Annotated in this window: 49 protein-coding genes and 3 tRNA genes (1 of these 52 only partly in view); 24 read left to right on the top strand and 28 right to left on the bottom strand. The window is 71.8% G+C overall.

Features of this window, described 5'->3' with window-relative positions:
* On the bottom strand, positions 1-578 hold a 578-nt coding region (locus ACRWNP_RS27870; RefSeq protein ID WP_431966063.1), incomplete at its 3' end, for a hypothetical protein.
* A 458-nt stretch (positions 579-1,036) separates the two neighbouring features.
* Here ACRWNP_RS27870 and ACRWNP_RS27875 point away from each other — a divergent pair.
* On the top strand, positions 1,037-4,387 hold the full coding sequence (locus tag ACRWNP_RS27875) for a DNRLRE domain-containing protein (RefSeq protein WP_431966065.1): 3,351 nt from the start codon (positions 1,037-1,039) through the stop codon (positions 4,385-4,387).
* A gap of 961 nt (positions 4,388-5,348) precedes the next feature.
* Positions 5,349-8,618: an FG-GAP-like repeat-containing protein gene (locus tag ACRWNP_RS27880; protein WP_431966067.1), complete on the top strand. Its 3,270-nt coding sequence runs from the start codon at positions 5,349-5,351 to the stop codon at positions 8,616-8,618.
* Between the two features lie 276 nt (positions 8,619-8,894).
* Here the strand turns inward: ACRWNP_RS27880 and ACRWNP_RS27885 are convergent, their stop codons facing one another.
* From ACRWNP_RS27885 to ACRWNP_RS27905, 5 genes are all read right to left on the bottom strand, one after another.
* The gene (locus ACRWNP_RS27885; protein WP_431966069.1) at positions 8,895-9,773 is read right to left on the bottom strand and encodes a GNAT family N-acetyltransferase; all 879 of its coding nucleotides are present in this window, start codon (positions 9,771-9,773) and stop codon (positions 8,895-8,897) included.
* A gap of 86 nt (positions 9,774-9,859) precedes the next feature.
* Positions 9,860-10,027, bottom strand: a complete 168-nt coding sequence (locus ACRWNP_RS27890; protein ID WP_431966071.1) for a hypothetical protein — start codon at positions 10,025-10,027, stop codon at positions 9,860-9,862.
* A complete protein-coding gene (locus ACRWNP_RS27895) occupies positions 10,024-11,154 on the bottom strand; it encodes a radical SAM protein (protein ID WP_431966158.1) in 1,131 nt (376 codons plus the stop codon). The genes ACRWNP_RS27890 and ACRWNP_RS27895 overlap by 4 nt, the downstream gene beginning before the upstream one ends.
* 181 nt (positions 11,155-11,335) lie before the next feature.
* Positions 11,336-11,806 carry a hypothetical protein gene (locus ACRWNP_RS27900; protein ID WP_431966073.1) on the bottom strand — a complete coding sequence of 157 codons (471 nt, stop codon included), beginning with the start codon at positions 11,804-11,806 and terminating at the stop codon, positions 11,336-11,338.
* Positions 11,803-12,339, bottom strand: coding sequence for a hypothetical protein (locus ACRWNP_RS27905; RefSeq protein WP_431966075.1), 537 nt, complete (start codon positions 12,337-12,339; stop codon positions 11,803-11,805). Before ACRWNP_RS27905 ends, ACRWNP_RS27900 begins: the two co-directional genes overlap by 4 nt.
* A 445-nt stretch (positions 12,340-12,784) precedes the next feature.
* Here ACRWNP_RS27905 and ACRWNP_RS27910 point away from each other — a divergent pair, with 445 nt between their 5' ends.
* Entirely contained in the window at positions 12,785-13,855 is a 1,071-nt protein-coding gene (locus tag ACRWNP_RS27910; protein ID WP_431966077.1) for a hypothetical protein, read from the top strand.
* An 87-nt stretch (positions 13,856-13,942) separates the two neighbouring features.
* Here ACRWNP_RS27910 and ACRWNP_RS27915 read toward each other — a convergent pair whose 3' ends face one another.
* From ACRWNP_RS27915 to ACRWNP_RS27960, 10 genes are all read right to left on the bottom strand, one after another.
* A complete protein-coding gene (locus ACRWNP_RS27915; protein ID WP_431966079.1) occupies positions 13,943-14,263 on the bottom strand; it encodes a hypothetical protein in 321 nt (106 codons plus the stop codon).
* 117 nt (positions 14,264-14,380) lie between these two features.
* Positions 14,381-14,512 (bottom strand): hypothetical protein, encoded by a 132-nt coding sequence (locus ACRWNP_RS27920; protein ID WP_431966081.1) that lies wholly within the window; start codon positions 14,510-14,512, stop codon positions 14,381-14,383.
* Positions 14,509-14,871 (bottom strand): hypothetical protein, encoded by a 363-nt coding sequence (locus tag ACRWNP_RS27925; RefSeq protein ID WP_431966083.1) that lies wholly within the window; start codon positions 14,869-14,871, stop codon positions 14,509-14,511. The genes ACRWNP_RS27920 and ACRWNP_RS27925 overlap by 4 nt, the downstream gene beginning before the upstream one ends.
* A complete protein-coding gene (locus ACRWNP_RS27930; protein ID WP_431966085.1) occupies positions 14,868-15,101 on the bottom strand; it encodes a holin in 234 nt (77 codons plus the stop codon). The genes ACRWNP_RS27925 and ACRWNP_RS27930 overlap by 4 nt, the downstream gene beginning before the upstream one ends.
* A gap of 14 nt (positions 15,102-15,115) precedes the next feature.
* Positions 15,116-15,973: a peptidoglycan-binding protein gene (locus tag ACRWNP_RS27935; RefSeq protein WP_431966087.1), complete on the bottom strand. Its 858-nt coding sequence runs from the start codon at positions 15,971-15,973 to the stop codon at positions 15,116-15,118.
* Between the two features lie 187 nt (positions 15,974-16,160).
* Complete coding sequence (locus ACRWNP_RS27940; RefSeq protein ID WP_431966089.1) at positions 16,161-16,376, bottom strand: HNH endonuclease; 216 nt, start codon at positions 16,374-16,376, stop codon at positions 16,161-16,163.
* 147 nt (positions 16,377-16,523) lie between these two features.
* Positions 16,524-17,333, bottom strand: a complete 810-nt coding sequence (locus ACRWNP_RS27945) for a transposase family protein (RefSeq protein ID WP_431966091.1) — start codon at positions 17,331-17,333, stop codon at positions 16,524-16,526.
* A 285-nt stretch (positions 17,334-17,618) separates the two neighbouring features.
* Positions 17,619-17,695: transfer RNA gene (locus ACRWNP_RS27950), tRNA-Ile, on the bottom strand.
* Between the two features lie 168 nt (positions 17,696-17,863).
* Positions 17,864-17,936, bottom strand: a tRNA-Asn gene (locus ACRWNP_RS27955).
* Between the two features lie 14 nt (positions 17,937-17,950).
* Positions 17,951-18,023: transfer RNA gene (locus tag ACRWNP_RS27960), tRNA-Asn, on the bottom strand.
* A gap of 177 nt (positions 18,024-18,200) precedes the next feature.
* Here ACRWNP_RS27960 and ACRWNP_RS27965 point away from each other — a divergent pair.
* The 4 genes from ACRWNP_RS27965 (at position 18,201) to ACRWNP_RS27980 (ending at position 23,806) form a co-directional block, all read left to right on the top strand.
* Positions 18,201-18,500: a YtxH domain-containing protein gene (locus ACRWNP_RS27965; protein WP_431966092.1), complete on the top strand. Its 300-nt coding sequence runs from the start codon at positions 18,201-18,203 to the stop codon at positions 18,498-18,500.
* 81 nt (positions 18,501-18,581) lie between these two features.
* Positions 18,582-20,036: an FGGY family carbohydrate kinase gene (locus tag ACRWNP_RS27970; protein WP_431966094.1), complete on the top strand. Its 1,455-nt coding sequence runs from the start codon at positions 18,582-18,584 to the stop codon at positions 20,034-20,036.
* Between the two features lie 69 nt (positions 20,037-20,105).
* Positions 20,106-21,854, top strand: coding sequence for an ABC transporter ATP-binding protein (locus tag ACRWNP_RS27975; protein ID WP_431966096.1), 1,749 nt, complete (start codon positions 20,106-20,108; stop codon positions 21,852-21,854).
* Positions 21,851-23,806 carry an ABC transporter ATP-binding protein gene (locus ACRWNP_RS27980; protein WP_431966098.1) on the top strand — a complete coding sequence of 652 codons (1,956 nt, stop codon included), beginning with the start codon at positions 21,851-21,853 and terminating at the stop codon, positions 23,804-23,806. Before ACRWNP_RS27975 ends, ACRWNP_RS27980 begins: the two co-directional genes overlap by 4 nt.
* A 60-nt stretch (positions 23,807-23,866) precedes the next feature.
* Here the strand turns inward: ACRWNP_RS27980 and ACRWNP_RS27985 are convergent, their stop codons facing one another.
* The 7 genes from ACRWNP_RS27985 to ACRWNP_RS28015 all read right to left on the bottom strand — a co-directional run bounded on the left by ACRWNP_RS27985 (position 23,867) and on the right by ACRWNP_RS28015 (position 31,941).
* Positions 23,867-25,219, bottom strand: a complete 1,353-nt coding sequence (locus ACRWNP_RS27985) for an RNA polymerase sigma factor (protein WP_431966100.1) — start codon at positions 25,217-25,219, stop codon at positions 23,867-23,869.
* Positions 25,220-25,327: 108 nt separating this feature from the next.
* The gene (dnaG, locus tag ACRWNP_RS27990) at positions 25,328-27,250 is read right to left on the bottom strand and encodes a DNA primase (protein WP_431966102.1); all 1,923 of its coding nucleotides are present in this window, start codon (positions 27,248-27,250) and stop codon (positions 25,328-25,330) included.
* A 31-nt stretch (positions 27,251-27,281) separates the two neighbouring features.
* A complete protein-coding gene (locus tag ACRWNP_RS27995) occupies positions 27,282-27,728 on the bottom strand; it encodes a GNAT family N-acetyltransferase (RefSeq protein ID WP_431966104.1) in 447 nt (148 codons plus the stop codon).
* Positions 27,729-27,758: 30 nt separating this feature from the next.
* Positions 27,759-29,021: an NAD(P)/FAD-dependent oxidoreductase gene (locus tag ACRWNP_RS28000; protein ID WP_431966106.1), complete on the bottom strand. Its 1,263-nt coding sequence runs from the start codon at positions 29,019-29,021 to the stop codon at positions 27,759-27,761.
* A gap of 160 nt (positions 29,022-29,181) precedes the next feature.
* Positions 29,182-30,489, bottom strand: coding sequence for a deoxyguanosinetriphosphate triphosphohydrolase (locus ACRWNP_RS28005; RefSeq protein ID WP_431966108.1), 1,308 nt, complete (start codon positions 30,487-30,489; stop codon positions 29,182-29,184).
* 36 nt (positions 30,490-30,525) lie between these two features.
* Positions 30,526-31,404 carry a sirohydrochlorin chelatase gene (locus ACRWNP_RS28010; protein WP_431966110.1) on the bottom strand — a complete coding sequence of 293 codons (879 nt, stop codon included), beginning with the start codon at positions 31,402-31,404 and terminating at the stop codon, positions 30,526-30,528.
* Between the two features lie 114 nt (positions 31,405-31,518).
* Positions 31,519-31,941, bottom strand: a complete 423-nt coding sequence (locus ACRWNP_RS28015) for a gamma-glutamylcyclotransferase family protein (RefSeq protein WP_431966112.1) — start codon at positions 31,939-31,941, stop codon at positions 31,519-31,521.
* Positions 31,942-32,063: 122 nt separating this feature from the next.
* On the opposite strand from ACRWNP_RS28015, the gene ACRWNP_RS28020 reads away from it, so the two are divergent.
* The 4 genes from ACRWNP_RS28020 (at position 32,064) to ACRWNP_RS28035 (ending at position 36,030) form a co-directional block, all read left to right on the top strand.
* A complete protein-coding gene (locus ACRWNP_RS28020; protein WP_431966160.1) occupies positions 32,064-32,756 on the top strand; it encodes a SanA/YdcF family protein in 693 nt (230 codons plus the stop codon).
* Positions 32,757-33,246: 490 nt separating this feature from the next.
* Positions 33,247-35,358: a molybdopterin oxidoreductase family protein gene (locus ACRWNP_RS28025; RefSeq protein ID WP_431966114.1), complete on the top strand. Its 2,112-nt coding sequence runs from the start codon at positions 33,247-33,249 to the stop codon at positions 35,356-35,358.
* Positions 35,359-35,410: 52 nt separating this feature from the next.
* A complete protein-coding gene (locus ACRWNP_RS28030) occupies positions 35,411-35,629 on the top strand; it encodes a type II toxin-antitoxin system VapB family antitoxin (protein ID WP_431966116.1) in 219 nt (72 codons plus the stop codon).
* Positions 35,626-36,030 (top strand): PIN domain-containing protein, encoded by a 405-nt coding sequence (locus ACRWNP_RS28035; protein WP_431966118.1) that lies wholly within the window; start codon positions 35,626-35,628, stop codon positions 36,028-36,030. Before ACRWNP_RS28030 ends, ACRWNP_RS28035 begins: the two co-directional genes overlap by 4 nt.
* Here the strand turns inward: ACRWNP_RS28035 and ACRWNP_RS28040 are convergent.
* Positions 36,011-37,237, bottom strand: a complete 1,227-nt coding sequence (locus ACRWNP_RS28040; RefSeq protein WP_431966120.1) for an MFS transporter — start codon at positions 37,235-37,237, stop codon at positions 36,011-36,013. The genes ACRWNP_RS28035 and ACRWNP_RS28040 overlap by 20 nt on opposite strands.
* Before the next feature lie 172 nt (positions 37,238-37,409).
* Between ACRWNP_RS28040 and ACRWNP_RS28045 the strand changes: the two genes are divergently transcribed.
* The 6 genes from ACRWNP_RS28045 (at position 37,410) to ACRWNP_RS28070 (ending at position 44,297) form a co-directional block, all read left to right on the top strand.
* Entirely contained in the window at positions 37,410-38,738 is a 1,329-nt protein-coding gene (locus ACRWNP_RS28045; protein WP_431966162.1) for an NAD(P)/FAD-dependent oxidoreductase, read from the top strand.
* Between the two features lies 1 nt (position 38,739).
* Positions 38,740-41,325, top strand: coding sequence for a nitrite reductase large subunit NirB (gene nirB, locus ACRWNP_RS28050; protein ID WP_431966122.1), 2,586 nt, complete (start codon positions 38,740-38,742; stop codon positions 41,323-41,325).
* Entirely contained in the window at positions 41,322-41,654 is a 333-nt protein-coding gene (nirD, locus tag ACRWNP_RS28055) for a nitrite reductase small subunit NirD (RefSeq protein ID WP_431966124.1), read from the top strand. Before nirB ends, nirD begins: the two co-directional genes overlap by 4 nt.
* A gap of 28 nt (positions 41,655-41,682) precedes the next feature.
* Positions 41,683-42,336, top strand: a complete 654-nt coding sequence (locus tag ACRWNP_RS28060) for a PhzF family phenazine biosynthesis protein (protein WP_431966126.1) — start codon at positions 41,683-41,685, stop codon at positions 42,334-42,336.
* Between the two features lie 776 nt (positions 42,337-43,112).
* Complete coding sequence (locus ACRWNP_RS28065; protein WP_431966128.1) at positions 43,113-43,310, top strand: antitoxin; 198 nt, start codon at positions 43,113-43,115, stop codon at positions 43,308-43,310.
* A gap of 60 nt (positions 43,311-43,370) precedes the next feature.
* Complete coding sequence (locus tag ACRWNP_RS28070; protein WP_431966130.1) at positions 43,371-44,297, top strand: oxidoreductase; 927 nt, start codon at positions 43,371-43,373, stop codon at positions 44,295-44,297.
* Between the two features lie 177 nt (positions 44,298-44,474).
* On the opposite strand, the gene ppdK is transcribed toward ACRWNP_RS28070, so the two are convergent.
* Both ppdK and dusB read right to left on the bottom strand, forming a co-directional pair.
* Positions 44,475-47,171 (bottom strand): pyruvate, phosphate dikinase, encoded by a 2,697-nt coding sequence (gene ppdK, locus ACRWNP_RS28075; protein ID WP_431966164.1) that lies wholly within the window; start codon positions 47,169-47,171, stop codon positions 44,475-44,477.
* 418 nt (positions 47,172-47,589) lie between these two features.
* Positions 47,590-48,738: a tRNA dihydrouridine synthase DusB gene (gene dusB, locus ACRWNP_RS28080; RefSeq protein ID WP_431966132.1), complete on the bottom strand. Its 1,149-nt coding sequence runs from the start codon at positions 48,736-48,738 to the stop codon at positions 47,590-47,592.
* A 109-nt stretch (positions 48,739-48,847) separates the two neighbouring features.
* Here dusB and ACRWNP_RS28085 point away from each other — a divergent pair, with 109 nt between their 5' ends.
* From ACRWNP_RS28085 to ACRWNP_RS28095, 3 genes are read left to right on the top strand one after another with little or no spacing between them, the layout of a single operon-like run.
* Positions 48,848-50,260, top strand: a complete 1,413-nt coding sequence (locus tag ACRWNP_RS28085; protein WP_431966134.1) for an MFS transporter — start codon at positions 48,848-48,850, stop codon at positions 50,258-50,260.
* Positions 50,257-50,679: a MarR family winged helix-turn-helix transcriptional regulator gene (locus tag ACRWNP_RS28090; RefSeq protein ID WP_431966136.1), complete on the top strand. Its 423-nt coding sequence runs from the start codon at positions 50,257-50,259 to the stop codon at positions 50,677-50,679. Before ACRWNP_RS28085 ends, ACRWNP_RS28090 begins: the two co-directional genes overlap by 4 nt.
* A gap of 51 nt (positions 50,680-50,730) precedes the next feature.
* Positions 50,731-51,318: an NADAR family protein gene (locus ACRWNP_RS28095; protein WP_431966138.1), complete on the top strand. Its 588-nt coding sequence runs from the start codon at positions 50,731-50,733 to the stop codon at positions 51,316-51,318.
* Here the strand turns inward: ACRWNP_RS28095 and ACRWNP_RS28100 are convergent.
* Positions 51,299-52,171: a helix-turn-helix transcriptional regulator gene (locus tag ACRWNP_RS28100; protein WP_431966140.1), complete on the bottom strand. Its 873-nt coding sequence runs from the start codon at positions 52,169-52,171 to the stop codon at positions 51,299-51,301. The genes ACRWNP_RS28095 and ACRWNP_RS28100 overlap by 20 nt on opposite strands.
* 101 nt (positions 52,172-52,272) lie before the next feature.
* Here ACRWNP_RS28100 and ACRWNP_RS28105 point away from each other — a divergent pair, with 101 nt between their 5' ends.
* The 3 genes from ACRWNP_RS28105 (at position 52,273) to ACRWNP_RS28115 (ending at position 55,588) form a co-directional block, all read left to right on the top strand.
* On the top strand, positions 52,273-53,805 hold the full coding sequence (locus tag ACRWNP_RS28105; protein ID WP_431966142.1) for an MFS transporter: 1,533 nt from the start codon (positions 52,273-52,275) through the stop codon (positions 53,803-53,805).
* 153 nt (positions 53,806-53,958) lie between these two features.
* Complete coding sequence (locus ACRWNP_RS28110) at positions 53,959-54,969, top strand: aldo/keto reductase (protein ID WP_431966144.1); 1,011 nt, start codon at positions 53,959-53,961, stop codon at positions 54,967-54,969.
* 34 nt (positions 54,970-55,003) lie between these two features.
* Positions 55,004-55,588 (top strand): TetR family transcriptional regulator, encoded by a 585-nt coding sequence (locus tag ACRWNP_RS28115; protein WP_431966146.1) that lies wholly within the window; start codon positions 55,004-55,006, stop codon positions 55,586-55,588.
* Positions 55,589-55,682: 94 nt separating this feature from the next.
* On the opposite strand, the gene ACRWNP_RS28120 is transcribed toward ACRWNP_RS28115, so the two are convergent.
* Positions 55,683-57,065, bottom strand: coding sequence for a glycine--tRNA ligase (locus ACRWNP_RS28120; protein WP_431966148.1), 1,383 nt, complete (start codon positions 57,063-57,065; stop codon positions 55,683-55,685).
* A 182-nt stretch (positions 57,066-57,247) separates the two neighbouring features.
* Between ACRWNP_RS28120 and ACRWNP_RS28125 the strand changes: the two genes are divergently transcribed.
* Positions 57,248-57,285, top strand: the 5' end (the start) of a protein-coding gene (locus ACRWNP_RS28125; protein ID WP_431966150.1) for a metal ABC transporter solute-binding protein, Zn/Mn family. It continues 940 nt past the right edge of the window; 38 of the gene's 978 nt are visible here — the first part of the coding sequence; its start codon is at positions 57,248-57,250; the stop codon falls past the right edge of the window.

Raw genomic sequence — 57,285 nt, forward strand, 5'->3', positions numbered from 1 at the left:
TCGGCGACCTCCACCTGCCAGGTGCCCTTGAGCGGATCCAGTTCCTCTGGGGTGTCCGCGTCCGTCGGGGCGCCCAGCAACACCGGCAGGGAACCGGCCTGCACCAGATCACCCGCGACCGGATCGGTCAGCGTCACCGCGTCCTGACCCCCTGCCGGCGCGGTGGTGTTGACCGGCTCGTATTCCACTGGTGGCACGGTCGCTTCGCCGGTCAGGTCGTCCAGGACCCCGGTGTCGGCGTCGGTGGCCTTCTCCTCGGCAGGAATGTCGATCAGGTCCACGCCCGACCGGTCCCCGCCCGGTGGCGGCGCCGCCATCGCCTGCGCCGGCAGCAGCCCCACCACCAAGGCGGCCATAATCGCCGCCCCCATACCCAGCCGGACCCGGCGCGTACGCGAGCGTGCTTTGGAGGTACGGGGCAGTGCACCACGGCCGGACCACGACAGCGAACCAAACACCGAACAGCCCCCCATGGCGGCCGGCAGGAAACCCGCGCCCAAAAAGCGCGCGCCCCACCCCGAAGACAACACAAAGAATCCGCCGAATCCTCTGCCCTCATTCCACTCGCCGTCAAACACGAAACAGCCAATGTGATGCCCGTCACACAGGGAATTCGCAACCAAGACATGTCGACCCGGAGAAGATTCAGGATTACGGCATTTCGACAATGCAAAGACTTTCCTTTACAAGGTGCCCGCATGCGAAAATAAGCGGCAAGATCATTCCAAAACACCCAGCTGCACGTCCCGACCCGTACGGCGACGAGACACCATCCACACGCGATGGTCTCGGTGAATTGCCGGGAATCGCAGGTCCTGCACATCACGCAAACGGTTCCCGCACCTCCGGATGGCCTGACGGAATACGCGAGAACACTGGAATTTACTCGCCCGGTCGTACATGATCTGCTGGCACCTCTGTGCCCCAGCCTGAAATGCAGGCGGCGGGGCGTGGGTGGCTGGCACGTATTGCGCCCGAAAGAGGTGCGCAAAAGCAGTACCCGGCGAATCCGGGTTTCGGGGAGGGAAGACGTTTCGTGGACAGAGCATGGCTGCGCACGCCTCGTAGTCGACGGCGGGTCGGTGCGGTGCTGGCAACCGCGGTGGCCGCCGCACTGGGCGTGACCCAGTTGCCCGCCCTCCACCACGCCCCCTCCCCCGCGCGCGGAAAGGAGCAGGTGGCCGCGCCAAAGGTGCTGAACGAGGCTGCCGCCGTCTCCAAGGCCCGCACCTCGGGCAAGCGGGTGGAGGTCACCGCGCTGCGTGACGCGAGCAGCACCACCTGGGCCCGCCCGGACGGCAGCTTCGAACTGGAGACCCGTGCCGTGCCGTTCCGGGCCAAGGTCGACGGCACCTGGCGGCCGATCGACACCCGCCTGCACCGTGTCAAGGGTGGCGGCTGGGCCCCCAAGGCCGTGAACAGCCCCTTGGTCTTCTCCGGCGGCAGCCGCGCCGCCGACCGCGCCAACCGGTCCCATGTACGCGGTCAGATCCGGCCGGCCACTGTCACCGCCCTGCAGGACGCGGCCTCATCCACGGATCTGGTGACCTTCACCACCGACGGCCACCAGCTCACCATGACCTGGCCCGGCCCCCTGCCCGCCCCGGTCATCGACGGGCCACGGGCCCTGTACCAAGAAGTCCTGCCCGGTGTCGACCTGCTGCTCACGGCCCGCGACGCCGGGTTCTCCAACCTGCTGATCGTCAAGACCTCGCAGGCCGCCGACGATCCGGCCCTCGCCGAAGTCTCCTACGGGCTGACCTCGCCCGACCTGGCCTTCACCCTCGACCCGGTCACCCACGTCGTCCACGCCAAGGACGCCACCGGCCGTGAGGTCGCGGTCTCCCCCACTCCCTACATGTGGGACTCCGCCGGCACGCCCGCCGTCACACAAGGCGACGACCCGCAGCCACCCCGGCCCGCCGACGACCCGCCCCCCTCGGCCGACCCCGACGTCGACCCGCCCGAAGACCCCGCCGACGCCCCCGACCCCAACGCCTCCCACACCCCCGACGACAGCGACGACACTGCCGCGCCCACCAGCGACACCAGCGCCAGCCCGGCCGCCTACCAGGACCACACCACCATCAGCGGAGCGCGGCCTGCGGCCTTCACCACCGGCACCGGCCCGGACTCGGTCCTTTCCCTGGCCGGACTGGCCGGCCCCCAGCCCGGAAGCCACGACGCCCTGGCCCAGACCACCCTCACCGACCACACCCTGAGCATCAAGCCCAACCTCAAGCTGCTCACCGGCGGCTCCACCGTCTACCCGGTCTTCATCGACCCGTCCATGACCGGGCACACCAACAACTGGACCACCGCCTACAAGCCCTACCCCACGACGAGCTTCTGGAACGGCACCAACTTCAACGACGGCACCGACACCGCCCGCGTCGGCTACGAGTCCACCACCGGCGGCCTGTCCCGCTCCTTCTTCCAGCTCTCGCTGGACAGCAAACTCAAAGGCGCAGCCGTCTCGTCGGCCTCCTTCTACGCCCTGGAGACCTACTCCTGGTCATGCTCGGCCCGCAGCGTCCAGCTGTGGCGCACCGGCGGCATCAGCTCCTCCACCACCTGGAACAACCAGCCCTCGTGGAGCGAGGAGATCAACGCCCAGAGCGTCGCACACGGCTACAGCAGCAGCTGCCCCGACAACTGGGTGAACTTCCCCGCCACCTCCCTGGCGCAGGATGCCGCCGACAACGGCTGGACCAAGATCACCCTCGGACTGCGCGCCGCCGACGAAACCTCCTCCTACGCCTGGAAGAAGTTCGAGGCAAGCAGCAGCAACTCCCCCTACCTGAAGATCACCTACAACCACAAGCCCAACGAGCCCACCGGACTCGACATGTCCCCGGGGCCGAAGTGCGACACCGTGGCCGCCTCGACCGTCGGCAACTCCGACATCACCTTCTCCGCCACCGCCTCCGACACCGACGGCGACCTGAAGTACCTGGACTTCGAGCTGTGGCAGGACGGCAGCAGCACCAAGATCTTTGACGGTAACCAGACCGTCGACAGCAGCGGTCACGCCAGCGTCAAGGTGGTCAGCAGCAAGTTCGCCAACGGCAAGACCTACTGGTGGCGGGTGCGCGCCATCGACTCCACCGGCGCCGCCTCCACCTACGCCCCGCCCTCGACCGACAACTGCGGCTTCGTCTACGACGCCGCCAAGCCCAACTCCCCGAACGTGACCTCCACCGACTACCCCGAGGAGAACAGCACCGGTTCCAACTGGAGCACCAAACCCTTCGGCACCACCGGTAGCGTCACCTTCAGCCCCAACGGATCCACCGACACCGTCACCTACAAGTACTCCCTCAACACCACCGCCTACGACAACACCAAGACCGTCTCCCCCGGGGCCAGCGCCACCGTCACCATTCAGCCCAAGGTCGCCGGTCCCAACGTCCTGTATGCCGTGGCGGTCGACAGCGCGGGCAACACCTCCGCCCGCACGGACTACGTCTTCTACGTAACCCCGCGTGACACGGGCGACGGCCCAGGCGACACCACGGGCGATACCCGCCCCGACCTGTATGTCATCGACGTCCAGGGGAATCTGCGTCTCTACCCCGCTGACGCAGCCGGCGACATCCACCGTTCCCTGCCCGCTGCTCACGACGCCGGCCGTCCTCTTCCCGACGGCTACTGGACCGACAGCGCCAACCAAAACCCCGCGCTGATCACGCACAACGGTGACTACATCGGAGCCGACCGGCTCACCGACCTCATCGCCCGCATGCCCGACGGCAAGCTCTACGCCTACCCCGGCGACGGATACGGCAGCGTCGATGTCAGCCGACGCCTCGAGATCCTCCTGCCCGCGCAAGCCCCCGACGGGGTGGCCGTCCCCCAACCGGGCGAGCTGAGCCAGATCCTGTCCATCGGAGACCTCAACAACGACGGCAGGCCTGACATGTTCGCCACCGCCGGAACGGCGCTGTGGTTCTTCACCGGATACACCGGTGCCGCCTTCACCCAGGCCGAAAGAGTCACCCTCACCACCTGGGACGACCGCGACCTGATCAGCGTCGAGGACGTCAACGGCGACGGAGCACGGGACCTGGTCTTCCGGAAGCTGAGCACCGCAACGCTGTGGGTCCGCTACGGCAAACCCGACAGTGGCGGCGGCACCCTGCTCGCGTCCATCACCCACGCCGTGGACTCCCTCACCGGCGTCGACACCAACTACGCCACCGGATGGAGCACCACCGCCATCACCTGGGCCGCCGGCACACCCGACGTCAATGGCGACCACATTCCCGACATCTGGGCCCGCAACGCCAACGGCACCGTGGACTTCTACAAGGGCACGAAGACCTCCGTCGGCACACCCGTCAACGTCATCAGCACCGACTGGAGCACCAAGAAGGCCCTCGGCTGACCCACACCCGTCCCCGTCGGGGCCTGGTGCCCGCCCTTCCAGGCGGGCACCAGGCCCCGCCCCATAGCCACCACACCTGGCATCACAGCCGCCCGCAGTCCGACCTCAACGCATCGCCCGCAGACCAGGGCTGCCCGCCGGGCACCAGCTCCGAGAGAGCCCCCATCAGTCCTCGGCGCACCCGCACCGCGCCACACTCCACCGGGCTCTCCAGCCCGGTCATGCCAGTCCAAGCGGACCGCTCGCGGACATGACTGCCGATGTTGCGCCCAGCCTGCGCCCCGTCACGCGCCCATGGCCATCGTTCAAGGCACGGAAAAGAACGTCACCGACTGCGGAAGCCTCCCCACCACAGAAGGCAGCGAAAAGGTCGCAGGCCACTCACCCAGGAAATGAAATACAGCCCGGATAGATCCCGCCGAATTACACCCACCGAGAAGCACCTTTAGGCGCCTCGAAGAAATAGAGTTAACCTGGGATAGAAATACTGAATGCGACGCCGAAGACCTTCACCCCACCCTTCGCCCGCCACGAAAAAGGGGAATACTGAACCAGCCCATCCCCTACCGCATCCGCTTCACCTGGGGCGATGTCGAGCGAGGGCCGCGATCAGGCCATCAAGTACACGACGCGGACCGTGGCCCGCAAAAGCCGCACACTCCGCACCAGACGGACACTCGGTACCACTGCGGACGCTGGCGCGGAACGAATCGGTAAGGCATGATCTGCTCGCGCAATCCTGCTCGCCGGAGGGTATCCGAAGCGGATCCCTCAACGAATAGGAAACAGCAGGTTAACTGTAGCCAAACAACGAAGAGCGCATGTGTGAAACGAGCTTTTCGTCGGCAGGTGACGCTCGTCGGGCGGCTACGGATCGGGGAGGGGAAAGAGTTTCGTGGACAGACGATGGCTGCGTGTTCGTCGTAGTCGGCGGCGGGTTGGTGCGATGCTGGCCGTCGCCGTGGCCGCCACATTCGGCCTGACCCAGCTACCCGCCCTCCACCACGACGCCTCACACGGCGCCGACAAGAAGTCGGCCGCACCAAGGCTGCGGGACGAGACCACCGCACTGGCCAAGGCGCGCACATCGGGGAAGCGGGTGGAGGTCACCGCGCTGCGCGACGCGAGCAGCACCACCTGGGCCCGCCCGGACGGCAGCTTCGAACTGGAAACCCGTGCCGTGGCGTTCCGCGCGAAGGTCGACGGGACCTGGCGGCCGATCGACACCCGCCTGCGCCGTGTAAAAGGCGGTGGCTGGGCCCCCAAGGCCGTGAACAACCCCGTGGTCTTCTCCGGCGGCAGCACGGGGCGGCGGGCCTCCCGGTCCCAGGTCCGGGCGGCTCTGGCGACCAGCACCGCTCAGGCGGCCTCGTCGACTGATCTGGTGACCTTCACCACCGACAGCCACAAGCTCACCATGACCTGGCCCGGCCCCCTGCCCGCCCCCGTGATCGACGGGCCGCGGGCCCTGTACCAGGACGTCCTGCCCGGGGTCGATCTGCTGCTGACGGCCCGCGACGCCGGGTTCTCCCACCTGCTGATCGTCAAAACCGCGCAGGCCGCGGATGATCCGGCTCTCGCCGAGGTCTCCTATGGACTGACCTCGCCCGACCTGGCCTTCACCCTGGACCCGGTCACCCACGTCGTCCACGCCAAGGACACCGCAGGCCGTGAGGTCGCGGTCTCCCCCACCCCCTACATGTGGGACTCTGCCGGAAAGCCCGCCGCCACCGAAGGTGACGACCCGCAGCCGCCCCGCCCTTCCGACGACCCGCTTCCCTCGGCCGGCCCGGACGTCGACCCGCCCGAAGACCCTGCGGACGCCCCCGACCCCAGCGCCTCCCACACCCCCGACTATCTGGACGACACCGCCGCTCCCACCCCCACCGACGACACCAGCGCCGGCCCAGCCGCGTACCGGGGACACGCCGCCACGGCGGGGGCGCGGCCTGCAGCCTTCCTCACCGGCACCGGCGCGGACTCGGTCCTTTCCCTGGCTGGACTGGCCGGCCCTCAACCCGGCAGCCACGACGCTCTGGCCCAGAGCACCCTCACCGGCGGCACGACGCTGAGCATCAGGCCGAACCTCAAGCTGCTCACCGGTGAGTCCACCGTCTACCCGGTCTTCATCGACCCGTCCTTCACCGGGCACACCAACAACTGGACCACCGCCTACCAGCCGTACCCGACCTCCAGCTTCTGGAACGGCACCAACTTCAACGACGGCACCGACACCGCCCGCGTCGGCTACGAGTCCACCACCAGGGGACTGTCCCACTCCTTCTTCCAGCTCTCCCTGTCCAGCAGCAAACTCAAAGGCGCAGCCGTCTCCTCCGCGTACTTCTACGCCCTGGAGACCTACTCCTGGTCCTGCTCCGCCCGCAGCGTCGAGCTGTGGCACACCGGGAGCATCAGCTCCTCCACCACCTGGAACAACCAGCCCTCGTGGATCGAGCAGGTCGACGCCCAAAACGTCGCACACGGCTACAGCAGCAGCTGCCCGGACAACTGGGTGAAGTTCACCGCCACCTCACTGGCCCAGGACGCCGCCGACAACGGCTGGGGCTACGCCACCATGGGCCTGCGTGCTGCCGACGAAAGCTCGGCCTACCCGTGGAAGAAGTTCGAGGCCAGCAGCAGCAACTCTCCTTACCTGAAGATCATCTACAACCACAAGCCGAACGAGCCCACCCAGCAGACCATGGCCCCCGGCCCGGACTGCGACCTCGAGGGCACCTCCAGTGTCGGCAAGTCCGACCTGACCTTCGCCGCCACCGCAACCGACCCCGACGGCGATCTGAAATATCTGGACTTCGAGCTGTGGCAGGACGGCAGCAGCACCAAGATCCTTGACGGTAATCAGACCGTCGACAGCAGCGGCCACGCCAGCGTCACGGTGCTCAGCAGCAAGTTCGCCAACGGAAAGACCTACTGGTGGCGGGTGCGCGCCATCGACTCCACCGGCGCCGCCTCCACCTACGCCCCACCCGGCTCGGGCAACTGCGGATTCGTCTTCGACGCCGACAAACCCAACTCGCCAAAGGTCACCTCCGCCGACTACCCCGAGGACGACGGCACCGGCACCATCTGGAGCACCGTCAACTACGGCACGTCCGGTGACTTCACCCTCAGCTCCGACGGATCCGCCGACACCGTCAGGTACGAGTTCTCCTTCAACAGCACCAGCTACGGCGGTAGCGGCACCCCCGCCGCACCCGGCGGAAGCGTCACCATGCACCTCAACCCCCACAACGCCGGCCCCAACGTCTTCTACGTCCGAGCCGTTGACTCCGCGGGGAACCGGTCCGCCGGAACCAAGTACATCTTCTACGTCACCCCACGCGACACCGCCGATGCCGCTGGCGACTTGACCGGCGACGCCTGGCCCGACGCCGTCGTCGTCGACCAGTACAAGGACCTGCGCGTCTACCCCGCGACCAGCATCGGGGACCTATACGCCTACAACCGCGCCGCTTACGACCAACGCGGGCTCGTCGAGACCAACAGCGCCTACCCCGACGACTACTGGACCGGTGCCCTGCTCACCCACAACGGCGACTTCATCTCCGGCGACGGCCTGCAAGACCTGATCGCCCGCATGAACGACGGCAAGCTCTACATCTACCCAGGCGACGGCTACGGCAGCTTCGACGTCAGCAAACGCCTTCAGGTCCTGCTGCCCGAGGGCGCACCTGATCCGGCCACCCTCGACCAGATCCTCGCCGCCGGAGACATCGACGGCGACGGCCGCCCCGACATGCTCGCCACCGAAGGCGGCCACTACTGGGCCTTCCTCGGCTACACCGCAGGCGCCTTCACCACCGCCATCCTGCAAAACGGTGGCAGCGTCTGGCCCGACCGCGACCTGGTCTCCGTCGGCGACCACAACAACGACGGAGCCGTCGACCTCGTCTTCCGTACCCTGTCCTCCGGCAAACTGACCCTGCGCTACGGCAAGCCCAACAGCACCGGCGGCACCGCCATCGACTCCCTCGCCAACTCCGGCAACTCACTCAACGGCGCCGACACCACCTACGCCGCCACCGGCTGGACCACCACCACCGTCCGCCTCCTACTCGGCACCCCCGACGCCAACCACGACGGCATCCCCGACATGTGGGCCGTCATGAACGACGGCAGCGTCCGCATGTACAGCGGAGGCACCACCACCGTCGGTACCTACACCACCGTCGTCAGCAACGGATGGGACGGCAAAATGACTGTCGGCTGACATCACGCACACGCTGTGGTCGGTGCGGGTAGCGTCCCGCCCCGACCACCCACCTCCCACCGGTCATCATTCGCGAACGTACCGCCCGTGGCAGAGGCCTCAGCGCAGGTAGCGCGGACCGCTGCCTCGCACTGACCGTGACCGTGGGGACCATCCCAGCGGGCGCGGGGAGCAGACTCGGCGCCCTGCGGATTTCCCAGCCTGGAGCACGGGAATCTAGCACTTTCAAGGGAAGCGACAACTTGGATAGATGGCACCATATTGCAATCATCCATCCTAGATGGGCTTCGAATAGACGATTCCGAGCGACGTCAAGCCCTCGCTGCGGCACAGCCGATCGGATGCGCCGCCGACCTCTGTTTGCAACAGTTGGTACGCGGCACTGTGCTCTTGGCCCCAGTGCATCGCGGCCCGCCACAGGGCGCGGCCGTAGCCGCGGCCGCGGTGCTCGGGCAGGACGCCGAAATACTGGGGCATGAGCTGGCGGGCGCCGACGGCGTCCGGCCGGATCTCCATGGGGCCGATGGCGCCCGCGACGCGCCCCTCGTGGACGGCGACGAGGACCGGGCCCACGGCGCCCGCGAGCATCTGCCGGTGCAGGAATGCGAACCCGTCGGCGGCCATTTGCGCGGCGAAGGCCGTGAAGTTGGCGCGCACCGCACCCGGGCAGTCGTCGAAGGGGAGCACCGTGCCGGGCTCGGGGTCGGGGCTCGACATGCTGGTGAAGTCCTTGAGCTGCACGCGCGTCCCAGCCCCGTCACAGCCCGCGTGCTCCGGGCCGAGGAAGGTCACCATGCGGGCCCGGGCGGCGTCGTGGCGGGCGCACAGCTTGGCGGCCAGCTCCCCGGCCACCAGCGGGGAGTCCGGTTCGACGCCGTAGACGTGGACCTTCACGGTGCCCTTACCGCGCCGCACCAGCGTGGGGACCAGGGTCTCCCCCGGCCGGTGCGCGATGTCCTCGGCGAGCACGGTCTCGTCCTTCACGTCCGACCAGCGCACGTCCTTGTCGTACCGCAGGAACCGCCGCTGCTGCTCGGCCGCACGGAGCACGTCGGCGAACAGGTCCTCGGTCAGCACCGACGGATGGACGGGGCCCAGCGTCGGCACGTACGGCACCGTCAGCACCGGCCGCAGCCATTCCCAGCGGAAGAGCATGGGTCGCACCTTACTTCTCGGGGACAGGAGGCGCGGGCCCCGGCGCAGGATGCGCCGGGGCCCGACCGTTTGTGATCGCTCAGCGATCAGTGGGGGTTGTCGTCGCTGCCCGCGCACGAGCAGGCGATGCCGCCCATCAGGTCGTCCAGGTCCGCGACCGGGGTGACGGACTGCGCGGCGACGAGCGCGGCCGGGACCTCCGGGCGGGTCCGCGGCGGCGGGGTCCGGCCGATGGTGACGGGAACAGCGGTCATGACTGCACCAACTCCTTCTTGGGTTGTCCGTGCTGGCAGTAGTTCGCCAGCGGGGCCTTCGCCTCCTGGAACTGCTTGGCCAGCGGGCGGCACACCAGACAGGTGCCCGACAGCTGGCAGCCGGAGCAGCCCCCGGTGCGAAGCATCAACTTGTCGGCCACTCCGGGCAGCCGACGCAGGCCGTCAAGGCCCTCGGTCATCAGGTCGATCTGGTCGTCGCGGCCCACCTTGCAGATGCTGACCTTGGCGTGCGGGTCGGCGTGGAAGAAGGTGTGGCCGGCGTTGCAGCCCTGGACCGGGGTGCGTTCGCGCAGGTGGCTGGAGGACTGGGCGAGCAGCGACTCGGGGCCGCCGTAGATCGTCGGCGTCATGTTCGTGTAGACGTGGTGCCGCAGCCCCCACTCCTCGGCCATGGCCACCATCGCGTCGACCTCGTGCGCGCTGTCCTCGGTGACGACGATGTTCAGCCGCACGGGAAGCCCGGCCTCGCGGGCTGCGGCCATGCCGCGCTGGAACGTCTTCCACGAGCCGCGGCGCTGCGTGAGGCCGTCGAAGCTCTCCTCTGTCGCGCCGTAGACGCTCACCACGAGCCGATAGGCGGGGAACTTCTCGAACATCTCCAGCAGCGACGGCTCCCACAGCCGGGAGGCGTTCGTGGAGATCGTCAGCATCATGCCCAGGCCGAAGGCGTACCGGTAGGCGTCCTGGAAGTGTTTGTCGATCGTGGGCTCGCCGCCGGTGATCTGCAGCCACAGCACCCCGGCGTCGCGCATGATGTCCAGCAGCCTGACCTTGTCTTCCCACGGCAGGCCGGCGAACTCCTTCAAGCCGAGGTAGCAGTGTTTGCAGGCGAAGTTGCAGCCGAGGTTGATCTCCCAGCTCGCGCGGCCGAACCCGAACTCGGTCGGCTTCCGCACAAGGACGTTGTCCCGTAGCGTCCGGCCGCCGAGGTCCAGGCCCCACGTGTCGCGTGCGAGGTCGGCGAACCACGCGGGGGCTGTTCCCCCGGTGGCTGTGACGTCCTCGAGTGCGCGGAACCGATCCTCGGGCAGGCGGGCGCCGGCTTGGCTGCCCGGCCGGACCGCGAGGTACCCGTCCAGGAACGGGCTCGCGATCAGGGCGTGCATGACGCCGCCCTCGGGGGGACGCCTGCCCGCGAGGGTGCGGGCGAGGGCCTGGGCGTCGTCTTCGATGTAGCCCATTCGTCTTCTCCAGTTCCGGCATCGACGCGGGGCGGTCCGCGCGCCTTCGAGTTGGGCACCGCCTCGCGTGCGGGGCTTCGCCGCACGCCGCGCGCGAGGCGGCGGTCTACGGGGTGGCAGCAGCGACGGTCTGCCGGGCGTCGTCGGTCCACACGACCAGGCGGCGCGTCTCGCGGCACGGCCCGCAGGCGTAGCGGGACCCGAGCAAGGCGCGCCGTCTGTCGGTGTGCCGGACCTCGCGCGTGGTGTCGGTGAACCACCCGCACCAGCTGCACGGGAACGCCTGGTCGCCGAGGACAGCGGGCAGCAGGAGCCGCCCGGCCATGGCCAGGTTCTCCAGGTGCCAGTAGGCCGACCACATGCCCTCGCCGCAGTCCTCCGCCAGGAACCCCCGGGCTCGTTCCACGAGGTTCGCGAGGGACGGCGGGACCGGGCCGAGCTCGGCGAGGAGGAGATGCACGTGGCCTCGGAGGACCAGTTCGTGCGCCTCGGCCGCCTCACGATCACGGAAGACCGGCAGAGTTCGGCAGTTCGCCCAGATCGTGGCCGCGTCGATCGGCTCGGCCGGGCCGGTCACGCGAGGGCTCCGCGTGGTCGTCCGGCCTCGATCACCCGGGCAACCAGGCCGGGCACGCACAGGTCACCGGCCGAGTCCATCGGCACCGACCAGTACGGGCGGCCCACGCGCGGCGCGGTGCGGTCCGGGTACGGCACGCCCAGGCAGGAGTTACGGCCCAGGCACACGGTGCCCGCAACGTCCCAGTGGCGGGCCGCGCTTCCGGGCACCAGCGCGTAGTACCGCTGGCTGATCCGGTCCACGACCACGGGTCCGCCGTCCAGGGCCTCCGCGAGGTACCCGTCGATCTCGTGAGGGTCGCTGGATCGAGCGGCGCCCTCGACGAACGCGGCCGGGATACGGACAACGGAGAACAGCGTGCCGCACTCCAGCATGATCAGCCCGCGCTCCTCCCACACCGCGCGCCGTATGCCGCGCTCGGCGGCCTGCAACAGCCAGTGCGCTACCGCGAGCTGGCGCTCGTACAGGGTGCTCACCAGCACGGCGGCGCCGGGCTCCTCGCCCGCGTCGTGGTCTCTCGTCGTCCTCGCCATAGCTCCAGGCCCCCAAGCGGCTGTCTGCTGTTACAGCGAGTACACCGACCGCTACTGTGGAACGGCTATCCCCGTCGAGCACGACTCTGTTCAACGGGTTCAACGCCCTGCTTGGGAGGGTGGACGAAGTGGCGAATCACTCGCGTGCGCGCAACGAGGCCCTTGTCGAGGCCATGCGGGAAGCGGGTTTGACGTACGAACAGCTCGCGGCCGCGGTGCGCGTAGTGGCGGCCGAGGCCGGCGATTCCCTGCGGACAGGACGGTCCGCTGTGGCGTTCTGGGTGGGAGGCGGTCAGCCGAGCCCGCAGACGGCGACGTACATTGCGGAGGCGATCTCAAGGAGGCTGGCCGACAGGTCCGGCCGTCTCAACTCGCGCTCGGGGCCCTGGAGAAGGACGGGCCCCAAGAAGCGCTTGGGACGTTCTTGGGGCCCGATCCGGTAGACATGCTACGGCGCCTCGGGGAGGCCGACATCCAACGCCGCAGTTTTCTCACAAACGCCGCATACAGCGTCGCGGCGGCCGCTCTCCCGCTCGGGATAGAGGAAGCGATCGAGCGCGGGCAGCGCGGACAGCACACCGGCCCCCGCGCGGGACGCGCGGAGATCGAGGCCGTGCGCGACATGACCGACCTGTTCACCAGGATCGACGAGCGGCACGGCGGGCAGCACGGCCGGACCGCCGTCGTCCAGTACCTCCGCTCGGACGTAGCCGACCTGTGCCGGGCCACGTTCGCCAGCGATGAGGACCGCGCCGAAGCCCTGTCGGCAGCGGCCAGCGTCGCCTACCTGTGCGGCTGGAAGGCGTACGACGCGTCCGAGCACGGCCTGGCCCAGCGCTACTACCTCCAGGCGTACGCCCTCACCCGCGAGGCCGGCGACGACCTGCACGCCGCATGGATACTGCGCATCCTCGCCCACAACGGCATGGACATCCGCCGACCCGAATCGACACTGGAGCTCGCCGACGCCGCACTCGCCCGGATCAAGGGCAAGGCGGCCCCCGCCACCGAGTCACTGTTCGCCATCACCCGGGCCCGCGCACTGGCGAACGCCGGCCGGGGCAAGGAGGCAGCCCGCCAGGTCCGCGCCGCACAGGACCTCGTCCTCTCGGGCAGCGCGGACGAGCTGCCGGTGTGGGCCGCACGGTGGGGCTCGCCCCGGGCCACGGTCGCCTCGCACACGGCGAAGACCTTCCACGCTCTCGGTGACCACGCCAACGCCGAGCGGCACTATGCGGCCTCCGCGCGGAACCGGCCCCGCACCGGCCACGAGCGGATCACCGCGCTCACCCTGGCCGCTCAGGGCCGGGAGCAGGCCGCACAGGGCCACGTCGAAGCGGCGTGCGGCTCCTGGGGCAAGTCCCTGGACCTCCTCAACGGGGTCCGGTCCGCCCGGGCCGTCGACGAGGTCGCGGGCATCCGCCGTCAGCTCGCGGTGTTCGGCCGCCGTGGCATGCGGGCTGCGCACGACCTGGACGAGCGGGCCCGCATCTGGCAGGCCGCGCACGCGGCCTGACCCGGAGACACCCGCGCCCCGCCTGGGTTCCACTCCGGGCGGGGCGCAGTCGGGTCCGAGAAGCCTGGGATTCGGACAAACCGCACGCTACCGGCAGACGTCGACCCCGCTCAGGACCAGGCTCGCCGGCTCCAGGGAGGCGACGCGGGGCGGGGTGCTCAGCACCCGCGCGAGGTTGGCCATGGCCGTGACGGCCGGCATGCGGGCCCAGGTCTCCGCGCAGTCCGCGCACGAAATCCGTACGCCCTCGCCGCGCGAGCAGACCCGCACGCCGTCCTCGATCGCGTGGCTCAGCACCGGGTGATGGCAGCGGGAGCAGGTCCGCACGTGCGCGACTCGTTCGATCTGGTGGTGGGCCCGCTCAACGCTGGGACGCGGGCGGCGGTTGGGGCGGGTGTAGGGCCTCATGGGTCTCCCCGGAACGGTCGGACGGGTCGAGTCGGCCCAGATGATGACAGAGACGGCGGAACGCCCGCCTCCGGAGGAGGGGCGGGCGTTCCGGTCTGTGGGGAGCCGGGGGGCCGGTCAGCCGTTCTTGGCGGCCCCTGCGCGGACGCGGACGATCTCGACAACGGCCCGGATACCGGCGACGCCGACGATCGTGCCGCCGGTGACGATGCCGAGGATGACGAGGGTCAAGGTCGCGTTGCTGCTCATTCCTGGCCTCCTGGCTGGTCGTGGTCGCAGTCCGGGCACATCAGGCGCAGGCGGCGGTTCACCTGGTCGACGGCGTCACGCAGGCTGCCGCCGTCGTTGGGGTACAGCTCGTGCTGGAAGCTGCCCAGCCGCTCCTCCATGGACCCGACGCGTTCCAGCAGACCCGGCCTGGCCGGGACACCGGGGCGGGCCTCCTCGCCGTAGAAATCGTCGATGAACTGGTTGATGCGGCGGCCGAGGAGGACGGCCCAGCGGACGACCCGCCACGCCACCGTACAGAGACCGGCCAGCGCCGCCGCAACGGCACCCCACAGGAGGATGGCGTCGACGAGGCCGTTGCCGGTCGCGTCGACGCTCACCGGCTCGCGCTCCCGATCCTCGGCGCGTGCCTGGCCTTCCACCCGGCCGCGAACGTCAGCAGCGTCGGCACGATCGCCAGCACGAACGGGGCGAGGCTGTCGGGCAGCGGGTCGAGGAGGCGGGCGTGGTCCTGGACGGCGGCCAGGACGCCGAGCAGGCCGGTCGACGCGAGGTACGCGGCCGACGTGGCGGCCTTCACCTTCGGCTCGATGCGGGCGTGACGGGGCATGGGACAGGGGCCTTTCAGGAGTGGAGGAGCTTCCAGGTCAGCGGGCCCGGGTAGCCGTCGGGGTCGCTGCGCAGTTCGGCTGTCGCGCGCTGGAAGTCGGCGACGTTGCGGCGGGTGTACTCGGTGAACAGCGGCCCCTTCTGGTAGCCGTTGCCGTCGTGGTTCCGGGTGAACCCCTTGGCGATAAGGCAGGCGTCCAGCTCCACGACCGCGGGGTGTCGGCGGCCGATGACGAACGCGTCCTCGCCGGGGAACGGAGGGATCTCGAGAACCGGCTTGCCCGGCACGTGGAGCTGCTGCTCGGGGTAGATCGTGTACGGCGCCTTGATGCCGTTGACGACCGCCAGCTCCTGCCACGACACGTTGAGCCGGCGGGCGATGGCCGCGATCGTGTCCTGCGCCCGCACAACGTAGATCCCAGGTGGCGGCGTCGGGGTCTTCACCCCGGCCGGACGCTTCGCGCCCTGCTCCACCCACGCGTACAGCTGGTCCCCCGGGCACGCGGTGGCGTAGCCGTCCCGGTGGCCGCCGACCCAGTTCCCGGCGTCGCCGCTGCGGCGGAGCCACTCGATCGCGTCGACCAGCCCGTTCAGCATGGCGTCCGTCGGCACGGTCATGCCCTTGCTGCCGAGCAGCGCGCACACCGCGTAGTCCTGCTCGTTCAGCGCCTGGCTGCCGTTGGCGCCGGTCCGCCTGTGCGTGCCACGGCCCTCGAAGACGCTGCCGTGCTCGCAGACGAGGGCGGTGTACGCGATGTCGACGTAGTTCTCTTTCACGTTGGCCAGGTGCTCGGCCCGGATGCTGCGCACCATGTCGTCGCACAGGCTGTGCGCGCGGCTGGCGTACGGCGCGCCCAGGTAATGCACCTTCACGCCACGTGTCTTCGCCACATACGCAGCCGGCGAGGCGGCCGGGGCTCCCCAGGCTTCACGCGGGACGAAATCCATGAGCCATCTCCGCAAATCGGAATGACGGCCCGGCCCACAACCAGCGGCCTCGGAAGTGTAAGCCAACGGCCCCATACGGTGATCCGTACGGGGCCGTCAGCTGTCAGGCTCTCTACCTCAGCCGTGCCCACGGAAGCTCAAACACGAACTTGACGGCCTTGCGGAGATTGCACGTCATATGCGCTGGACGGATGTTGTCCATGCTGTGTGCCCCACCCCTCGCCAGCGGGACGACGTGATCGAAGTGCAGGTCACCCCGCCCTTGGATGGGCTCGCCACACAGATGGCAGTTCAATCCGTGGAGCTCCAGCAACTTTGCATAGTCCACGGCCTCTACCCTCGCGGCTCGAACTCGCGCCCGACGTAGGCTGTGCTGTGCACGCCGCTTCTCTGGGTTGGCGATGGCCCAGTCCCGGGCTCGCTTACGGTTCAGCTCGGGATTGAGCTTGGCCCAGTGACGTTTTCTCAGCGGTGATCACTTCCATATCCCGTTGAGGACGAGGGCGGCGCGGGCGATGTCGCCGATCCGGCTGGGGCTGATGGTGACGTGTTGCAGGGTGCGCCAGCGCTGCTTGAGCTCGGCTGCGGCGCGTTCCCCGAGTGCACGGATGCCTCTGATCAGGCTGTTGGTGGTTCGCGTGTCGGTGTGCAGGGCCCGCTCGGACTGGCCCTTCGGGCGGCGGACCGGGACGCGGATGCCGATCCCGGCACCGATGTAGCCCTTGTCGGCCAGGGTGGGCAGCCCGTCGGCTGCTGCCTTGTACAGCGCGGGGAGGGCGTGAATGCGGGCGGCGGTGATATCGGGGGTGGAGCCGGGCTCGACATCGGAGACCCACAGCGGGGTGCCGTCGGGGGCTGACAGAAACTGCACGTTGCCGCCGAATGCCTTGTGCTTCTGGCTGAACCACAGGTCGTTGCCGTTGTCGCGGACCCCGGCCACGCGGTCGGATTCGATGAGCGTGCCGTCGAGGATCACGTGAGTCATGCCCTCGCGTCGGCAGTGGTCCAGGACCTCGTGCAGGTCCGGTGCCTGGTCGGCGAGGACGTCGATGCCTTCGTGGAGGTAGCGGTATCCGGTGGCCTGGGAGACGCCGGCGTCGCGGGCCAGGCAGTGCACGCAGCCGCGCTCGCGGAACCAGCGCAGCACCAGTACGGCCTGGCGGAACGGGCCGAGCGCGCGGCTGCCGCGCGGAGTGCCGATTCGCCGCCGGTGCGCGGCCAGTAGACGGGACAGGTACTCCACGACATGGCGCGGAACGTCGAGCGTGGCAACATAGGTGACCAACGTGAAGCCTCTGGTGGTTCGGACATGATCTTGTGGTGAGACCTGTCCTACCAGGGGCTTTACGTCTGTCCACAGCCGGGCCCAGTCCGTCCGGCGTGCTCATGTATGGGCTGGTTCACGCCGCTTCGCGTAGATCATTTCGCTGAGAAAACGTCACTGACGACCCGTGCTGACACTTCGGGCGAGCATCGGGCGAGCTAATGATCTTCGCGGCCCCTCCGGGTGACCCGGAGGGACGCCGCTCGTTATTCCGCTGCAGGTCCTGAGCCTGCGGGCCACGGCCTTTGGTGGGGCGGGTGGGACTCGAACCCACGACCGACGGATTATGAGTCCGCTGCTCTAACCGGCTGAGCTACCGCCCCGTACGGCGTGCCGTCACCATCCCGTGCACGTCGTCTGCCGCAGCATAGCTGCTCATACGATCTGTCGCCCTCGCGGGTCACAGACGCACCACCTCATGGACCGCGATCACCTGGTGCTCGGTTCCCCGGGACATGAAAAAGGACCCCCGAGAGGGTCCTTGACCGCTGCTCCCCCGACTGGACTCGAACCAGTAACCTGCCGGTTAACAGCCGGCTGCTCTGCCAATTGAGCTACAGGGGATAGAGGAGCGCGAGCTCCCCCGACTGGACTCGAACCAGTAACCTGCCGGTTAACAGCCGGCTGCTCTGCCAATTGAGCTACAGGGGATCGCTCCGCTTGCACCGAATGCACCCGTTTCCGGCATCCCGGACGGCGTGCGCTCGCTGCGACACATACATTAGCGCAAGGTGGGGGGTGCTCCGCCAACCGGTATCTCCGTGGTTGTCCGCAGGCCACGACGGGTAGGCGCGAAGCACAGCCCCGAGACGAGGAGAGGGTGGAGCCATGCGCTACCGGCTGACGTTCATCAGCGGGGTCGCCGTCGGATACGTGCTCGGGGCGCGGGCCGGCCGCGACCGGTACGAGCAGCTGCGCAAGAGCGCCCAGCGCATCGCGCAGAACCCCGCGGTCAGGAACACGGTGGAGTCCGCCGGGCAGGCGGGGCGCGGGGCGGCCGTCAAGGCCGTGGACGCGGTGACCGCCAAGGTCGGGGACCGGCTGCCGCCGGCGGTCGCGGAGCGGCTGCGCCGGATGCGCGGCAACGGGTCGGCGGTCGAGGACGACTGGGGCACCAGCAACACCTGACGGCGCCGGTCCGGCGCGTGCGGATGCGGGCGGCGGTGACCGGTTTTCCGCCGTACGCGCCGGGTGCGGCATGATGCCCGCATGGGGATTGTGGCGGGGATCGACAGCTCGGGCACCGGCACGACGGTGGTCGTGTGCGACACCGGCAGCGGAGCCGTGCTCCGGCAGACCCACGCCCCGCACCCCCTGCCGGGCGGTGAGGGCGCCGGGACACCGACCGAGGTCGACCCCGAGGCGTGGCTGCTGTCGCTGGGCGAGGCGGCCAGGAGCGGGATGCTCGAAGGCGTGGAGGCCATCGGGGTCTCCGGGCAGCAGCACGGGATGCTGGCGCTGGACGCCGGCGGGGCGCTGGTGCGGCCCGCACTGCTCTGGAACGACAAGCGGGCGCAGATCCAGGCCGCCGACCTGACCGAGGAACTCGGCGGTCCGGGTGCCTGGGCCGAGGCGGTCGGGGCGGTGCCGCAGGCCGCGTACCCGGTGGCGAAGCTGCGCTGGCTGGCCCGGCACGAACCCGCCTCGGCGCAGCGCACCGCCCAGGTGCTGCTGCCGCACGACTGGCTGGTGTGGCAGCTGATGGGCCGCCCCCAGCGGCGTACGACGGACCGGGGCGACGCCTCGGGCACGGGCTACTGGTCGGCGGCGACCGGCCGGTGGCGAACGGACCTCGTGGAGCTGGCGCTCGGCCACCCGGTGCAGCTGCCCGAGGTGCTCGCGCCCGCCGAGCCGGCCGGCCGGACCCCGGAGGGACTGCTGATCTCGGCCGGCACCGGGGACAACATGGCGGCCGCGCTCGGTCTTGGCGTCGGCCCCGGGGACGCGGTGGTGTCGCTGGGCGCGGCCGGGACGGTCTTCGCGGTGCACGACCGCGCCCTGAGCGACCCGACCGGCACGATCACCTCCTTCGCCGACGCGACCGGCCGCCACCTGCCGGTGGTGCACACCCGCAACGCGGTGCGGGTGCTGCGCGGCACCGCCGAGCTGCTCGGCACCGACCTGGCCGGTCTGTCGGAGCTGGCGCTGCGCTCCACGCCGGGTTCGTACGGCCTGGTGCTGCTGCCGTACCTGGAGGGCGAGCGCACGCCGGACCTGCCGCACACCGCGGGGACGCTGCACGGGCTGCGGCGCGAGAGCATGAAGCCGGAGCACCTGGCGCGGGCGGCCTTCGAGGGGATGCTGTGCGGGCTGGCGGACGCGCTGGACGTGCTGCGCGGGCGCGGGGTGGAAGTGCGCCGGATCTTCCTGCTGGGCCCCGCGGGTGACCTGCCCGCCGTACGGTCGATGGCCCCGGCGCTGCTGGGCGCGCAGATCGTGGTCCCGCCGCCGGGCGAGTACGCGGCGCTGGGCGCGGCCCGGCAGGCGGCGTGGTCGCTGGGGGTGGTGAACGGCACAGCCGCGCCGGATCAGCCCCCGTACTGGCACCCCGCGGACTACGCCGTCGCCGAACCGGGCCCGGACGACGGGCCGATCGGGCACTCGGTGCGGCAGCAGTACATCGCGGTGCGTGAGCAGACGCATCCGGGGGCGTTCCCGGGTTGATCCCGGTGCCGGCCATGAGCCGGTAAACCCTGTGCCTGCGGCAACCATCGGACTATAAGCTCGCCCGTTGTGCTGATCCGTCTGCTCCGGCCCCATCTGCTGCCCTACCGGCGCGCCGTGTACGCGCTCGTCGTGCTACAGCTCGTGGCGACCCTCGCCATGCTCTACCTGCCCACCCTGAACGCCGACATCATCGACGAAGGCGTCGTGAAGGGGGACACGGGCTACATCCTCCGGACCGGCGGCGTCATGCTCGCCGTGACCCTGGCCCAGCTCGCCTGCTCGGTGGGCGCCGTCTACCACGGGGCCCGCACCTCGATGGCGGTCGGCCGGGACATCCGCGCCTCCGTCTTCGACCGGGTGCAGCGCTTCTCCTCGCGCGAGGTCGGGCAGTTCGGCGCTCCCTCACTGATCACCCGTACGACCAACGACGTCCAGCAGGTGCAGATGCTGGTGCTGATGACCTTCACGCTGATGGTCTCGGCACCCATCATGTGCTTCGGCGGCATCATCATGGCGCTCGGCCAGGACGTGCCGCTGTCCTCGCTGCTGCTGGCGGTGGTGCCGGTGCTGGGCGTGCTGGTACTGCTGCTGGTCCGCAAACTGCGCCCGCTGTTCCGCTCCATGCAGGTCCGGCTGGACACGGTGAACCGGGTGCTGCGCGAGCAGATCACCGGCATCCGGGTCATCCGCGCCTTCGTCAAGGACGACTTCGAGCAGGACCGGTTCCGCAGGGCCAACGACGACCTGACGGACGTCGCGCTGCGTGCCGGGCGGACGATGACGCTGATGTTCCCGGTCGCGATGGCCGTCGTGAACGTCACGAGCGTGGCCGTGCTGTGGTTCGGCGCCCACCGGATCGACAGCGGCGGCATGCAGATCGGCGCGCTGACCGCGTTCATCAGCTACCTGATGCAGATCCTGATGTCGATCATGATGGCCACCTTCATGGTGATGATGGTGCCGCGCGCCGAGGTGTGCGCCGAGCGCATCGAGGAGGTGCTGGGCACCGACCCCAGCGTCATCCCGCCCGCCGAGCCGGTGCGGCTCCCGGTCCGGCGCGGTGAGCTGGAACTGCGCGCCGCGGACTTCGCGTACCCGGGCGCCGAGGCCGAGGTGCTGCGCGGCGTCGGCCTGATCGCCCGGCCCGGGGAGACCACGGCGGTGATCGGCTCCACCGGCAGCGGCAAGACGACCCTGCTCGGCCTGGTGCCGCGGCTGTTCGACGCCACCGGCGGCCAGGTGCTGATCGACGGCGTCGACGTCCGCGAACTGGACGCGGCGCACCTGGCCGAGACGGTCGCCCTGGTCCCGCAGAAGCCGTACCTGTTCTCCGGGACGGTCGCCTCCAACCTGCGCTACGGCAACCCCGAGGCCACCGACGAGGACCTCTGGCACGCCCTGGAGATCGCGCAGGCCCGGGACTTCGTGGAACGCCTCGCGGAGGAGGGCGGCGGCTCCGGACTCGACGCCCCGATCGCGCAGGGCGGCACCAACGTCTCCGGCGGCCAGCGCCAGCGCCTCGCCATCGCGCGGGCCCTGGTGCGCAAGCCGGCCATCTACCTCTTCGACGACTCCTTCTCGGCGCTGGACTACGCCACCGACGCCGCGCTGCGCCGGGCGCTGGCCCGGGAGACGGCGGACGCGACGGTCGTGATCGTCGCTCAGCGGGTCAGCACCATCCGCGACGCCGACCGGATCGTGGTCCTCGACGAGGGCCGTGTGGTGGGCACCGGCACCCACCGCGAGCTGATGGACGGCAATCCCACGTACCGGGAGATCGTGCTCTCCCAGCTCACCGAGCAGGAGGCGGCATGAGCGTCCCCGCGCCCCGGAGGGGGCCTGGACCCGCGGCGGGTCCGATGCGGTTCATGGGCGGCCAGCCCACCGAGCGGTCCCTGGACTTCAAGGGCTCCGGCAAGCGGCTGCTGGGGCTGATGCGTCCCGAACGCGCCCTGGTCATCGCCATGCTGGCCTGCACGACGCTGGGCGTCACCCTCAACGTCATCGGCCCGAGGATCCTGGGCAGGGCCACCGACCTGATCTTCGCCGGGGTGCTCGGCCGTTCGCTGCCGGCCGGCACCGACAAGGCCGGGGCGATCGAGCACCTGCGGCAGCAGGGCAGCGACGCCCTCGCCGACCTGCTGCAGTCCACCGACTTCACCCCGGGCGCCGGGATCGACTTCGACGCCGTGGGCCACGTCCTGCTGACCGCCCTCGCGGTCTACGCGGCCGCCGCGGTCTTCGCGATCGTCCAGGGCCGGCTCGCCACCACCGTCATCCAGCGCACCGTGTTCCGGCTGCGCCAGGACGTCGAGGCGAAGCTGTCCCGGCTGCCGCTGTCGTACTTCGACCGGCAGCCGCGCGGCGAGGTGCTGAGCCGGGCCACCAACGACATCGACAACATCGGCCAGACGCTCCAGCAGACGATGGGGCAGATCATCTTCGCGCTGCTGTCCATCGTGGGCGTGCTGGTGATGATGTTCTCGATCTCCTGGCTGCTGGCGCTGGTGGCACTGGTGACCGTGCCGCTGTCGGTGTTCGTCGCCACTGCGGTCGGCAAGCGGGCCCAGCCGCAGTTCGTGCGGCAGTGGGCGACCACCGGCAAGCTCAACGCCCACATCGAGGAGATGTACACCGGGCACACCCTGGTGAAGGTCTTCGGCCGCCAGGAGGAGTCGGCGGAGGCCTTCCGCGAGCAGAACGAGGCGCTCTACCAGTCGGGCTTCCGCGCACAGTTCATCTCGGGCGTCATCCAGCCCGCGATGATGTTCATCGGGAACGTCAACTACATCCTGGTCGCCGTCGTGGGCGGCCTGCGGGTGGCGAGCGGCGCGCTGTCCATCGGCGACGTTCAGGCCTTCATCCAGTACAGCCGCCAGTTCAGCCAGCCGCTGACGCAGGTGGCGAGCATGTCCAACCTGGTGCAGTCCGGGGTCGCCTCCGCCGAGCGGGTCTTCGAGCTGCTGGACGCGCAGGAGCAGAGCCCGGAGCCGAAGACGCTCTCGCTGCGCAAGGAGCAGCGCGGTGAGGTCCGGTTCGAGGACGTGGCGTTCCGCTACGAGCCGGAGAAGCCGCTCATCGAGGACCTGTCGCTGACCGTCGAGCCGGGCCACACGGTGGCCATCGTCGGCCCGACCGGCGCGGGCAAGACCACCCTGGTCAACCTGCTCATGCGCTTCTACGAGGTCACCGGCGGGCGGATCACCCTCGACGGCACCGACATCGCGTCCATGCCGCGGGAGGAACTGCGCTCCGGCATCGGCATGGTGCTGCAGGACACCTGGCTGTTCGGCGGCACGATCGCGGAGAACATCGCGTACGGAACCGAGGGAGCCACCCGCGAGCAGATCGAGGAGGCCGCGCGCGCCGCGCACGCGGACCGCTTCATCCGCACCCTCCCGGACGGCTACGACACCGTCATCGACGACGACGGCACGGGCGTCAGCGCCGGCGAGAAGCAGCTGATCACCATCGCGCGGGCGTTCCTGTCCGACCCGGTGATCCTCGTCCTCGACGAGGCCACCAGCTCGGTCGACACGCGCACCGAGGTGCTGATCCAGCGGGCCATGGCGCAGCTCAGCCACGGCCGCACCAGCTTCGTCATCGCGCACCGGCTGTCCACGATCCGCGACGCGGACGTCATCTTGGTGATGGAGAGCGGCGACATCGTCGAACAGGGCACCCACCAGGAGCTGCTGGCCAAGGACGGCGCCTACGCCCGGCTGTACGCGGCGCAGTTCGCGCAGGCGGTGGCGGAGGTCGACTGACCGCCCGCGCCGCCGCGACACGAGCCCCCGCCGGCCCGGCCGGCGGGGGCTCACGCGTCCTCAGTCCAGGTAGCCGCGCAACTGGTCGGCGAAGGCGTGGTCGCGCAGCTTGCCCAGGGTCTTGGACTCGATCTGCCGGATGCGCTCACGGGTCACGCCGAAGATCCGGCCGATCTCCTCCAGGGTGCGCGGGCGTCCGTCGGCCAGGCCGTACCGCAGCTGGACGACCTTGCGCTCGCGCTCGCCGAGGGTGGACAGCACCGCCTCCAGGTGCTCGCGCAGCAGCAGGAAGGCGGCGGACTCCACGGGCGAGGCGGCGTCGCCGTCCTCGATGAGGTCGCCGAGGGCGACGTCCTCCTCCTCGCCCACCGGGGCGTGCAGGCTCACCGGTTCCTGCGCCAGCCGCAGCACCTCGGTGACCCGCTCCGGGGGGATCTCCAGGTGGGCGCCGACCTCCTCGGTGGTGGGCTCGTAGCCGCGTTCCTGCAGCAGGCGGCGCTGGACGCGGACGACGCGGTTGATCAGCTCCACGACGTGGACCGGGACCCGGATGGTGCGGGCCTGGTCGGCCAGCGCGCGGCTCATGGCCTGGCGGATCCACCAGGTCGCGTAGGTGGAGAACTTGTAGCCGCGGGCGTAGTCGAACTTCTCCACGGCGCGGATCAACCCGAGGTTGCCCTCCTGGACCAGGTCGAGCATGGTCAGGCCGCGGCCGACGTAACGCTTGGCGACCGAGACGACCAGGCGCAGATTGGCCTCGATCAGGCGGCGTTTGGCCATCCGGCCGAGCACCACCAGCCGGTCGAGGTCGACGGCGAGCCGGGAGTCGGGGTCCGGGGTGCTGCCCAGCTTCTCCTCCGCGAAGAGGCCGGCCTCGACCCGGCGGGCGAGCTCGACCTCCTCCTCTGCGGTGAGCAGGGGTATCCGGCCGATCTCCCGCAGGTACTGGCGGAAGAGGTCGGCGGACGGGCCGGAGACCTCGTCGCCCGACCGCCGTCGTACGGGGCCCGGGTCGGGATCGGACTCGGGGCCGGGCTGGAGGTCGGACTGGAGGTCAGGGTCGGGCCCGGCCTCGGCCGCGGCCTGCGCACGCGCATGCGCTTGTCTCTCGCCGGGTTCGCCGGCCGGCTCCTCGGGGTGCACGGCCGCGTGGTTCTGCTCCGGCACGCACTCCAGCAGGTCGTCGGCCGGGAGCGCCGGGGGCGTCAGGGTCCGGATGTGCACGGGAGCGACCTCCACGGTGAGCGCAGCCACGGACTCGGAGACACGCACCGGCGGAACGGTCGCGGCGCCCTCGCCGCGGCTCGTCCGGGAGTTCGCCGTCAGCGGTACTCCGGTGGCGTCACCGTCGACACCGCTCGGTAGTCCGCGCTCCGAGGACTCTTGCACCACCCCCAGTGTGGCGTACGGCACACCGTGCCCACGAGGGTCGTGCGCCGCTTTTTTGTGACGGAGGGCAACCCCCTCGTCACGCCCGCGTCCCCGTCCGTTCCGGGGCCGGACGGCCCGGCGCGGCCCGGCTCACAGGGCTGCGGCGCCCTGCTCGCGCAGCCGCTGGCCGTACTGCTGGAGGGCCCACAGCTCGCCCTGGACGGCCGCGAGCCGAGCCTCGTCGGCACGGGGACCGAGCCGGGTGAGGGAGGCGCGGACCTCGGCGACACGACGCTCGACCGCGAGCAGGCGGACCCGGACGAGGACCTCGCCCGCGTAGATGTCGGGGGCCTTGTGCATCACGGCCTCGACGGCGAGTTCCGTCACCATGCCGCGGACCGTGTCGTCCGGCGCGACGTCCCGCACGCGGGCCAGGTAGTCGGCGTCCGCGGACTCCGCGCCGCCCGCCTCGGCGATGGCGCGGCGCACGGCGGTGTACGGCGGGGCGGTGAACTCGTCCTCCCCGTAGGCGTCGAAGGCCGGGGAGACCAGCTGCGGGTGCTGCAGGGCCAGCTTGAGCAGCTCACGCTCGACGCGGTGCGCCGGGCTGCGCAGGTCCAGCCGGGGACCGCGCGGCGCCGCCGGCCCGGCGGGGGCCGCCTGCTGCGCCGGCGGCGGGCCGCCACGGGTGCCGTGGCCGGGGCCGCCCGGGCCCGACGGGCCTTGGGACTGGCGGCGTTCGCGCTGCCAGCGGGCGAGCTGTGCGACGCGGCGCACCACGAACTGCGAGTCGAGGATGCCGAGCATGCCGGCGAGCTGCACCGCGTACTCGTGCTGGATGGCGGCGTTCTTGATGCCCGCGACGATGGGCGCGCCCGCCTCCAGTGCGGAGGCCCGGCCCTCGGCGGTGTCGAGGTTGTAGCGGGCGACGGCCGACCGCAGAGCGAAGGCGAACAGCGGCGTGCGGGTGTCCATCAGCCGCTGCACGGCCGCGTCCCCCTCGGCCAGGCGCAGTTCGCACGGGTCCATGCCGCCGGGGGTGATGGCGATGGAGGTCTCGGCGGCGAACTTCTGGTCGTCCTCGAAGGCACGCAGGGCGGCCTTCTGGCCGGCCTCGTCGCCGTCGAAGGTGAAGACCACCTCGGCGTTGGCGTTGTCCATCAGCATCCGGCGGAGGATCTTGATGTGATCGCCGCCGAAGGCGGTGCCGCAGGTCGCGATGGCGGTGGTGACGCCCGCGAGGTGGCAGGCCATGACGTCGGTGTAGCCCTCGACCACGACGGCCCGGCTGGTGCGGCCGATCTCCTTCTTGGCCAGATCGATGCCGTACAGGACCTGGGACTTCTTGTAGATCGGCGTCTCGGGGGTGTTGAGGTACTTCGGGCCCTGGTCGTCCTCGCGCAGCTTGCGCGCGCCGAAGCCGATCACCTCGCCGGTGATGTCGCGGATCGGCCAGATCAGCCGGCCGCGGAAGCGGTCGATGGCGCCGCCGCGGCGGCTCTCGCTGGCCAGCCCGGAGACGATCAGCTCGCGGTCGGTGAAGCCCCTGCCGCGCAGGAAGCGGACGAGGTGGTCCCACCCGGCCGGGGCGTAACCGACGCCGAAGTGTTCTGCGGCGGCCTGGTCGAAGCCGCGCTCGGCGAGGAACTTCCGGCCGATCTCCGCCTCGGCGCCGCCGAGCTGCTCGACGTAGAACTGCGCGGCGGCCTTGTGCGCCTCGATCAGCCGGATCCGCTCGCCCTGCTGGCGGCCCGGGGTGTAGCCGCCCTCCTCGTACCGCAGCGTGATGCCCGCCACGGCGGCGAGCCGCTCGACCGCCTCGGAGAAGGACAGGTGGTCGACCTTCATCACGAAGTCGAGGGTGTCGCCGCCCTCCTGGCAGCCGAAGCAGTGGTAGAGCCCCTTGCTGGGGCTCACGTGGAAGGACGGGGACTTCTCGTCGTGGAAGGGGCACAGGCCCTTCAGATTGCCGCCGCCCGCGTTCCTGAGCTGCAGGTACTCGGACACGACGGCGTCGATCGGGACCGCGTCCCGCACCGCCTTGACGTCCTCGTCCCTGATCCGCCCAGCCACGGAAGGATTCTACGGCGCTGCCCGCGGAAGGTCAGACCAGCTTGGCGACGAAGAGGAAGTGCGGACCGGCCGGCTCCAGCACGAACTCCTCCCCCACCGCCGTGAAGCCCTGGCCCTCCCAGAAGCCGCGCGCCGAGGTGCGGCCGTTGCACCACACCAGCTCGGCCCCGCGCTGCCGGGCCTGCTCCAGCGCGGCGCGCAGCAGCGCCGACCCGTAGCCGCGGCCGCGGACCTCGGGCGCGCTGGCCATGCCGCGGATCCGGTACTCGACCGCGGTGTCGCCGGGCAGCCGCTCCGGGAAGAGCGTGACGCACGCCACGACCTCGTCGCCGCCGTCGCCGTAGGCCGCCATGTGGAAGGCGAGCGGGTGGCCGTCCTCCAGGAAGATCGCCGAAACGCGGGGGAGCCCGGGCCGCAGCACCCTCCAGCGCAGATCGAAGATCTCCTCAACGGGTACGACGGCGGTTCTGGGCTCCATGACAGCCATGCTAGGTGACCGCTCCCGGGGTCACTCCAGGAGGGAGGCCAGCGGCACCTTGGGGTCGGCCAGCGCGTCGGGGTCGACCTGGCGGCCGCAGCGGATGAGCTTCTGGACGGTGTCGGTCACGTCCCACACATTGACGTTCATCCCGGCCAGCACCCGGCCCTCGCGCAGCCAGAAGGCGATGAACTGCCGCTTGCCCATGTCGCCCCGGGCCAGCACCTGGTCGTAGGTGCCGGGGGCGGCGTGCCCGGAGAACTCCATGCCCAGGTCGTACTGGTCGGTGAAGAAGTACGGGACCCGGTCGTACACGACGTCCCTGCCGAGCATGGCACGCGCCGCCACGGGCCCGCTGTTGAGCGCGTTCGCCCAGTGCTCGACCCGCAACCGGCCGCCCAGCAGGGGGTGTTCGGCGTTGGCGACGTCACCGGCGGCGAAGACGTCGGGGTCGGAGGTGCGCAGGGAGGCGTCCACGGCGATCCCGCCGCCGGCGGCACGGTCGGCCAGCGCGAGCCCGGAGGCCTCGGCGAGCGCGGTGCGCGGCGCGGCGCCGATCGCGGCGAGCACGTGGTGGGCGGGGTGCTCCTCGCCGTCGTCGGTGAGCACCGACATCACCATGCCGTCCTGGCCGGTGATCTCGGTGAGCCGCGCGCCGAAGTGGAAGCGCACCCCGTGCTCGCGGTGCAGGTCGGCGAAGACCTCGCCGAGCTCCGGGCCGAGGACGGAGTGCAGCGGGCACGGCTGCGGCTCGACGACCGTGACCTCGACGCCGTAGCCGCGGGCGGCGGCCGCCACCTCCAGGCCGATCCAGCCCGCCCCGGCGATGACCAGATGGCCGTTCTCGCGGCCGAGCGCGGTCAGCACGTTCTTCAGCCGCTCGGCGTGCGCGAGGCGGCGCAGGTGGTGCACCCCGGCCAGGTCGGTGCCGGGGATGTCCAGCCGGCGCGGCTCGGCGCCGGTGGTCAGCAGCAGCCGGTCGTACGGGATGGCGGTGCCGTCGCCCAGGGTGATGCGCCGGCCGGCCCGGTCCAGGCCGGTGACCGGCTGGCCGAGGTGGAGTTCGACGTCGTGCTCGGCGTACCAGGCGGCGGGATGGACGAAGACCGAGTCGCGCTCCTCGTTGCCGAGCAGGAAGCCCTTGGAGAGCGGCGGTCGCTCGTAGGGGTGGTCGCGTTCGTCCCCGATCAGTATCACGCGGCCGGTGAAGCCCTCGGAGCGCAGCGTCTCCGCCGCTTTCGCCCCGGCGAGCCCCGCCCCGACGATGACGAATGTGTGGTCTGCGTCCACCACTGTGCGCCTCCCTGGTGTCCTCGGGTGCCCGGCGGCCCTCCCTCTGGCAATTGCCAGTGATGTGAGCGTCCCGCACGGCAGGGCCGACGTGAAGAGTGCCGCGCCGACCGGGAACGGGGGCGGCACGGCGCGCGGGGGCGGACGGGGGCCCGCCGGGAGCTCACCGGGAGGCGGTGAGCCGGGCGTGCAGAGCGGTCGCGGCGGCGTCCGTGAGCGAGGCGATCTGGTCGACGACGGCCCGCTGCCGGGCCCGGTCGTCCTTGGCCGCGTCGAAGATGCCGCGGAACTGCGGGTCCAGCCCCTCCGGCGCCCTGGCCAGCAGGGCCTCGGCGAGTTCCCCGATGACCACGCGCTGCTGGGCGCGCCGCCGCTCCTGCGCCTCGCGCTGCATGACGTAACGGTCGGCGACCGCCTTCAGTACGGCGCACTCCAGCCGCTGGTCGCGCGGTACGACCAGCTGGGCGCGGTGGCGGGTGAGCCGGCCGGTGCCGTAGGCGTCGCGGGTGGCGCGCTCGGCGGCCAGGCAGAAACGGCCGATCAGCTGCGAGCTGGCGTCCTTCAGCCGGGCCTGGGCGATGGCGGAGCCGTCGTAGCCGTGCGGCCACCACTCCATGTCCAGCAGCCGGTCCAGGGCCTCGGCGAGCTCGTCCCCGGCCGCCCCGGGGGCGTAGCGGGCGGCTGCCACGGCGAAGATCTCCCGGCGCTCGGGGTCGGCGAGCAGCACCGCCGGGTCCAGGTGGCCGGCGTGCAGACCGTCCTCGACGTCGTGGACGGAGTACGCCACGTCGTCGGCCCAGTCCATGACCTGTGCCTCGAAGCACTGCACGTACGGGCGGTCGGCGGGGGCGGTGCGGCGCAGCCACTCGAAGACCGGCAGGTCGTCCTCGTACACGCCGAACTTGGGGCTGGTGGGGTCGGTGGGGTGTCCGCCGCGCGTCCACGGGTACTTCGTCGCCGCGTCCAGCGCCGCCCGGGTCAGGTTGAGGCCCACGCTGATCAGGGTGCCGTCGTCGGCGTGGGCGAAACGCTTCGGCTCCAGCCGGGTCAGGATGCGCAGGCTCTGGGCGTTGCCCTCGAAGCCGCCGCAGCCGGCCGCGACCTCGGCGAGCACCATCTCGCCGTTGTGGCCGAACGGCGGATGGCCGATGTCGTGGGCCAGGCAGGCGGTCTCCACCAGGTCCGGGTCGCAGCCGAGGGCCGCCCCGAGTTCCCGGCCGACCTGGGCGCACTCCAGGCTGTGCGTCAGCCGCGTCCGCGGGCTGCTGTTGATCGCCCGGGCGTCGTCGACCGGGTCCACCACCTGCGTCTTCCCGGCCAGCCTGCGCAGTGCCGCGGAGTGCAGCATGCGGGCCCGGTCCCGCTGGAACGAGGTGCGACCGGCCCGCTTGTCGGGCTCGGGCACGTAGCGTTCGGTGTCGGCTTCGCTGTAGGGGGCGTAGTCGGCCGCCGCGGGGTGGTTCGCGTCCATACCGCGACGGTAGCGGGCGCGACCGGATACCGGCGGCTACGCCGTGGCCGGCTGCGCCGCGGCGGCGGAACCCGCCGTGCCGGCCAGCGCCCGGTCGTAGCGGTGCAGCACCAGCGCGGCCATCGCCGGATGCGCGCCGAGCGGGGCCGCGGCGATCCACGGCGCCGCGGCGGCCGTCGCCGTCGCGAAGCGGCCCGGCGCAGCGAAGCAGGACGCCACCGCGACCCGGTCCCGGCCGCCGGCCGCCAGCCGCCGCACCGCGCCCGCGACGTCCGGCCCCGCCGACGCGTACGCGGGCACCACCGGGACGTTCCCGCCCAGCCGGGCCCGCAGCAGCGCCGCCGTCGCCTCGGTGTCCCGGGCCGACCGCGGGTCCCGGGACCCGGCGGCGGCCAGCACGATCCCGGCGCGCCGGGCGGCCCGCGGGGAGCCGGTGCGCCAGCCGGCCTCGGCCAGCCGGTCGTGCAGCGCCTCGGCCAGCAGCGGGTGCGGGCCGAGCGGCGCCGCGACCCGTCCGCGCAGGTGCGGGGCACGGGCCAGCGCCCCGGGGATGTCCCGCTTGACGTGGTGGCCGCGGGTCAGCATCAGCGGTACCAGGACGGCCTCCCCGTCCAGGGCGGCCAGGGTGTCGTCCAGCGGCGGCTCGTCGATCTCGATGTGGCCGAGCCGCACGGACAGCCCCGGGCGCAGGTCCCTGATCCGGTCCACGAGGGCGAGCGCGGTGCGCAGCGCCGCCGGGTCGCGGCTGCCGTGCGCGACGGCGACCAGGACCGGGGGGCGCGGGGCCGCGGAGCGCAGTGTCACCCGGGCGAGCCGGCTGCTGAGCTGCGTGGTGATCCGGGACATGAGCTGTGCCGTGCTGTCGAAGTGCTCCGGTCCTGGCACGCCGTGCGGTGCGGGTTCCTTGGCCGTCATGCACTGAGTGTGGCGAGCGGGGATTGCCGGGCCGTTGCACCGGCATGACGACTGGTTTCCGCCGCATCACACGTCGCACGGGCCGGTGTGAGGGCCCCGCGCACACGGGCCGCGTCAGCGGCGCTTCCAGTCGCCGCCGGCGATGGGGCGTCCCTTCTCCCGCAGGTCGCGCTCGTGGTCGGCGGCCGCCAGGTAGACCCAGGCCGGCAGCGTCCGCCCGGCGTAGGTGCGCACGTCGCGGACGACGCGTTCGTACAGGTTACCGGGCTCATCGGGGCTGTACTCCTCCAGACGGTCGAGGTCCGCGAGCACCTCCTGGTACAGGTCATCGACCGGGTGGATCACATCGCCGTGGACGCGGCCGTGGTCGTCGGCGACGGCGTACGGGTAGCCCGGGCCCTCGAAGAGCAGCGCGCCGTGCAGCACGGCGGGCGTCTCGGACGTCGTCCGGCCGCGCAGCAGCCAGGAATGGTTGATCTCGCCCGGCCGCAGGGTCCCGTACACGAAGAACGGGAGTCGGGAATGGTCGTCACGCATCATCATCATGGAACCGCAAGGACGTGCGGGACGTCGACTCGGACGTGGAACGAAGCGTGAACCGGAAGGCGCCGGAGGCGGGCGGAGGAGCCGTCCTGCCACGGCTGCGGCGGCTCGCGCGGCTGCGGCGGCTCACGGGAGTGCGACGGCTCACGCGACTCACACGGCTGCCGCGGTCCAGGCGGGGACGGCGGCGCCTGCTGTGGGGGGCCGTGGCGCTGGGCGTGCTGGCGCTGCTCCCCTCGACGTGGCTCCAGGTCACGACCGACGACCGGGTCCGCACGGTGGCGACCGCCCCCGCGGAGCCCGTCGCCGTCGTCTTCGGCGCGGGCCTGTGGAACGGTGAGCCCTCCCCCTACCTGGCCCACCGCCTCGACGCGGCCGCCGAGCTGTGGGCGGCGGGCAAGGTGCGGGCGGTCCTCGTCACCGGCGACAACAGCCGCACCGACTACGACGAGCCGAGCGCGATGCGGGACTACCTGGCGGCGCACGGCGTGCCCTCGGAAAAGGTCGTCCTCGACTACGCCGGCTTCGACACGTGGGACTCCTGCACCCGGGCCCGGCGGGTCTTCGGCGTCGACCGGGCGCTCCTGGTCAGCCAGGGCTTCCACATACGTCGGGCGCTGGCGCTGTGCGGGGCGGCCGGGATCGAGGCGTACGGGATCGGGGTCGACGAGCGGCACGACGCCACCTGGTACTACGGGGGGACCCGCGAGGTCGCGGGAGCCGTGAAGGCCGCCTTCGACGCGGCGTTCACCCCGGATCCCCGTTTCCTCGGCCCTCGTGAGCGGGGCGTCCAGCGCACCCTGGGTTGACATCCTCGCCGCCCCGAACCGGCCGCTCTGACCCGGGCTGAGGCGAACAGCGCGGATCCGTGCACACAACTGAGGTCACAGCGGGCCAAAGATTCGCTTCACCACCGGGCTGAGCCCGGTGGTGAAGCGAATAGACCCGGTAGCCCCGGACCGGGGTGCCCCTTGCGGCCGGTTGCCGTGTGCGGGTCGTCTGCGCCTGCGGCGGGCGGTGCCTCGTGGGCGGACGTCGCGCCTGCGGCGGGCGGTTCGCCCGCCCTCCTCCCCAGCCTTCGACCGGAGTAGCCCCCATCCGGCGCGATGGTGAGGGCCTGCGCCCGTGCGTGGCGGCGACCAACCGCGGCGGCTGGGGAACCGCCCGCCGCAGGCACCCGCACCCGCGGCACCGGTCGCACAGCCTCACACCCGGCACAACCCCGCGGGGAGCGCCCCGTGCGCCGGGCGTAACGCCCGCGGGCGTGGGGCGAAACACCGGCGCCGCATCGTGGACGGCATGAGCGCCAGCGGAACCGTCGACACGCACTGTCCGTACTGTGCCCTGCAGTGCGGAATGGGCCTGCGTCCAGGCAGCGGGGGCATCCCCGAGGTGGTGGAGCGGGACTTCCCCGTGAACAGGGGAGCCCTGTGCGGCAAGGGCCGCACCGCGCCCGCCGTGCTGTCCCCGACGGCACGGCTGACCGGACCGCTGGTCAGGGACCGCGCCTCCGGGCAGCTGGAGCCGGCCACCTGGGAGGACGCCCTGGACCGGGTCGCGGAAGGCCTGCTCCGGGTGCGGGCCGCCCACGGCCCCGACGCCGTCGGCGTCTTCGGCGGCGGGGGCCTGACCAACGAGAAGGCGTACGCGCTGGGCAAGTTCGCCCGCGTCGTGCTGCGGACGTCCCAGATCGACTACAACGGCCGCTTCTGCATGTCCTCCGCCGCGGCCGCCCACACCAGGGCCTTCGGCCTGGACCGGGGCCTGCCGTTCCCGCTGGCGGACATCCCGCGGACCGGCTGCGTGATCCTGGTCGGCTCGAACCTCGCCGAGACGATGCCGCCCGCGCTGCGCTACTTCACGGAGCTGAAGGAGAACGGCGGCCGCCTGATCGTCGTGGACCCGCGCCGCACGCGCACCGCCGAGCACGCCGACCTGCACCTGCAACCGCGTCCCGGCACCGACCTCGCCCTCGCGCTGGGCCTGCTGCACCTGGTGGTCGCGCAGGGCCGCGTGGACGAGGACTTCGTCGCGCGGCGCACGACCGGCTGGCCGGAGGCGCGCGCCGCGGCGATGTCGCTCTGGCCGGAGCTGGTCGAGCGGATCACGGGGGTGCCGGTGCCCAGCCTGCGTGCGGCGGTGGAGATGTTCTGCGCCGTGCCGGAGGCGATGGTGCTGACCGCGCGCGGCCCGGAGCAGCAGTCGAAGGGCACGGACACGGTGAGCGCGTGGATCAACCTGTGCCTGGCGACGGGCCGCGCGGGGCGCCCGCTGTCGGGGTACGGCTGCCTCACGGGGCAGGGCAACGGCCAGGGCGGCCGGGAACACGGCCAGAAGGCCGACCAGCTGCCCGGCTACCGCAAGCTGGACGACCCGGCGGCGCGCGCCCACCTGGCCGGGGTGTGGGGGGTCGACCCGGACGACCTGCCGGGGCCGGGGCGCAGCGCGTACGAGCTGCTGGACGCGCTGGGCCGGGACGTGAAGGGCCTGCTGCTGATGGGCTCCAACCCGGTGGTCTCCGCGCCGCGGGCGGCGCACGTCACGGAGCGCATCGCGGCGCTGGACTTCCTCGCCGTGTGCGACGTGGTGCTGTCGGAGACGGCGGCGATGGCCGACGTGGTGCTGCCGGTGACGCAGTGGGCCGAGGAGACGGGCACCACGACGAGCCTGGAAGGCAGGGTGCTGCTGCGGCGCAAGGCCCTGGACCCACCGGAGGGTGTGCGCAGCGACCTGTACGTGCTGAACCGGCTGGCCGCGCGGCTGGGCTGGGAGAAGGGCTTTCCGGCCGACCCGGAGGAGGTCTTCGAGGAGCTGCGCCGCGCGTCGGCGGGCGGGCCCGCGGACTACTCGGGGATCACCTACCGCCGGACCGAGGCGGAGGACGGGGTGTTCTGGCCGTGCCCGGACGCCCCGGCCGGGGACGCCGCCGCGCACCCGGGCACGCCCCGGCTGTTCCTCGACCGGTTCGCGACGCCGGACGGCCGGGCGAGGTTCGTGCCGGTGCTGCACCGGCCGGCGGCCGAGGAGCCGGACGGGGACTTCCCTCTGTACCTGACGACCGGCCGGGTGCTGGCGCAGTACCAGTCGGGCGCCCAGACACGTCGGGTGGCGGAGCTGAACGCGGCCGCGCCAGGGCCCTTCGTGCAGCTCCACCCGCGCCTGGCCGAGCGCATCGGCGTCGCCGAGGGCGAGCCGGTCGCCGTCACGTCGCGCCGGGGCCGCGCGGTGGCGCCGGCCCGGGTGGACCGCGCCATCCGTCCGGACACGGTCTTCATGCCCTTCCACTGGGCGGGCGAGGGCCGGGCCAACACCCTGACCAACCCGGCGCTCGACCCGACGTCCCGCATGCCGGAGTTCAAGGTGTGCGCGGTCCGCGTCGAACGGGCGGAGCCGCGGACCATCGACGTCTGATATCGCTGTTGATATACTGGCATCCCACCTGATATCAACCGGGGAGGCCGTCATGGCACGCACGGTCATCGATCTGGACGACGCGATGCTCGCCCTCGCCCAGCGGCAGCTCGGCACCAGGACGAAGCGCGAGACGATCAATCTGGCCCTGTCGATAGCGGCCGGGACGAGCGCCGACGACCGTGCCCGCGGACTGGCATGGCTCCAGGAACATGCCGAGGACGTCCTGGACTTCGACTACCTGGCGGAGCAGGAGCGCGGCGGCCGATGAGCTACCTCGCCGACACCTCGGCGGTGTGGCGCCTGTTGCGGCGGCAGATCCCCGAGCCGTGGCCCACGCATGTGGCCCGGGGGCTGGTCGCCATGTGTCCGCCGGTCGAAGCCGAGTTGATGACCGGTGTGCGCGCCGATCGGGAGTACGAGCCCTTTCTCTCCGTGCTGCGCCGGACCTTCGGCCGGTGCCCGGCGCTCGACGATCCCTGGCGCCGGATCCACGCCGTGCAGCGTGATCTGATCGCCATCGGGCACCACCGCGGACCGTCGCCCATGGACATCCTCATCGCGCTGACCGCGGAGGCCCACGGTCTGACCCTGATCCACGCCGACCAGGACTTCGCGTCGGTGGCCAAGGTCCGGCCCGGGATCGCCATGATCAGGGTCGACCGTCGGTAGCGAGGGCGCGGGGCCGGGCGAGCCGGGTCGCGGGTCCCATGGCGTGGGCCGCCGCGAGGAAGAGGGCGCCGAGGACGAGCCAGCCCGCGGTGCCGCCCGACAGGACTAGGGGCGTGAGGAGGGCCGGGCCGAGGGTGCGGGCGGCGGCGGTGCCGGCGCCGAAGAAGCCCTGGTACTGGCCCTGGCGGTCCGGTGGGGCCAGGTCGAAGGCGATCTGCCAGGAGCCCGCGGACTGCAGCATCTCCCCCGCGACCTGCAGGGCCGCGGCCGCCAGCAGCACACCCGCCGCGACGGCGGCCGAACCGCCGTACGCCGAGAGCGCGAAGACGGCGCAGGAGGCGAGCAGGAGGACACCGGAGCGGCGCACGGCGCGGCACGCGGAAGGCAGGCCGGTGACGGCGCGCGCCGCCCGCACCTGACAGAGCGTCACGGCGGCGGTGTTGAGCAGCAGCAGGGCGGCCACGATCCAGCCGGGGGCGGAAGTGTGCTCCACGACCCAGAGCGGGACGACCAGCGACAGCAGCGGCATGCGCAGCAGCAGGATCGCGTTGAGCGCGGTGACCAGGGCGTACCGGCGGTCGCGGAGCACCGCGAAGGCCGGTTCGGCAGCGGCGACGGGCGGCCGGGGCGGTACGGCGGGCAGCCGGGACAGCACGGCCGCGCAGACGAGGAATCCCGCCACGTCGACGGCGAGGACCGCGAGGTAGGCGGTGCGTGTGCCGGCGTGCAGGGCGAGCCCGCCCAGCGCGGCTCCGGCGCCCAGCCCGGCGTTGAGCGTGGACTGGAGGTATGCCAGCAGCCCGGTCCTTTTCTCGGGCCGTACCAGGGCGGCCAGCAGGGCCTGGCGGGCGGCGGCGAGCCCGCACTGGCCGACGGCGTACGCGCACACGGCGAGGAGGAAGGCCGCGAAGGAGCGGGCAGCGAGGAGGCCGGCCACCGAGGCGGCCGTGGTGAGCGCCAGCACAACGGCCGTGCCGCGCGGGCCGCGCCGGTCGGCGAGGTGGCCGAGGGGCACACCCGCGACGGAGCCGAGGCCCCAGGCGACAGTGAGGCCGAGGCCGACCTGCTCGGGCGGGAGGCCGACGATCCGGGTGAAGTAGAGCGCGGAGCAGACGAGATAGGCGCCGTCGCCGACGGAGTTGGCGAGCTGGGCGAGCGCGAGGAGTCTGGGTGGGCCGGCGGGCGGGGTGAGTCGCGCCAGGGTCATGGGTCAACCGTAGGGACCAGGTGGACTGGCGGACAGGGCCACCAAGCCGCGGGATCGGTGGGCCACTTCGGCCTCACAGCCATGCCGGCCCGACGCTGAGGGCACTGTTCCCCCCGGGAAACGACGGGGATGCGGCCGGGTAACAGCGGCACCGCAGGCTCGTGCCATGAAAATGGTGGTGGTCGGCGGCGGCTTGGCGGGGGCGCGACTCGCGCAGCGTCTGGCGCCCTCCGGCGTGGACGTCACGGTGATCGGCGAGGAGCGGCACACCCCGTACAACCGGGTGCTGCTCGCGGAGGTGCTGGCGGGCCGGTACGCGCCGGAGGTGGTCGCCCTGCCGGGTGCGCCCGGAGCGGTGGTGCGCCGGGGTGTCCGGGTGGTGCGGATCGACCGCGACGAGCGGGCCGTGGTCTGCGACGACGGCGGTGTGGTCCGGTACGACCGGCTGGTGCTGGCGACCGGCTCCAATCCGGTGCTGCCGCCGCTGCGCGGGCTGTTCGCGCGGGACAGCGGCATGGTGCCGGAGGGGGTGCACGCCTTCCGCACGATGGACGACTGCCTCGCGCTCTCGGCGGCCGTGCGTCCCGGGGCCCGCGCGGTGGTCGTCGGCGGCGGGTTGCTCGGGGTGTCGGCGGCGCGGGCGCTGGCGGCGCGCGGGGCGCAGGTGGTGGTCGCCACCCAGGGTGAGCACCTGCTGGAACGCCATCTCGACGAGGCCGCCGCGGAGTTGCTGCGCGCCCATCTGGAGGGGCTGGGCGTCGAGGTGCACACCCAGTGCCGGGTGCGCGGTCTGCTGACCCGCGACGAGGACGGGGGCGCGCAGCCCTCCCGGCAGCTGCGGCTGGTGATGGCCGCGCGTACGGGAGGCGGGCCCGCCGGGGCGCGTCCGCTGACCCTGCCCCGGGGGGCCGCTGATGACGGCCGGGCGGCGCGTCCGGTGGTCACCGCGGTCGAACTCGCCGACGGCTACCACCTCGGCGCCGACCTGGTCGTGCTGGCCTGCGGCGTCCGGCCGCGCGTCGGTCTCGCCCAGGCGGCGGGGCTGGCGGTCGCCAAGGGGGTGGTGGTGGACGACACGCTGCGCACCTCGGACCCGTCGGTCCACGCCATCGGCGACTGCGCCCAGCACGACGGCGTCGTCTACGGCCTCGCGGGCCCGGCCACCGAGCAGGCGGATGCGCTGGCCGACGTCCTGACGGCCGACCCCGCGGCGCGCTACGGCGGCACCCGCTCGCTGACCCGGCTCACCCTGGGCGGCCCGGCGACCCTGGACATCGCCTCCTTCGGCGAGACGACCCCCGCGCCGGGCGACGACGTGCTCCGTCTCGCCGACGCCACGCGCGGCGCTTACCGGAAGGTCGTCCTGCGCGGTGACCGCCTCGTCGGCGGCATCCTCCTCGGCGACCTCAGCACCGTGGGCACCCTCGCCCGCACCTGGGAGGGCGACGAGCCACTGCCCGCTCCCCCGCTCCACCTGCTCACCGACAACGGAGGGTCCTGACATGACCACGCCTACCATTGTGCTCGTCGGCCACGGGATGGTCGGACAGCGGTTCCTGGAGGCGCTGGCCGACCGGGGCCTGACCTCCCGCGCCCGGGTGGTGGTGCTCTGCGAGGAGCCCCGCCCGGCGTACGACCGCGTCCACCTCAGCTCGTACTTCGCCGGCGCGGGCCCCGAGTCGCTCTCCCTGGTGGAGGCCGGCTTCATGGCGGAGCACGGCATCGAAGTCCATCTGGGCGACCCGGCGGTCGCCGTGGACCGGCAGGCCCGGACGGTCACCGCCCGCTCCGGCCTGACCGTCGGCTACGACACCCTGGTGCTCGCCACCGGCTCGTACCCCTTCGTGCCGCCGGTCCCGGGAAAGGACGCGGGCGGCTGCTTCGTCTACCGCACGATCGAGGACCTGCTGGCGATCGAGGAGTACGCGATGACCTCGCGCACCGGCGCGGTGGTCGGCGGCGGGCTCCTCGGGCTGGAGGCGGCGGGCGCGCTCAAGGGGCTCGGACTGGACACCCACGTCGTGGAGTTCGCGCCCCGGCTGATGCCGGTGCAGGTCGACGAGGGCGGCGGGGAGGCCCTGCGGCGCACCGTCGAGGACATGGGCGTGACCGTCCACACGGGCGTGGGCACGCAGGAGATCCTCACGACCGGCGACGGCTCGGTCAGGGCCATGGCGCTGTCGGACGGCTCGTCGCTCGACGTCGACCTGGTGGTCTTCTCGGCGGGCGTACGGCCGCGCGACCAGCTCGCACGTGAGTGCGGGCTGCCGGTCGGCGAGCGCGGCGGCATCGTCGTCGACGCGACCTGCCGCACCGAGGACCCGTACGTCTATGCGATCGGCGAGTGCGCCCTGGCCTCGGACGGCCGGGTGTACGGCCTGGTGGCGCCGGGCTACGACATGGCCGAGACCGCGGCGAAGGCCATCGCCGGCGAGGAGGGCTCCTTCACCGGCGCCGACACCTCCACCAAGCTGAAGCTGCTCGGTGTGGACGTCGCCTCCTTCGGCGACGCGCACGGCGCGACCGCCGGCTGCCTCGACGTGGTCTACTCCGACTCCCGCTCCGGGGTCTACAAGAAGCTGGTCGTCTCGCGGGACGGTGTGCTGCTGGGCGGCATCCTCGTCGGCGACGCCGAGCAGTACGGCATGCTGCGCCCGCTCACCGGCTCGGTGCCGCCGGTCCCCGCGGAGCAGCTGGTGCTCCCGGCGGGCGCGGGCGCCCCCGTGGCGCTGGGCCCCTCGGCGCTGCCGGACGAGGCGGTGATCTGCTCCTGCCACAACGTCACCAAGGCCGCGATCCGCGGCGCGGTCACCGAGCACGGCTGCGCCACCGTCCCCGAGGTCAAGAAGTGCACCAAGGCCGGGACCGGCTGCGGCAGTTGCGTGAAGGTGCTGGGCCAGCTGGTCACCGCCGAGCTGGAGGCCTCGGGCGTCGAGGTCGACAAGGGGCTGTGCGGCTGCTTCGCCCACACCCGCCAGGAGCTCTACGAGATCGTGCGCGCGCTGCGGATCACCGGATTCCGCGAGCTGCTCGACCGTCACGGCCGCGACGGCGCCCGCGGCGGCGACGGCTGCGAGATCTGCAAGCCGGCCGTCGGGTCGATCATCGCCTCGCTCGCCCCCACGATCGGTGCCTCCGGCTACGTCCTGGACGGCGAGCAGGCGGCGCTGCAGGACACCAACGACCACTTCCTGGCCAACATGCAGCGCAACGGCTCGTACTCGATCGTGCCCCGTATCCCCGGCGGTGAGATCACCCCGGAGAAGCTGATCGTGATCGGCGAGGTGGCCCGCGACTTCGGCCTCTACACCAAGATCACCGGGGGCCAGCGGATCGACCTGTTCGGCGCCCGGGTCGACCAGCTCCCGGTGATCTGGGCCCGGCTGGTGGACGCCGGTTTCGAGTCCGGGCACGCGTACGGCAAGGCGCTGCGCACCGTGAAGTCCTGCGTCGGGCAGACCTGGTGCCGCTACGGCGTGCAGGACAGCGTCCGCATGGCCATCGACCTGGAGCTGCGCTACCGGGGCCTGCGCTCACCGCACAAGCTCAAGTCCGCCGTCTCCGGCTGCCAGCGCGAGTGCGCGGAGGCCCGGAGCAAGGACTTCGGCGTCATCGCCACCGTGGGCGGCTGGAACCTCTACGTCGGCGGCAACGGCGGCGCCACCCCGCGCCACGCGGACCTGCTCGCCCAGGACCTGAGCGACGCCGAGCTGGTCAGGCTGATCGACCGCTTCCTGATGTTCTACATCCGCACCGCCGACCGCCTGGAGCGCACCTCCGCCTGGCTGGAGCGGCTCGAGGGCGGGCTCGGCCACGTACGGGACGTCGTCGTCCACGACTCCCTCGGCATCTGCGCGGAGCTGGAGCGGCTGATGGCCGACCACGTCGCCCACTACCGCGACGAGTGGGCGCAGACGCTGGGCGACCCGGAGCGGCTGCGGCGCTTCGTCTCCTTCGTCAACGCGCCCGGCGTCCCCGACCCCTCCGTGCGCTTCGTCCCCGAGCGGGACCAGGTCAAGCCCGACCTCGACCTGCTCGCCGGCCCCGTGCTCCCCGTCCGCACCCTCGAAGGGACCACCACCGCATGACCGTCGAAGTCCTCCTCCCCGGCACCGCCGACTGGTTCGCCGTCTGCGAGCACGAAGCCCTGACCCCCGGCCGCGGCGTCGCCGCCCTCCTCCCCGACGGCCGGCAGGCCGCCCTCTTCACCGACCGGCACGGGCGCCTGTACGCCATCGACAACCGCGACCCGTTCACCGGCGCCTACGTCCTGTCCCGCGGCCTGACCGGCTCCACCGCCGAAGGCCGGGCCTTCGTCGCCTCCCCGCTGCTCAAGCAGCGCTTCGACCTGGAGAACGGCCGCTGCCTCGACGACGAGGCGGTCTCGGTCCCGGCCTTCCCGGTGCGGATGCGGTGACGGACGCGGCACCTGCTTGAATCGGTCCATGGCCGAGGTCGAGGTAGAGGTGCTGCGGGTGTTCGTCGGTCCCGACGGGCGGGGCGGGAACCTGCTCGGGGTGGTACGCAACGGCGCGTCCGTGCCGGGGACGGAGGCACGGCAGCGGCTGGCCGCCGAGCTCGGCTACAGCGAGACCGTGTTCGTCGACGACGCCGGGCGCGGCGTCGTCGACATCTGGACGCCGAGTGTGCGGCTGCCCTTCGCGGGTCACGCGACGGTGGGGACGGCATGGCTGCTCGGGGCCGAGGTGCTGCGGCCGCCGGCCGGCGCGGTGAAGGCCTGGGCGGAGGGCGAGTTCACCTGGGTGCGCGGGCGCGCCGAGTGGGCGTCGGGGCGTCGCACCCAGCGGTTGGGCTCGCCCGCCGAGGTGGACGCGCTGCCCGCGCCGCCGCCCGGCGAGGGCTGGCTCTACGCGTGGGCCTGGGCGGACGAGGCGGCCGGACGCGTGCGGGCGCGGGCCTTCCCGCGCCGCGGCGACGCGATCGTGGAGGACGAGGCGACGGGAGCCGCCGCCCTCGTACTCACCGCCGGACTCGGGCGCCCGCTGGATGTCCGCCAGGGCCTGGGCTCACAGATCCTGACCCGCCCCCACCCCGACGGCACCGTCGACATCGGCGGCCGGGTGGCCCTGGCCCCCTGACCGGTCGTCGATCCGGCACGACCCCAGCAACCCCCGCACGCACACCGGCCGAACCGGCCGTCGGCCCCCGCGATCACCGCCCCGGGCGCGTACACGGCCCCGGGGAGCCGGCAGCCCGGGGCGCCGAGCCCGTCCGCTCGCCGACGGCCCAACGGCCGGTGCCCGGTGGCGACGCGCGGGCGCGCTCACGAGGCCCGACGACCGACCGCCACGGCAAGGAGCAGCCGCCGGGGCCGTGGCTCCCGCCCGTCACACGGGAGGGGCGGGCCGCCGGCCGCCCGCCCCCGTCATCCGGCGCAGGGCCCAGGGCGGACCGGGCCCGCGTCGCCGTCGCAACCGCCCGCGGCGCAACGGGCCGCTGCCCCGTGATCGACGCCGCGCCCACCCGTCACCGACCCTCTGCCCTCGGCCAGGACGGCACGTCGCGCCGGCCCGGGAGGCGGATCCCGTGGCCGGCGCCCCGGATTCTCTCGCGGTACCCGGCAACGGCCGACGCGCCCTCCCGGCCGGCCGCCCGGGCCCCGTGGCCCGCGCCGGCCTCAGCCCCGTCCTCGCCCGGGGCGGGACATCGCGCCCGCTTCCCGCAATGCCCTCGCCCGACACGCAACGCCACCGTGCACACCGGCCCGCGCCGGCCGACACGGGGCGCCCTCGCCGTGGCCGCGCCTCGCGGCACCGCTTTGACCTGCGATTTTGCGGCCCCGGAGGTTCCGGATGCGGATCTTCGGTGGGGCGGTGATGCTGAGAGAAGTGCCACTACGGCGAGGAGGACAGCGATGTCCATGTTCGACAAGATCAAAGCCAAGCTGAAGGGCCACGAGAGCCAGACCCACAAGGGCATCGACAAGGGCGGCGACATGCTGGACGAGAAGACCGGCGGGAAGTACCAGCGCCAGGTCGACACCGCTCAGGACAAGCTGGGCGACGAGTTCGGCACGGGCAGCTCCGGCGAGGACCGTCCCCCGCACTCCTGACGCCGTAGGGCCGTCGCGCCCCCGTGTGGAGGGCGGCGCGGCGGCCCTACGCTGACCCGCATGGTGTGGACCGCGAACGACATCCCCGACCAGAGCGGCCGCACGGCCGTCGTCACCGGCGCGAACAGCGGTATCGGCTACTGCGCAGCCCGCGAGCTCGCCCGCAGGGGCGCCAGGGTGCTCCTCGCCTGCCGCAGCGAGACGCGCGGCAAGCAGGCGGTCGAGCGCCTGAAGGCCGAAGTGCCCGAGGCCCGCGCCGGATACCGCCACCTCGACCTGGGCGACCTGTCCTCGGTGCGCGCCTTCGCCGCCGGGTACGGCGGCACCGGGCTGGACCTGCTGCTCAACAACGCCGGCGTGATGGCCCTGCCGTACGGCACCACCGCCGACGGCTTCGAGACCCAGATGGGCGTGAACCACCTCGGCCACTTCGCCCTCACCGGACTCCTGCTGCCGCGCCTGCTGGCCACCCCGGGATCCCGCGTCGTCACCGTCTCCAGCAGCATGCACGTGGTCGCCACCATCGACCCCACGGACCTCAACAGCCGGCGCCGCTACCGCCGTTGGATCGCGTATGCCCGCTCCAAGAGCGCCAACCTGCTCTTCGTCCACGAGTTGTCCCGGCGGCTGGCGGCCGCGGGCGCCGGCACCGTCGCCACCGCGGCGCACCCCGGCTACGCGAGCACCGGGCTGCAGACCCGCGCCGCGCGCATGGAGAACCGCCGGACCCTCGAACGCGTGGTGAACCTCGGCAACCGGGTGATCGCCCAGTCCGCGGACGCCGGCGCGCTCCCGCTGCTGTACGCCGCCACGGCGCCCGGCGTGCTCCCCGACTCCTTCACCGGTCCCCGGTTCCAGGGGTGGCGCGGCTCCCCCGTCCCCTCCTGGCGTGCCCCGTGGACCCGCGACGACCGCGCCGGCGAGCTGCTGTGGGCGGCTTCCGAACAGCTCACGCGCGTCCGTTACGAGCTGCCCGCGGCGGGGTGAGCCGCCGCGTACCGGGACGCCCGTCGCCATGACGGTGAACTCCGGCGGACCGCGGCATCACCTGCGAGGGTGCGCGGCCCGTTCCGCTCGTAGAGGGGCGGAACGAAAGTGGGGGCGGCACCTTCGCACAAAGGTGCCGCCCCCGGTGAGGGTGGGAGATGGTCCTCCTGGCCGGGGTTACCGGCTGTCGCTGCCCTTGCTCAGCGCCGCGGCCCGGCCCGCCTCCAGGCGGGCGACGGGGATGCGGAACGGGGAGCAGGAGACGTAGTCCAGGCCCACCTCGTGGAAGAAGTGGACGGACTCGGGGTCGCCGCCGTGCTCGCCGCAGACGCCGAGCTTGAGGTCGGGCCGGGTGGCGCGGCCGGCCGCGGCGGCGGAGCGGACGAGGGCGCCGACGCCGTCCTTGTCGATGGTCTCGAACGGGGAGACGCCGAAGATGCCCTTCTCCAGGTAGGCGGTGAAGAAGCTGGCCTCGACGTCGTCGCGGCTGAAGCCCCAGACCGTCTGGGTCAGGTCGTTGGTGCCGAAGGAGAAGAACTCGGCGGCCTCGGCGATCTGAGCGGCGGTCAGGGCGGCGCGGGGCAGCTCGATCATCGTGCCCAGGGTGAGCCCCAGCTCGGTGCCGGTGGCGGCCTCGACCTCGGCGATCACGGCCCCGGCCTCCTCGCGCACGATCTCCAGCTCCTGGACCGTGCCCACCAGCGGGATCATGATCTCGGGGCGGGGGTCGCCCTTGGCGTTCTTGCGCTCCGCGGCGGCCTCGGCGATGGCCCGCACCTGCATGGCGAACAGGCCGGGGATGACCAGGCCGAGACGGACACCCCGCAGGCCGAGCATCGGGTTCTGCTCGTGCAGCTTGTGGACGGCCTGGAGCAGGCGCAGGTCGTTCTCGTTGGCGTCCTTGCGGGACTCGGCGAGCGCGACGCGCACCGACAGCTCGGTGATGTCGGGCAGGAACTCGTGCAGCGGCGGGTCCAGCAGGCGCACGGTCACCGGCAGCCCGTCCATCGCCTCGAAGAGCTCCACGAAGTCGGCCCTCTGCAGCGGCAGCAGCGCGGACAGCGCCTTGTCGCGCTCGGAGTCGGTGTGGGCGAGGATCAGCCGCTCCACCAGCTCGCGGCGCTCGCCGAGGAACATGTGCTCGGTGCGGCACAGGCCGATGCCCTGGGCGCCGAAGCGGCGGGCGCGCGAGGCGTCCTCGGCGTTGTCGGCGTTGGCGCGCACCCGCAGCCGGCGGACCCGGTCGGCATACGCCATGATCCGGTGCACGGCCCGCACCAGCTCGTCGGCGTCGTCGGCGCCGGCGTGCATGCGGCCCTCGAAGTACTCCACGACCGGGGACGGGACGACCGGCACCTTGCCCAGGTAGACCTTGCCGGAGGAGCCGTCGATGGAGATGACGTCGCCCTCCTCGACCACGACCCCGCCGGGGGCCGTCATCCGGCGGCGCTTGGTGTCGACCTCGAGCTCCTCGGCGCCGCACACACAGGTCTTGCCCATGCCGCGGGCGACGACGGCCGCGTGCGAGGTCTTGCCGCCGCGCGAGGTGAGGATGCCCTCTGCGGCGATCATGCCGTTGAGGTCGTCGGGGTTGGTCTCGCGGCGGATGAGGATGACCTTCTCGCCGGAGCGCGACCACTTCACGGCGGTGTACGAGTCGAAGACGGCCTTGCCGACCGCCGCGCCCGGCGAGGCGGCGATGCCCCAGCCGATCCGCTCGGCCTTCGCCTTCTCGTCGAAACGGGGGAACATCAGTTGCGCCAGCTGCGCACCGTTGACCCGCTGCAGCGCCTCGGCCTCGTCGATCAGGCCCTGGTCGACCAGCTGGGTGGCGATACGAAAGGCGGCGGCGGCGGTGCGCTTGCCGACACGGGTCTGCAGCATCCACAGTTTGCCGCGCTCGATGGTGAACTCGATGTCGCACAGGTCCTTGTAGTGCGTCTCGAGGGTCTCCATGATCTGCATCAGCTGGTCGTAGGAGGCCTTGTCCAGCTGCTCCAGCTCGGCGAGCGGCACGGTGTTGCGGATGCCCGCCACGACGTCCTCGCCCTGCGCGTTGCTCAGGTAGTCGCCGTACACGCCCTGGTGGCCGGTGGCCGGGTCGCGGGTGAAGGCGACGCCGGTGCCGGAGTCGGAGCCGAGGTTGCCGAAGACCATGGAGCAGACGTTCACAGCCGTGCCGAGGTCGCCCGGGATGCGCTCCTGGCGGCGGTAGAGCTTGGCGCGCTCGCCGTTCCACGAGTCGAAGACGGCGCGGACGGCCAGGTCCATCTGCTCCCGCGGGTCCTGCGGGAAGTCCCGCCCGGTCTCCTTGGCGACGACGGCCTTGAACTGATCGACCAGGCCCTGCAGATCGGCCGCGTCCAGGTCGAGGTCATCGTGGGTGCCCTTGGCCCGCTTGGCGTCCTCCAGCGCGTCCTCGAAGAGTTCGCCGTCGACGCCCAGCACGGTCTTGCCGAACATCTGGATGAGGCGCCGGTAGGAGTCCCATGCGAAGCGCTCGTTGCCGGCCTGCGCGGCCAGGCCCGCGACCGAGGCGTCGGACAGGCCGATGTTGAGGACGGTGTCCATCATGCCCGGCATGCTGAACTTCGCCCCCGACCGGACGGAGACGAGCAGCGGGTCGTCCGCCTGGCCGAGCTTCTTGCCCATCTTCCGCTCGAGCGCCTCGAGGTGCGCACTCACCTCGTCGCGCAGCGCCGCGGGTTCGGCGCCCGACTCCAGGTAGACCTTGCACGCCTCGGTGGTGATCGTGAAGCCCGGGGGGACGGGCAGACCGAGGTTGGTCATCTCGGCGAGGTTCGCACCCTTGCCGCCGAGCAGGTCCTTGAGGTCCTTGTTGCCCTCAGTGAAGTCGTAGACGAACTTCTGGATTACTTGTTCTTCCGACACGGGACTCGCTCCTCGCGGCCGGGATGCCCTGACGGCGGGGAGCGTACCCATCTCGAAGGCGCTGCAGTACGTCAATCACCAGGTCACACGGGCGTAACCACCCATCCGCCGAGAGATCGAAAGTCGTGGCGTCCTTCCGGGTGAACGATGGGTGTGTTCAACCGTCGAACACATGCTCTCGCCACGTGATCGGCACACTCGGAGTCGGTCACTCCACGTGACGGATGACTTGAGCATGTGGCCACGACAACCTTGGCACCCAGTGCCACTCATTGGAGAGGTGTGGTGACACTCCCACCGCTCATTTGAGCGATACCCCTATCAGGCGTGGCGAGAATCACTCGGCCTCCCCGCCTTTTGTCTTACAGTCCGGACCTCCCCATGGACCGGAGAAACCTCCTCAGCCGCCCGAAGTGTCCAGCTCGGCATCGGCGCCGACGACCACCGAGCAGTCGTACGGGTCCTCCAGCCAGCGGTCCGGGAGCACCACGCGCTTGCTCCCGGCCGTCCGACCGCGCGGGCCTTCGGCGCCATCCGGCCATTCCTGGTCCAGGTCGAGGTCGGCGAGGTGGGCGTCGAGCTCGGCGAGGGAGGAGGTCATCGCCAGCTTGCGGCGCATCTCCGAGCCGACCGAGAAGCCCTTGGTGTACCAGGCGACGTGCTTGCGGAAGTCGATGACGCCGCGCTCCTCGTCGCCCAGCCACTCCCCCAGCAGCTCGGCGTGGCGCCGCATGACGCCGGCGACCTCGCGCAGCGACGGTGCGGCCGGGGCGCCGCCGCCCTCGAAGGCGGCCACGAGGTCGCCGAAGAGCCAGGGGCGGCCGAGGCAGCCGCGCCCGACGACGACGCCGTCGCAGCCGGTCTCCCGCATCATCCGGACCGCGTCCCGGGCGCTCCAGATGTCGCCGTTGCCCAGCACCGGGATCTCCGGGACGTGCTCCTTGAGGCGGGCGATCGCCTCCCAGTCGGCCGTCCCGCCGTAGTGCTGGGCGGCGGTCCTGCCGTGCAGCGCGACGGCGGTGACGCCCTCCTCGACGGCGATCCGGCCGGCGTCCAGATAGGTGGTGTGGTCGTCGTCGATGCCCTTGCGCATCTTGATCGTGACCGGCAGGTCGCCCGCGTTGCCGACCGCCTCGCGCAGGATCGAGCGGAGCAGGTTGCGCTTGTAGGGCAGGGCCGAGCCGCCGCCCCGGCGGGTCACCTTGGGGACCGGGCAGCCGAAGTTCAGGTCGATGTGGTCGGCGAGGTCCTCGTCGACGATCATCCGGACCGCCTTGCCGACGGTCACCGGGTCGACCCCGTACAGCTGGATCGAGCGCGGCTTCTCGGTGCCGTCGAAGTGGATCAGCTGCATGGTCTTGTCGTTGCGCTCGACCAGGGCCCGGGTAGTGATCATCTCAGAGACGAAGAGCCCCTTGCCGCCGGAGAACTCGCGGCACAGCGTGCGGAACGGCGCGTTGGTGATCCCGGCCATCGGTGCCAGCACCACCGGGGGCCACACGGTGTGCGGGCCGATGCGGAGTGCGGGAGCGGTGGCGTCAGCAGTCATGCGGACCATTCTCCCGTATCACCCGGGAGGGATTGGGTGTAGCGTGAAATGGTTACACACATACAATCAATCCGCCCGATCACAGCGATCACGGAGACGGGAACGGCCGATGCCGGAGCTGAGCCGGGGCAGACGTCTGCTGGTGCTGGCGATCTGCTGCATGAGTCTGCTGATCGTCAGCCTCGACAACACCATCCTCAACGTCGCGCTGCCCGCCATGCGCCGGGACCTGCACACCTCCATCTCCGGGCTGCAGTGGACGATCGACGCCTACACGCTCGTGCTGGCCTCGCTGCTCATGCTCTCCGGCTCCACAGCCGACCGGATCGGCCGCCGCCGGATCTTCCGCACCGGGCTGGTGATCTTCACCGTCGCGTCCGGTCTGTGCAGCATCGCCCCCAGCCTGGAATGGCTGGTGGTCTTCCGCATGCTGCAGGCGGTCGGCGGCTCGATGCTCAACCCCGTCGCGATGTCGATCATCACCAACGTCTTCACAGATCCGCGCGAGCGCGCGCGGGCGATCGGGGCGTGGGGCGGTGTCGTGGGCATCAGCATGGCCGCCGGTCCGATCATCGGCGGCGCGCTCGTGGAGTCGGTCGGCTGGCGCTCGGTGTTCTGGCTCAACCTGCCCATCGGCCTGCTCGCCCTGGTGCTCACCACACTGTACGTGCCCGAGTCCCGGGCCCCCCGGCCGCGCCGGATCGACCCGGTCGGTCAACTGCTGGTCATCGCGCTGCTCGGCTCACTGACGTACGCCATCATCGAGGCGCCCGCGGCGGGCTGGGGCTCCCCGGTCATCGTCGGCTGCCTGGTGCTCGCCGCGTGCTCCGCGGTGGGCCTGGTCCCCTACGAGCGGCGGCGCAGGGAACCGCTGATCGACCCGCGCTTCTTCCGCAGCGCGCCGTTCAGCGGGGCGACGGTGATAGCGGTCAGCGCCTTCGCGGCCCTCGCCGGTTTCCTCTTCCTCAACACCCTGTACCTCCAGGACGTTCGCGGGATGTCGGCCCTGGACGCCGGTCTGCACCTGCTGCCGATGGCGGCCATGGCCCTGGTCTGCGCCCCGTTGTCCGGCCGCATGGTCGGCAGCCGTGGCCCGCGGCTGCCGCTGCTGCTGGCGGGTGTGGCCACCACGGCGAGCGGCGTGATGTTCGCCGCGCTGGACGCGACCGCCTCGGACGCGAAGCTGTTCACCGCGTACGTCCTGTTCGGCGTCGGCTTCGGCTTCGTCAACGCGCCGATCACCAACACCGCCGTCTCCGGTATGCCGCGGACCCAGGCCGGGGTCGCCGCGGCGGTGGCCTCGACCAGCCGGCAGGTCGGGCAGTCCCTGGGCGTGGCCGTCATGGGCGCCGCGCTCGCCGCCGGACTCGACCTCACCGCGTGGTGGATCATCACCGGCTGCGGAGTGGCGATCCTGGCGCTGGGGGCCCTGACCTCGGGCCACTGGGCGGCGGGCACCGCGGAACGCGCCGCGAAGCGGCTCGGCGCGGACGCCGCCCGGGAGCCGGTGGGTGCCCGGTGAACGAGGCCACGGCCACCCGGGTATGGCGCGGCCTGCGGACGCTCGTCCTCGAGCGCAACGAACGCCGCCGCGAGGTGGCCGACGCCCTCGGCATGAGCTTCTTCCGGGTCAAGGCGCTGCGCCGGATCGCGGCGGCCCCCGTGACCCCGGGCGACCTCGCCGCCGACCTCATCACGGACCGCCCGTATGTCACACTCGTCGTCGACGACCTCGCCCGGCGGGGGCTGGTGGAACGCACGCCGCACCCGCGCGACCGGCGCCGCAAGCTCCTGAGCGTCACACCCGCCGGGGCCGCGGCGGCGCGGGAGGCCGACCGCATCCTGGGCGCTCCCCCGCCGGGCCTGGTGGAGCTGGACGCGGAGGAACTCGCGGCGCTGGACCGGGTGGTGACCAAGCTGCTCGGATCGGCCCAGGGGTGAGCCGGGGAAAACCGGGGGCCGTTGTCGGTGCCCGGCGCTACCGTCACTGACATGACGACGCAGATCACCGAGCCCCGCGACGCCCGTTCCCGGGCAGCGCTGACGGAGCTGACCGCGCGCGGCATACGGCCCAGGTACCTGTTCTTCTGGGGCCACCGGCCGCAGCGCGACGGCAGCGTGGGCGCGGGCTGCCTGAGCCAGTGGTGGCCCTCGGAGTTCACCGTCGACGGCATCGGCTACGCCACCGCCGAACACTGGATGATGGCCGGCAAGGCCCGCCTCTTCGGCGACGACCGGGCCCTCGCCGCGATCCTCGACGCCCCGCACCCGAACGCCGCGAAGAAGCTGGGCCGCCAGGTCCGCGGCTTCGACAACGCCACCTGGGAGCGGCACCGCGAGGAACTCGTCGTCGAGGGCAACGTCGCCAAGTTCGGCCAGGACCCGGCGCTGCGCGACTACCTGCTGGGCACCGGCTCACGCGTGCTGGTCGAGGCCAGCCCGGTGGACCGCGTATGGGGCATCGGCCTGGCCGCCGACGACGAGGGCGCCGCCGACCCCCTGCGGTGGCGCGGCCTGAACCTGCTGGGCTTCGCCCTCATGGAGGCGCGGCAGCAGCTCCTCACACCGGCATCGGCATAGCGCTCGGCGCGGACCCGGCCATCTCGTACGCGTACAGCCGTTCCAGCCGTTCGCGGGTGGCAGCGTCCGCCGGGCAGTAGGTGACCAGCCGCGGACCCTGGCTGGGGCCGAGCCACAGGTGCGTGAAGTGGAAGGTCAGCAGACCGACCCGGGGGTTGAGGAAGCGCTTGGTGCGGTTCTCCGGTTCCTGCACCTCATGACGCTCCCACAGCTCGCGGAACTCCGGTGAGGCCTGCTCCAGCCGCTTGACCAGGGACTTCCACGCGGGCTCCGCGAGGTGCTCGGCCATCGCCGCACGGTACTTGGCGACCAGCTGCCGGCTGGTGTCGTGCCAGTCGGGCAGGCCCTCGCGCCAGGCCGGGTCGGTGAAGACCAGCCACATGATGTTGCGGTCCTCGAAGGGGAGGCTGTCGAGGTCGCTGATGAGCCGCGCGTAGGTGCGGTTGTGCGCGATGACGTCGGTGCGGCTGTTGAGGACCGCGGCCGGCAGCGGCTCCAGCTTCGCCAGCATCTCCCGGATCTGGTCGGACATCCCCGGGCACTGGGCGCGCGGGTTGGGGTCCTGCACCCCGGCGAGCAGGAAGAGGTGGGTGCGCTCGTTCGGGTCCAGCATCAGGGCCCTGGCGATGGAGTCGGCCACCTGGGCGGAGATCCGGATCTCGCGGGCCTGCTCGAGCCACGTGTACCAGGTCACCCCGACCGCGGCGAGCTGTGCCACCTCCTCACGGCGCAGCCCGGGAGTGCGGCGTCGGCGGCCGGGCGGGAGTCCGACCTGCTCGGGGGAGATCCGTTCACGGCGGCTGCGGAGGAAGGAAGCGAGTTCGCTCCGCGCGGCGGCGCTGGGAGACGTCATACCTCCAGGGTGCCTGACACCCCAGACCATTGCCAGGTGGTCGCGATACCTGGATAAACGCTCTCTGGTACCCCCCTGGGAACAAGGTCATCGTGGCATACGTGACCGATCGCATCGAAACCTCCGTATCCACCGGCCTCCGTTCCCGCGCCGAGGTACGACCCCACGTCATCCAGGTGGACGCCACCGGCCCGGCACCGGCCGCGAGAACCGCGCCACCGGCCGCGGGGGCGCCGCCCGGCCCCGCCGCGCCGGCGCTCAGCCCGCTGGGACTGTTCACCGTGCTGCTGGGCGCGGCGCTGCCGCTCATCGACTTCTTCATCGTCAACGTCGCCCTGCCCGCCATCGAGACCGACCTGCACGCCGGGGTCGCCGTGCTGGAGCTCGTCGTGGCCGGTTACGGCGTGGCGTACGCCGTGCTGCTGGTGCTCGGCGGCCGGCTCGGCGACTCCTTCGGCCGCCGCCGGCTCTTCCTCGCCGGCATGGCGGCCTTCGGCCTGACCTCGCTCGCCTGCGGCCTGGCGCCGGACGCGTGGGTGCTGGTGGGCGCCCGCGTCGCGCAGGGCGCGGCGGCCGCGCTGATGCTGCCCCAGGTGCTGGCCACCATCCACTCCGCGACCGCCGGTCACCGCAGGGCCAGGGCGCTGAGCCTGTATGGCGCGACCGCCGGCCTGTCCATGGTCGCGGGCCAGATCCTCGGCGGCGTCCTGGTCGCCGCGGACATCGCGGGCACCGGCTGGCGCGCGGTGTTCCTGGTCAACGTGCCGGTCGCGGCGGCCGGTCTGCTGCTCGCGCTGCGCTCGGTGCCGGAGACTCGTTCCGACCGTCCCGCGCCGGTCGACCGGCCGGGCACCTTGCTGCTGGCGGTGTCGCTGGTGACCCTGCTGGCGCCGCTGACCGAGGGCCGGGCGGCCGGCTGGCCGGCGTGGACGTGGGTGTCGCTGGCGATCTTCCCGTTCGCGGCCCTGGCGTTCTTCCTGGTCGAGCGGCGGGCCGACCGGGCCGGGCGGATCCCGCTGGTGCCGCCGAGCCTGTTCGTGCTCACCGGGATGCGGCGGGCGCTGCCGCTGATGGTGCCGTTCTCCATCGGCTTCGGCGGTTTCATGTTCGTGATCGCCGTCGCCCTGCAACAGGGCCTGCGCTACGGGCCGGTGGAGGCGGGCGCCACGCTCGTGCCGATGGCCGTGGCGTTCTTCCTGGCCTCGCTGGCCGGACCGCGCCTGGTGGGCCGCTACGGCGGGCGCGTGGTCACGGCGGGCGGCGTCCTGCAGGGCGTCGGCGTCGCGGTGCTGGCGCTGACCGTGGCCCGCAGCTGGGGACCGGGGATGACGGCCTGGGCCCTGCTGCCGGGTGTGGCGATCGCGGGCCTCGGTCAGGGACTGCAGCTGCCGGTGCTGTTCCGGCTGGTGCTCGCGGACGTCCCGGCCGAGCGGGCCGGGGTGGGCAGCGGGGTCATGGTCACCACCCAGCAGTCGGCGCTGGCTCTGGGCGTGGCCACCCTCGGAACACTCTTCCTCGCCCTGGCCCCCTCGCACGGGACGCGGGAGGCACTGGTCACGGTGCTGGTCGTGCAGCTCGCGGCGGTGGTCGTGACGGCGCTGGCCAGCCTGCGGCTGCCGCGCCAGGTGGCCTGAGGAGCCGCCGGGCCGGGTCCGGGACCCTGGTCCGGCCCGTGGAGACGGAGCCGGGAGTGACACGTGTGCTGACAGATATTGAAATCTGTCAGCACATGTGCCATTGTTGCCGGCATCCCCGCACGACCTCCTGATGCGACCAAGGAGTCCCCTTTGCAGAACCGCACCCTCGGTTCCTCCGGCCCCACCGTCTCCGCCCTCGGCCTCGGCGCCATGGGCATGTCCGCCCTCTACGGCGACGCCGACCGCGGCGAGTCGATCGCCACCGTCCACGCCGCCCTCGACGCCGGCGTGACGCTGATCGACACCGGCGACTTCTACGGCATGGGCCACAACGAGCTGCTCGTCGGCCAGGCCCTGCGCACGGCCTCCCCGGCCGACCGCGAGAAGGCACTGGTCAGCGTCAAGTTCGGCGCCCTGCGCGGGCCCGGCGGCGAGTGGCTGGGCCTCGACGGCCGCCCGGCCGCCGTGAAGAACTTCGCCGCGTACTCCCTGCAGCGCCTGGGCGCGGACCACATCGACGTCTACCGCATCGCCCGGGTCGACCCGGACGTCCCGATCGAGGAGACCGTCGGCGCCATCGCCGAGCTCGTCGAGGCCGGCTACGTACGGCACATCGGCCTGTCCGAGGTCGGCGCCGCCACCCTGCGCCGGGCCGCCGCCGTGGCCCCGATCAGCGACCTGCAGATCGAGTACTCGCTGATCTCCCGCGGCATCGAGGACGAGATCCTGCCCACCGCCCGCGAACTGGGCATCGGCGTCACGGCGTACGGTGTGCTGTCCCGCGGTCTGATCAGCGGCCACTTCACCCGCGACCGGCAGCTGGCCGGCAACGACTTCCGCGCCATGAGCCCCCGTTTCCAGGGCGAGAACCTGGAGCACAACCTCGGGCTGGTCGAGGCGCTGCGCAAGATCGCGGAGCAGAAGGGCGTCACGGTCGCCCAGACCGCCATCGCCTGGGTGCTGTCCCGGGGCGAGGACATCGTCCCGCTGGTGGGCGCCCGCACCCGCGAGCGGCTGGCCGAGGCGCTGGGCGCGCTGGACGTGACCCTGGACGCGGACGACCTGGCGGCGATCGAGACCGCCGTCCCGGCCGGCGCGGCCGCCGGCGAGCGCTACCCGCAGTCGCAGATGGCCCACCTGGACAGTGAGCACCGGCACTGACGGGCACCCGCCCGGCCCTGGGAGAATGGCGACCATGCCACCCGAGACGCTGACCGCCGAACGCATCCTCGAGACCACGGAAGAGGTGCTGCGCCGTTACGGCCCGGCCAAGGCCACCGTGGTCGACGTGGCCCGTGCCCTCGGCGTCAGCCACGGCAGCGTCTACCGGCACTTCCGCACCAAGGCCGCGCTGCGCGAGGCCGTCACCCAGCGGTGGCTCGACCAGGCCCACGCGGAGCTGTCGGCGATAGCGGAGGACGGCGGGCGGCCGGCCCAGGCGCGGCTGCGCGCCTGGCTGGAGGCCCTGTTCGCGGCCAAGCGGCGCAAGGCGGGCGGCGACCCCGAGCTGTTCGCCACCTACATGGCGCTGACCGAGGAGCACAGCTCCGTGGTCGCCGGTCACGTCGCGGTCATGGTCGGGCTCCTCACCCGGATCATCCGGGACGGCGTGGCCGGCGGGGAGTTCGCCGCCGGCGACCCCGGGGCCGCCGCACAGGCGGTGTGGGACGCCACCGCCCGCTTCCACGACCCGGCGTACGCCGGGTCGTGGTTCAGCCCGGGCGTCGACGCCGCGTACTCCGCGGTCAACGACCTGATCCTGCGCGGCCTGAGGCCCTGAGCCCCGGCCGCCCGGGCCCCGCGGACGCGCGAAAGGCGCCCGGCCACCCCGAGGGGGGTGACCGGGCGCCTTTCGCATGCGTCCGGGTCCGGGCCTAGCAGCCGAGCAGCCGGCCGCCGAGGTAGGCCTCGACCTGGTCCAGCGAGACGCGCTCCTGCTTCATGGTGTCGCGCTCGCGCACGGTGACCGCGTTGTCCTCGAGGGTGTCGAAGTCGACCGTCACGCAGAACGGGGTGCCGATCTCGTCCTGACGGCGGTAGCGGCGGCCGATGGCGCCGGCGTCGTCGAACTCGATGTTCCAGTGGCGCCGCAGGTCGGCCGCGAGGCCCTTCGCCTTGGGCGAGAGCTGCGGGTTGCGCGACAGCGGCAGGACGGCGACCTTGACCGGCGCCAGGCGCGGGTCGAGGCGCATGACGGTGCGCTTCTCCATCACGCCCTTGGCGTTGGGGGCCTCGTCCTCGTTGTACGCGTCGAGCATGAAGGCGAGCATGGCGCGGTTGAGACCCGCCGCGGGCTCGATGACGTACGGGAAGTAGCGCTCACCGGCCTCCTGGTCGAAGTACGACAGGTCCTGGCCGCTGGCCTGGCTGTGCGCCTTGAGGTCGTAGTCCGTGCGGTTGGCGATGCCCTCGAGCTCGGAGAACTCGGTGCCGCCGAAGTTGAAGCGGTACTCGATGTCGACGGTGCGCTTCGAGTAGTGGGACAGCTTCTCCTTGGCGTGCTCGTACCAGCGCATGTTCTCCTCGCGCATGCCGAGGCCCCGGTACCAGTCCCAGCGCTGCTGCATCCAGTACTCGTGCCAGGTCTCGTCCTCGCCCGGCTTGACGAAGAACTCCATCTCCATCTGCTCGAACTCACGGGTCCGGAAGATGAAGTTGCCGGGCGTGATCTCGTTGCGGAAGGACTTGCCGGTCTGGGCGATGCCGAACGGCGGCTTGCGGCGCGAGGTGGTCTGCACCAGCGAGAAGTTGGTGAAGATGCCCTGCGCGGTCTCCGGACGCAGGTACGCGACCGAGCCGGAGTCCTGGGTCGGGCCCAGGTGGGTGGCGAGGAGGCCGGAGAACTGCTTGGGCTCGGTGAAGGTGCCCTTGTTGCCGCAGTTGGGGCAGTTGAGGTCCGACAGGCCGTTGGCGGGCAGGTGGCCGTGCTTGGCCTCGTACGCCTCCTCCAGGTGGTCGGCGCGGTAACGCTTGTGACAGGAGGTGCACTCGGTGAGCGGATCGGTGAACGTGGCGACGTGACCCGAGGCCTCCCAGACCTCACGGGCCAGGATCACCGAGGAGTCGAGGCCGACCACGTCCTCCCGGGAGGTGACCATCGCGCGCCACCACTGGCGCTTGATGTTCTCCTTCAGTTCGACGCCCAGCGGCCCATAGTCCCAGGCGGCGCGCTGACCGCCGTAGATCTCGCTGCAGGGGAAAACGAAGCCACGGCGCTTGCTCAGGCTGACGATGGTGTCGATCTTGTCGGCGGCCACGGTGCTCTCTTCAGACGACGAAGCGGTCGGTGAGGTCCGCCGGGTCGCGTGCGGTCCGGCGAATACCTCAGATTACCGGCGGGTGCGGGGGCTGTATCAAATCGGTTCCACAGTGCGGGGGCGGCGGGTCCGGCCACTAAGCCAATTGACAATCGTTTCCAGTTTTGTTGAAAATGGGTGTCATGAACATAGGTCGTGCTCTGGTCCCCCTCACCGCCGT

The organism is Actinacidiphila sp. bgisy160, from assembly GCF_965342435.1.
In the GTDB taxonomy this organism is placed as follows: domain Bacteria; phylum Actinomycetota; class Actinomycetes; order Streptomycetales; family Streptomycetaceae; genus Actinacidiphila.

What these genes read in the sequence shown, in the direction of transcription:
- ACRWNP_RS27885 (WP_431966069.1), bottom strand. Translation starts at nt 9,773, where the DNA reads ATGCTCTTCCGCTGGGAATGGCTGCGGCCGGTGCTGACGGTGCCGTAC.
- ACRWNP_RS27890 (WP_431966071.1), bottom strand. Translation starts at nt 10,027, where the DNA reads ATGACCGCTGTTCCCGTCACCATCGGCCGGACCCCGCCGCCGCGGACC.
- ACRWNP_RS27895 (WP_431966158.1), bottom strand. Translation starts at nt 11,154, where the DNA reads ATGCACGCCCTGATCGCGAGCCCGTTCCTGGACGGGTACCTCGCGGTC.
- ACRWNP_RS27905 (WP_431966075.1), bottom strand. Translation starts at nt 12,339, where the DNA reads ATGGCGAGGACGACGAGAGACCACGACGCGGGCGAGGAGCCCGGCGCC.
- ACRWNP_RS27910 (WP_431966077.1), top strand. Translation starts at nt 12,785, where the DNA reads ATGCTACGGCGCCTCGGGGAGGCCGACATCCAACGCCGCAGTTTTCTC.
- ACRWNP_RS27915 (WP_431966079.1), bottom strand. Translation starts at nt 14,263, where the DNA reads ATGAGGCCCTACACCCGCCCCAACCGCCGCCCGCGTCCCAGCGTTGAG.
- ACRWNP_RS27920 (WP_431966081.1), bottom strand. Translation starts at nt 14,512, where the DNA reads ATGAGCAGCAACGCGACCTTGACCCTCGTCATCCTCGGCATCGTCACC.
- ACRWNP_RS27930 (WP_431966085.1), bottom strand. Translation starts at nt 15,101, where the DNA reads ATGCCCCGTCACGCCCGCATCGAGCCGAAGGTGAAGGCCGCCACGTCG.
- ACRWNP_RS27965 (WP_431966092.1), top strand. Translation starts at nt 18,201, where the DNA reads ATGCGCTACCGGCTGACGTTCATCAGCGGGGTCGCCGTCGGATACGTG.
- ACRWNP_RS27970 (WP_431966094.1), top strand. Translation starts at nt 18,582, where the DNA reads ATGGGGATTGTGGCGGGGATCGACAGCTCGGGCACCGGCACGACGGTG.
- ACRWNP_RS27980 (WP_431966098.1), top strand. Translation starts at nt 21,851, where the DNA reads ATGAGCGTCCCCGCGCCCCGGAGGGGGCCTGGACCCGCGGCGGGTCCG.
- ACRWNP_RS27995 (WP_431966104.1), bottom strand. Translation starts at nt 27,728, where the DNA reads ATGGAGCCCAGAACCGCCGTCGTACCCGTTGAGGAGATCTTCGATCTG.
- ACRWNP_RS28005 (WP_431966108.1), bottom strand. Translation starts at nt 30,489, where the DNA reads ATGGACGCGAACCACCCCGCGGCGGCCGACTACGCCCCCTACAGCGAA.
- ACRWNP_RS28010 (WP_431966110.1), bottom strand. Translation starts at nt 31,404, where the DNA reads ATGACGGCCAAGGAACCCGCACCGCACGGCGTGCCAGGACCGGAGCAC.
- ACRWNP_RS28015 (WP_431966112.1), bottom strand. Translation starts at nt 31,941, where the DNA reads ATGCGTGACGACCATTCCCGACTCCCGTTCTTCGTGTACGGGACCCTG.
- ACRWNP_RS28025 (WP_431966114.1), top strand. Translation starts at nt 33,247, where the DNA reads ATGAGCGCCAGCGGAACCGTCGACACGCACTGTCCGTACTGTGCCCTG.
- ACRWNP_RS28030 (WP_431966116.1), top strand. Translation starts at nt 35,411, where the DNA reads ATGGCACGCACGGTCATCGATCTGGACGACGCGATGCTCGCCCTCGCC.
- ACRWNP_RS28035 (WP_431966118.1), top strand. Translation starts at nt 35,626, where the DNA reads ATGAGCTACCTCGCCGACACCTCGGCGGTGTGGCGCCTGTTGCGGCGG.
- ACRWNP_RS28040 (WP_431966120.1), bottom strand. Translation starts at nt 37,237, where the DNA reads ATGACCCTGGCGCGACTCACCCCGCCCGCCGGCCCACCCAGACTCCTC.
- ACRWNP_RS28045 (WP_431966162.1), top strand. Translation starts at nt 37,410, where the DNA reads ATGGTGGTGGTCGGCGGCGGCTTGGCGGGGGCGCGACTCGCGCAGCGT.
- nirB (WP_431966122.1), top strand. Translation starts at nt 38,740, where the DNA reads ATGACCACGCCTACCATTGTGCTCGTCGGCCACGGGATGGTCGGACAG.
- nirD (WP_431966124.1), top strand. Translation starts at nt 41,322, where the DNA reads ATGACCGTCGAAGTCCTCCTCCCCGGCACCGCCGACTGGTTCGCCGTC.
- ACRWNP_RS28060 (WP_431966126.1), top strand. Translation starts at nt 41,683, where the DNA reads ATGGCCGAGGTCGAGGTAGAGGTGCTGCGGGTGTTCGTCGGTCCCGAC.
- ACRWNP_RS28065 (WP_431966128.1), top strand. Translation starts at nt 43,113, where the DNA reads ATGTCCATGTTCGACAAGATCAAAGCCAAGCTGAAGGGCCACGAGAGC.
- ACRWNP_RS28070 (WP_431966130.1), top strand. Translation starts at nt 43,371, where the DNA reads ATGGTGTGGACCGCGAACGACATCCCCGACCAGAGCGGCCGCACGGCC.
- dusB (WP_431966132.1), bottom strand. Translation starts at nt 48,738, where the DNA reads ATGACTGCTGACGCCACCGCTCCCGCACTCCGCATCGGCCCGCACACC.
- ACRWNP_RS28085 (WP_431966134.1), top strand. Translation starts at nt 48,848, where the DNA reads ATGCCGGAGCTGAGCCGGGGCAGACGTCTGCTGGTGCTGGCGATCTGC.
- ACRWNP_RS28095 (WP_431966138.1), top strand. Translation starts at nt 50,731, where the DNA reads ATGACGACGCAGATCACCGAGCCCCGCGACGCCCGTTCCCGGGCAGCG.
- ACRWNP_RS28100 (WP_431966140.1), bottom strand. Translation starts at nt 52,171, where the DNA reads ATGACGTCTCCCAGCGCCGCCGCGCGGAGCGAACTCGCTTCCTTCCTC.
- ACRWNP_RS28115 (WP_431966146.1), top strand. Translation starts at nt 55,004, where the DNA reads ATGCCACCCGAGACGCTGACCGCCGAACGCATCCTCGAGACCACGGAA.